The following is a 55,773-nucleotide window of genomic DNA, read 5'->3' on the forward strand; positions in this document are numbered from 1 at the left end:
GTGACGTCGTCCGGTGCGATCTCGATGGTGCCGCCGAACTCGGTGAACCGGCCGTGCACGCTGGAGATCCCCAAGTGCTGGGCGACCGCGGCGACGGAGGAGTGCACCGGGTCGATCGTCCACGGCCCGGGCGGCGGCAGCTCCGTGCCGCCCTGCCGGGCCAGCGTGACCGTGCCGACCTCGGCCCGGCCGCTCGCGGTGACGATCGCGCTGGACGCGGCGGGTGCGTAGCCGACGGCCGTCACGATCACGGTGTACGCCCCCGGCGCCAGCTCGGTCGTGTCCCGTACGGCTCCCTCGGCGTCCGTCTCGGCGCGCAGCACCTGCGTGCCGGTCATGTCGGTCACCGTGACGACCCCGTGCGACACGGCCCACCCGTCCCGCGTACGGATCTTCGCGGTCAGTCCCATCCCGTTTTCTCCCTGCAAAGCATTACAAAATGGTCGTATGAAACCGGCCCGTGGCACGCGCCGCAGCTTTCAGGAGCGGCGCGTGCCACGGGCCGTGGCCGAACTACTCGCCGGGGTGGGCGAGTTCGATGTCGTGGCCGTCGACTCCGGGGCCGGCGACGGTCAGGGCCGTGGCCACCGGCGGGTAGCCCGTCGCGATGACCGTGTACTCGCCGCCGTTGAGGTCGCTGAAGGCGTACGCACCGTCGGAACCGGTGGTGGCCGTGCCGACCACGTTGCCCGCCTGGTCGACCAGGGTCACCCGGGCGTCGGCCAGCGGACCGTGCGGGGCCCGCACGACACCCTGCAGCCGGGCACCGGCGTCCAGGTCCACCTCGATCCGGGTGACGCCGGTGGCGCCGACCTCGACCGGCAGCGCACGCGGCCGGAACCCGTCCGCGTTGACCGCGACGGTCATCGTGCCGGGCACCAGGTCGGTGAGGGCGAACTCGCCCTGCTCCCCGGTGGCGGCGGTGGCCAGCAGGTCACCGCGCACGTCCGTGACGATCACCATGGCGTCCTTGACCGGCAGCGCGCTGCCCGCGGCCCGGACCACACCGGTCAGCCCGCTGGTGCCGCTGAGCAGGATGTCGTACGCCAGCGGCTCCTCGCCCACCACGATGGTGGAGGCCTGCGGCTGGTAGCCGTCGGCGGAGGCGATCAGGACGTAGCTGCCCGTGCCGGGGGCGGGCACCGCGTAGGAACCGTCGGCCTGGGCGACCGAGCGGCCCAGCTGCCGGCCGGACAGCGAGATCAGCGTGACCGCGGCCTGCGGGACCGGGGCGCTCTCGGCGCCGCGGACGAAGCCGTGCACCGGGGTGCCGCCGGCGACGCCGGGCTCGGCGGCCGTGGCGACTGCCGTCAGCTGCCGGGTGGCCGTGGCGACGGCCGTGCCGTCGGTGTCCTCGGACACCGGGGCGGTGGCCACGGCGACCGGGATCTGCTCGGTGGCCTGCGCCTCGGCGACGACCGGAGCGGCGGCCGGATCGGCCACCACGGGGGCCTCGCCGTCGGCGGCCTGCGCGAGCCCGCCCATGGTCCGCAGCGGGACCTCCTTGATGAACAGCGTGATCAGGAAGGCGACGGCGGCGAGGACGGCCGCGATCAGGAAGACATCGGCGATGCCGTGGCCGTAGGCGCTCTCCAGCAGCGTGCGGATGGGCTTCGGCAGCGCGTCCATGTCCGGGATGCTGTCCGTGGAGCCCGAACCGCCGGCCAGGGCCTTCTGGTACTTGGGGCTCAGCGCGGAGACGCCGTCCTGGACGTAGTGCGTGATCCGGCGGGACATCACCGCGCCGAGGGCGGAGACGCCGACCGCACCGCCGAGGGAGCGGAAGAAGGTGACCGTGGAGCTGGCCGCGCCGAGGTCGGACGGCGCCACCTGGTTCTGCGTGGCGAGGACCAGGTTCTGCATCATCATGCCGATGCCGAGACCCAGCAGGGCCATGAAGATGGCCATCTTCCAGTAGTCGGTGTCGTACCGGATGCCGCCGAGCAGCGCCAGACCGGCCGTCACCAGCACACCACCGCTGACCAGCCACGCCTTCCAGCGGCCGGTGCGGGTGATGAACTGACCCGAGACGGTCGAGGAGATGAACAGACCGCCGATCATCGGGATGGTCAGGACGCCGGACATCGTCGGGGACTTGTCGCGGGCCAGCTGGAAGTACTGGCTGAAGAACACCGTGCCGGTGAACATCGCGACACCGACGAACAGCGAGGCCAGCGAGGCCAGCGTGATGGTGCGGTTGCGGAACAGGCGCAGCGGGATGATCGGCTCGCTGGCCTTCGCCTCGATGAGGACGAAGATCGCGCCGAGCACGACCGAACCGCCGACCATCGCGTACGTCTGCCAGGACACCCAGTCGTACTTGTCACCGGCGAAGGTGACCCAGACGAGGAGCAGGGAGACGGCGGCGGAGATGAAGGTCGCGCCGGCCCAGTCGACCTTGACCTCGCGCTTGACCACGGGCAGGTGCAGGGTCTTCTGCAGGACGATCAGCGCGATGACCGCGAAGGGGACGCCGACGTAGAAGCACCAGCGCCAGCCCAGCCAGGAGGTGTCCGTGATGACACCGCCGAGCAGCGGTCCGCCGACGGTGGCGACGGCGAACGTGGCGCCCAGGTAACCGGAGTAACGGCCGCGCTCACGCGGGGAGATCATCGCCGCCATGACGATCTGGGCGAGGGCCGACAGGCCGCCCACGCCGATGCCCTGCACCACACGGCAGGCGATCAGCATGCCGGGGTTCTGGGACAGGCCGGCCGCCATCGAGGCGACCACGTAGATGACGAGGGCTATCTGGACGAGAGCCTTCTTGCTGTACAGGTCGGCGAGCTTGCCCCACAGGGGAGTGGCCGCGGTCATCGACAGCAGGGCGGCGGTGACGACCCAGGTGTAGGCGGACTGGCCGCCGCCGAGGTCTCCGATGATGTGCGGCAGCGCGTTGGAGACGATCGTGGACGACAGGATCGCCACGAACATGCCGAGCAGCAGCCCGGACAGTGCCTCCATGATCTGCCGGTGGGTCATCGGGGCGTGACCCGAGCCTCCCCCGTGCTTGGCGTGGGCCCGCACACCGGCTGGTGTGGTCGTTGCCATGGGCATCCTTCTCTTACGTGCTTGCGGGTGTACGGGTGGTCTCTTCGAATACGGGGGCCGTGGCGGACGTGTGCCGCAGCGGGGCGGACCGGCAGTCGCCGAAGGACGCGCGCAGGCGCGTCATCAGCCGGATCAGCTGGCCGACCTCCTCGTCGGTCCAGTCCGCCAGCCGCTCGGCGAGCAGGTGCGTGGTCCGCCGGGACAGCTCGTCCAGCTGCTCGACGCCCTCGGGCGTCAGGTGCAGGATGCGCGAGCGCTTGTCCGCGGGGTCCGGGTGCCGCTCGATCCAGCCGCGCGCGGCGACGTGCGCCACATGCCGGCTGGTGACCGACATGTCCACCGCGAGCAGCTCCGCGAGCTTGCTCATGCGCATGTCGCCGTGGCGGCCGAGCAGGGTCAGCACGGCGGCCGAGCCGGTCGGGCAGTCGGGCGGCAGGATCCGCCCCATGTCCCTTTTCACGGCTCCGACGGCGCTGAGCTGACGCGCCAGCTCTTCGAACTGCGCCGGCTCGGCCATCACACCTCCCGTATTCGTTGCTTGGGGCAACCATAGACGTGTTTGGTTGCTGCAGGCAAACAACTAGGGGTGGGTCAGCGCAAAAACTTGGCAAAGGCAAGTATTGCGAGTGTAAATATGCAGGTGATGGCGGGTGGGGTGCCCCCCTCTGTCCCGGTGGCCCCGCACTTGGGTCGGTCAGCCGAATTCGCTAGTGTCTCGGGCCATGGCTAACACCCAGGGCCCCCAGGGCAATTACGACCCCGCCGGCAGCACCCAGATGTTCCGCGCGTTCGTCGACGAGACTCCCCAGGGCCGGCAGCAGCAGGCGGCCCCCTCGGGTCCCCGCGTCGGCCTGATCATCGGCATCGTGGTGGCGCTCGTCGTGGTGGCGGGCGTCGCCTGGCTGGCGTTCAAGTAGGACCCGCGGTCCCTACTGCCACCGCACGGTGACGTCCCGCGTCTCGATGTGCATGCCGAGCGGCACGCGCCAGGCGTCGACGCACACCGTCCAGGTGGGGGCCGTACGCGCCCCCGGCCCGATCGGCACCGGCAGGTCCTCGGTCGAATCGACCGTCCCCCAGTCGATGCCGAGTCCGCCGATGATGTGCGTCCCGAACGTCACCGAGCCGGAACGCACCGCCGTGCCGCCCGAGTTGTGGAAGCCGACGGTCACCTTCTGGCACCAGCGCTTGTCCGCGTCCGCTGTCGCGGGGTCGCCCCAGGAGAGGTCGGCCGGGGACGGCCGCGGGGCGGAGGTGCGGCTCGGGGCCGGGCCCGGGGCAGGAGTGGTCGGGCCGGGCGCCGGTGTCGCCGGGCCGGTCCCGTCGCCCGGGTGACCGGTCGGGCCCTCGTGGTCGGCCGGGCGTGAGCTGCCGTCGTCGTCTCCCGGCTCCGGTGTGCCGTCCCGGGCGGGCCCTCCGGGGCCAGCGGCCGCGCCCCGGTCGTCGGCCGGATCCGAACCGGCCGCGCGCGTGACCTTGCCGTCCCCGCCGCCCTCGTTCCTTCCGACGCCCTGCCGGCCCGTGCCCTCGCGGTTCTCCCCGTCGAGGGGGACCAGCGTCACCGACCCGGTCGGGGTGCCCGCGCCCGGACCGGCCGGCCCGGTGCCGTTGCCCGCGCCGACCGCGGCATAGCCGCCGCCCGGACCACCGCCCGAGCACGAGGCCAGGACCCCGCCCAGACAGAGGGCGGCCGCCGAAGCTGCCGTAACGGCGCCCCGGCGGCCACGAGTCCCTCTCGAACGCGCCCTGTCCGCGGCCCCGCCCGACCCTGTCGCTCGCAGCATCGGGCCAGTGTGGCTGACGGACCGTCAGAACAGAACCTTCAGTCGGAGATCAGTCCTTCGCGCAGCTGGGACAGGGTCCGGGTGAGCAGCCGGGAGACGTGCATCTGGGAGATGCCGACCTCCTCGCCGATCTGCGACTGGGTCATGTTGGCGAAGAAGCGCAGCATGATGATCCGGCGCTCCCGGGGCGGCAGCTTGGCCAGCAGCGGCTTGAGGGACTCGCGGTACTCCACACCCTCCAGCGCGGTGTCCTCGTAGCCGAGCCGGTCGGCCAGGGAGCCCTCGCCGCCGTCGTCCTCGGGGGCCGGGGAGTCCAGGGAGGAGGCGGTGTAGGCGTTGCCGACCGCGAGACCGTCGACCACGTCCTCCTCGGAGACGCCGAGCACCGCGGCCAGCTCGGTCACCGTCGGGGACCGGTCCAGCTTCTGGGACAGCTCGTCGCTCGCCTTGGTGAGGGCGAGGCGCAGCTCCTGGAGCCGGCGCGGGACCCGCACCGACCACGAGGTGTCGCGGAAGAACCGCTTGATCTCGCCGACCACCGTCGGCATCGCGAACGTCGGGAACTCCACGCCGCGTTCACAGTCGAAGCGGTCGATCGCCTTGATCAGGCCGATGGTGCCGACCTGGACGATGTCCTCCATCGGCTCGTTGCGGGAGCGGAAGCGCGCGGCCGCGTAGCGGACCAGCGGCAGATTCAGCTCGATCAGGGTGTCCCGGACGTACGCCCGTTCCGGGCTGTCCTCGTCCAGGGCGGCGAGCCGCAGGAACAGGGAGCGGGACAGGGTGCGGGTGTCGATGTCCGCCGAGGCCGACAGGACCGGGACGGTCTCCTCGGGAGCGGCGGAGGGAACGGCCGGGGCCGGCGCGGCGTCGAGAGCCGGTACGCCGTCGAGGCCGTCGAGGACGTCGAGAGCGTCGAGCTCCTTGGGCGCTGCCTCACTCGTCGTCGGCGTAAGCACCTTCGAGCTGCCCTTGTCTGCGGACATGCCACCCCCTTTGGGTCGCGGGACGGTCGCGGCGGTGCTGCCTTTCGAGCAACGCAGCCTTCACCTGAATACCGGAGCCGGAGCCCCGGCAAACGCTCTTCCCGCAGAATGTCACATGTCGGCAACGCGCTGTAGTGACATGTCGACACCTGAGTGACGAATCAGCCCTGGAAAGAAGGGGTCTGACGGCTTTTCGGGACACAACTGTCGGCAACAGCCCTGGTGAGCGATTCGCTCGCGCCGGTTACCACTCGCTCGGGTTTGCGATGCAGTGCTGTTCGGACCGTGCTCCCGTGCGCCCCGCCATGCATCGGCCGAACACCCGCCGTGCACCGGTCCGACGGTGGTGAACTCCGCGGCCTATGTGTCGATGCGATTCGCCGAGCGGAGCCGCTGGAAGCTACGGGCGAGCAACCGCGAGACGTGCATCTGGGAGACGCCGAGTTCCGCGCTGATCTGAGACTGGGTGAGATTGCTGTAGTAGCGCAGCAGAAGGATTCGCTGTTCCCGTTCGGGGAGTTGGACCAGGAGATGCCGGACCAGGTCGCGGTGCTCCACACCGTCCAGGGCCGGGTCCTCGTAGCCGATGCGGTCCAGCAGTCCGGGCAGCCCGTCGCCCTCCTGCGCGGCCTCCAGGGAGGTGGCGTGGTACGAGCGTCCCGCCTCGATGCAGGACAGCACCTCCTCCTCGCTGATCCGGAGCCGCTCGGCGATCTCGGCGGTCGACGGCGAGCGCCCGAAGGCCGTGGTGAGGTCCTCGGTGGCGCTGTTGACCTGCACCCACAGCTCGTGCAGCCGGCGCGGGACGTGGACGGTGCGGACGTTGTCGCGGAAGTACCGCTTGATCTCGCCGACGACGGTCGGCATGGCGAAGGTCGGGAACTGCACGCCCCGGTCCGGGTCGAAGCGGTCGATGGCGTTGATCAGGCCGATGGTGCCGACCTGGACGACGTCCTCCATCGGCTCGTTGCGGGAGCGGAAGCGGGCGGCCGCGTAGCGCACGAGCGGGAGGTTCGCCTCGATCAGCGCCCCCCGTACCCGGTCGTGCTCCGGCGTGCCCGGCTCCAGCTCCTTCAGCTCGCCGAAGAGCACCTGGGTCAGGGCACGGGTGTCGGCGCCACGGCGCTTCTCGGGAGCCGGAGGCGCCTCAGCGGGCGCCTCCTCCTGGGGCGGCGCAGTACTGGCCGACACGGTCAACGCCACCTCTTCATCGATCAATCATCCGTCAAAAGCGGTCATAGCATCACAAGACATGTGCACTGTGTGCAAGCACCGCATAACGCCGTGTTGTGGGTAAACTCCGACAAGTTGAGGGGCTGGACACACGAAAGCCCCCCGCCGGAACGGCGGGGGGCTGCTGCGCGGAAGAGGTCAGAATTCGTAGTCGGCCATCACCCACGTGGCGAACTCGCGCCACAGCGCGACGCCCGCCTGGTGGGCCGGGTGCTCCAGGTAGCGCTTGAGGGCGTCCGGGTCCTCGACGGCCGAGTTGATCGCGAAGTCGTAGGCGATCGGCCGGTCGCTGATGTTCCAGGCGCACTCCCAGAAGCGCAGCTCCTCGATCTGGCCGCCGAGGGCCCGGAAGGCCTCCACGCCCGCCATGACCCGCGGATCGTCGCGCTCGACGCCCTCGTTGAGCTTGAAGAGGACCAGGTGGCGGATCATGGGGATTACCTCAGCTCTTTCCTCCGTTGGCGACCCAGGTCATGAAGTCGCCGATGGCCTTCGCCGCGTCCGAAATGCCCTCGAAGCCTATCTGGACGTAGTCGGCCGCCTTGGCCGGGTCCGTGATGATCAAGTACAGCGCGAAGACCACGAGCACGTACACGGCGATCTTCTTGGCGTTCACCGCCACCGCGGCCTCCCCTGTCCCTCTGTCCCGTGTGCCCTGCTGCCGGCGGCGAGTGTAACCTTCACGCCTTTTCCAAGGGCCAACCGCCTGCCGCCCCGGGCTTTTTGCCGGACGGGGCGGAGAGGGGCGCGGAGCCCCGGCCCCGCGGGTCCGGCCGCCGGTTCCCCCGGGCGCGGACCCTGCCCGTTCCCGTCCGGAACGCGGAAAGGGCCCCGTCTTGCGACGGGGCCCTTTTTCCAGCGGTAGCGGAGGGATTTGAACCCTCGGTGACTTGCGCCACACTCGCTTTCGAGGCGAGCTCCTTCGGCCGCTCGGACACGCTACCGAGGGAGACCCTACAGCAAGGTGGGGCGTGGTCAGAAATCGGTATTCAGCGGTCCCGGAAAAACTCCGTGAGGAGCCGGGAGCAGTCGGCCGCGAGAACGCCTTCGACGACCTCCGGCCGGTGATTGAGCCGACGGTCGCGGATCACGTCCCACAGGGAGCCGGCCGCGCCCGCCTTCTCGTCCCGGGCGCCGTAGACGACCCGGTCCACCCGGGACTGGACGAGCGCGCCCGCGCACATCGTGCACGGCTCCAGGGTGACCACCAGCGTGCAACCGGTCAGCCGCCACTCCCCGAGCCGGGCGGCGGCCCGCCGGATCGCGAGCACCTCCGCGTGGGCCGTGGGATCGCCGGTGGCCTCGCGCTCGTTGTGCCCGGCACCGAGCACCGTCCCGCCGTCCGGGGACAGCAGAACGGCGCCCACGGGCACGTCCCCACCCCGGACGGCCCGTTCGGCCTCGTCCAGGGCGAGTCGCATCGCGGGGTGCCAGGGGTCGCGCACGGGGTCCGGTGGGCCGGTCGTGACGTGGGCGTCCCGGCCGGTCAGCGGACGGTCTCCAGCACCTCCGAGGCGCCCAGCGCCTCGGCGATGGTGCTCAGCGCGTCCTCGGCGTCCAGGATGCGCAGCTCCTTCTCGCCGATCCCGAGGTCGTCCAGGATCTGGCTGTCGCCCACGGGGCTGTGCGGCACCGCGTCGTCGCCGCCGCCCTCCTCCTCGTCGTCGTTCTCCTCGGACTCGCCGTCCTCGGTGCCGTCGAGGTCGAGGGCGTCCAGGTCCGGGCCGTCGTCGCCGGGCTCCCGGCCGAGCAGTTCGTCGGTGAGCAGCAGCTCACCGTAGGCGCTGCGCTGGGCGGCGGCGGCGTCCGAGACGTAGATGCGAGGGTCGTCCTCGCCGTCCACGCGGACGACGCCGAACCAGGCGTCCTCCTGCTCGATCAGGACGAGCACCGTGTCCTCGTCGGGAGAGGCTTCCCGGGCCAGGTCGGCCAGATCCGACAGGGTCTCCACATCGTCGAGCTCTGTGTCGCTCGCTTCCCACCCGTCTTCGGTGCGCGCGAGCAGTGCGGCGAAGTACACCGTGACTCTCCCACTGGTCATAGGCGTGCCGGTTGGGGGTCCCCCCGGCGGAGGTACGTGGGTGGAGAGAGCTTGGGCTCCGAGCCCCACCCACTCGGAATCGTGGCAGAAACAAGGCGTTCAGGGGACGTCTTCGGCTCCCTGTGTCTGGCTGTTTCGATCGTGGATCGGTCATCGACTCAGCAGCGCGCTCGTTGCCGCCACCTGCGGATCGTACGCGGCTTTGCGAAGCGCTCACGCACGCCCCGCCTCGGAGACGTCGGCGCGGGCCCGGATCTTCCGCCGCGCCAACTTCCTTACCGGGTCCAGCTCACGGCTTTCCTCCCTACCAGCGGAACGTCCGCATGCGCATCGCGTGGCGCAGGCGCGCGGCCTTGGCGCGTCGCGGCTGGACCCGGGCGCGCAGCTCACGGGCCTCGGCGAGATCACGGAGGAACTGGGCGCGCCGGCGCCGGCGCTCGGCGTCCGTCTCGGGTGCCGTGCGATCGCGGACCCGGGCGCCGGGTGTCGCCGGCGCGGCCGAGTCCTTGGTGTTCCCGGGCGCGTCCTCGGGAAGATCAGGCAGATCAGGCACGTCACACCACCCCAGTCCGTCCCTCCCACTTTCCCTCTTATGGGCGGTTTGACGCCAGCACGATGGAGCGCGTGGCGCAGGTACCGTTGTGGGCATGCGTCTCCACGTCGTCGACCACCCCCTGGTCGCCCACAAGCTCACCACGCTGCGCGACCAGCGCACGGACTCTCCCACCTTCCGCAGGCTGGCCGACGAACTCGTCACCCTGCTCGCCTACGAGGCCACGCGGGACGTGCGCACCGAGGCGGTCGACATCGAGACCCCGGTGGCCAGGACCACCGGGGTCAAGCTCGCCCGGCCGCGCCCGCTGGTCGTGCCGATCCTGCGGGCCGGGCTCGGCATGCTGGACGGCATGGTGCGGCTGCTGCCGACGGCCGAGGTGGGCTTCCTGGGCATGATCCGCAACGAGGAGACCCTGGAGGCCTCCACGTACGCGACGCGCATGCCCGAGGACCTCTCCGGCCGCCAGGTGTACGTCCTGGACCCGATGCTGGCCACCGGCGGCACGCTGGTCGCGGCGATCCGCGAGCTGATCAAGCGCGGCGCCGACGACGTGACGGCCGTGGTCCTGCTCGCCGCCCCCGAAGGCGTCGAGGTCATGGAGCGCGAGCTGGCGGGCACCCCGGTGACGGTCGTGACGGCGGCGGTGGACGACCACCTCAACGAGCACGGCTACATCATCCCGGGCCTCGGCGACGCGGGCGACCGCCTGTACGGCGCGGCCGAGTAACCACCCCGATCAGCGCCCCACAAGGGGCGCCCGTCAGGGGCGCGGGGGAACTGCGCGACGAGCCACGGCGAACCCGCGGCCGAAGAACGACGCCCGGGGGGCGCCCCGCAGGCAGCGGCGGGGAACTGCGCGACCGGCCACGACCGGCCGCCGGCGGAAGAACGACGCCCATGGCGCCCCGTCAGGGGCGCGGGGAACTGCGCGACCAGCCACGACCGGTCGGCACCCGAGGCACGGCGCGCGGTTTCCCCGCCCAAGCCCCGCGGGGAGCTGCGCGACCAGCCGCGACTGACCGGGCACTCGAAGAACGGCGCGCGGTTTCCCCGGCCAAGCCCCGCAGGGCTCAGCAGGCCTTCTTCGGGCGATCCGCCGAAGCCGCGGGAGCCGTCAGCGCCGTCAGCGCCTGCTGGGCCGCCGCCGGCTTGGCCAGCTCCTTGAACGCGTCCCCGATGATCAGGTCGAGGGCGGCCCCCTTGCGCCCGGCGTCCGTGCGGCGCTCGGCGTCGGCGAGCTGCGTGGCGAGCACCGGCAGCGAGGTGTCCTGCGCGGTGACGGGACCGAGGAGCATCCCCGTGCCCTTGATCTTCTTGTCGAACTCCTTCGCCGCGTTGCCCACGTCGCCGATCTTGAAGCCGCGCTTCTTCAGCTCGTCCGCGGTCTTCTTGGCGAGCCCGCTGCGGGCGGTGGCGTTGTAGACGTTCACGGTGATCCCGCCCGGTGCGGGCACGTCCTTCACCCGGGCCGCCGCGGCGGCCTTGGTACGGCACTCCGTCTTCGTACCGGACGCCGTGGACTTCTTGCCGCCGGAGAAGACGTCGATGAGCTGCAGGGTGCCCCAGCCGACCAGCCCGAGCACCGCGACGGACGCCACCACGGCGGCCACGAGCCTGGCCCGGCGCCGGGGAGGGCGCATCCGAGGGTATTTGTCCCCCGTGATCCGGTACTTGCCGCCCATGCCGGGGGGCGTCAGCATGCTCATGGGCGCAGCGTAGTGCGCCCGAGCGGCGATGCCTATTAGATGATCAGTCGATGCCGCTCAGCGGAACCCGAAAGGGCCAACGGCCGTGTCGCGCCGGGTCAGTCGAGTTCGAGCACGCGCGCGTGCAGCACCTGGCGCTGCTGGAGGGCCGCACGGACCGCGCGGTGCAGGCCGTCCTCCAGGTACAGGTCGCCCTGCCACTTGACGACGTGCGCGAAGAGATCGCCGTAGAACGTCGAGTCCTCCGCCAGCAGTGTCTCCAGGTCGAGCTGCTGCTTGGTGGTCACGAGCTGATCGAGGCGGACCGGGCGCGGCGCGACGTCCGCCCACTGCCGGGTGCTTTCCCGGCCGTGGTCGGGGTACGGCCGGCCGTTTCCGATGCGCTTGAAGATCACACGGAAAGCCTACCGGTCAAGACGTTCCGGGCGCAGCCATGGCGGCGGAGTGCGACGCTTGAAAAGGTGCCGCAAAACGGCCAAACGGGCTACTACCGGGAACAGGGGCCTGCGATGAGTGACAGCGAGACCGCTCCGCCCGCCACCCCTGAGGGGGCCGACGCACTCCCCGCGGAGGCGCAAAAGATCGCTTCCGGCTACGCGTTCACCGGCCCCGCCCTCGACCTGGGCGCCCTCCTGTGGGACGGGCGGTGCCACGCCGGCGCGCCGGTCCGCATCCCACTGCCCATGCTCAACCGGCACGGTCTGGTCGCGGGCGCCACCGGCACCGGCAAGACCAAGACCCTCCAGCTGATCGCGGAGCAGCTGTCGGCGCAGGGCGTGCCGGTGTTCCTCGCGGACATCAAGGGGGACCTGTCCGGCATCGCGCGGCCGGGGCAGGAGGGTGACCGGGTGCGGAAGCGGTCCGGCGAGGTCGGCCAGGAGTGGACCCCGGCCGGCTTCCCGGCGGAGTTCTTCGCGCTCGGCGGCCTCGGTCACGGCATCCCGGTGCGCGCCACGGTCACCAGCTTCGGCCCGGTGCTGCTGTCCAAGGTGCTGCGGCTCAACCAGACCCAGGAACAGTCCCTCGGCCTGATCTTCCACTACGCCGACACCAAGGGCCTGGAGCTGGTCGACCTCAAGGACCTGCGGGCGGTCGTCGCCTTCCTCGCCTCCGACGAGGGCCGGGCCGAGCTGAAGGACATCGGCGGCCTGTCGAACGCGACGGCCGGGGTGATCCTGCGTTCCCTGACCGCGTTCGAGGCGCAGGGCATGGCCGACTTCTTCGGTGAGCCGGAGTTCGACACGGCCGGCTTCCTGCGTACGGCCGAGGACGGCCGGGGCGTCGTCTCCGTCCTCGAACTCGCGGCCGTGCAGGACAGGCCGCAGCTGTTCTCGACGTTCCTGATGTGGCTGCTGGCCGACCTCTTCCACGACCTGCCCGAGATCGGCGACGCGGACAGGCCCCGGCTGGTCTTCTTCTTCGACGAGGCGCATCTGCTGTTCGACGACGCCTCCAGGGCGTTCCTGGACTCGATCACGCAGACCGTGCGGCTGATCCGTTCCAAGGGCGTCGGCGTCTTCTTCGTCACCCAGACCCCGAAGGACGTGCCCGCCGACGTCCTCGGCCAGCTCGGCAACCGCGTCCAGCACGCCCTGCGCGCCTTCACCCCCGACGACCAGAAGGCGCTGAAGGCCACCGTGCAGACCTTCCCCAGGTCGGCGTACGACCTGGAGGAGCTGCTCACCGGTCTGGGCACCGGTGAGGCCGTGGTGACGGTCCTCAGCGAGAACGGGGCCCCCACCCCGGTCGCCGCCACCCGGCTGCGGGCCCCGGAGTCCCTGATGGGCCCGGTGGACCCGGCCGAACTGGACCGGGCGGTCCGCGACTCCTCGCTCTACGGCCGTTATGCACAGGCTGTGGACCGCGAGTCGGCGTTCGAGCGGCTGCGCGCACGGCCGGCGCCGGCCGAGGCCCCGGCGTCAGCGCCCGCCACGGCCCCGAAGGCCCCGAAGGAGGAGCCGTCGCTGGTCGAGCAGGTGGTGGGCAGCGGGATGTTCAAGTCCCTGGCCCGTTCGGTCGGCACCCAGATCGGCCGCGAGATCACCCGCTCCCTGTTCGGCACGGCCCGGCGGAGGCGGTAGCCCGCCCCCGCCGGACGCGGTTCAGCGGTCCCGCTGCTCGGGTGGCCGCTGGGCCTCCGGCCGCCGGTGGTCCGGCTTGGCCGTGGCGGTGCGCCTGGCCTCGGCGCGCAGCAGGGCGCGCAGGACGGCGTAGGGATCCATGGGCATGACGGTGCTGCTCCTTGCGTCGAGCCGACTGACCTGTGCGGGGGCGCGGGTCTGTCAGCAGCGCAGGACCACCGTGCGCAGCAGGGACGGGGCGTACGGCGTCCCCGGCGCCGAGTGGCGCACGGGTGCGGCGGGCCGGGCGGGCGCCGGGTCGGGCAGGGGCGCGGGACGTTCGGGCACGTCGGCCCGGTGGACGGCGCGGGCGGGCGGCCGCAGCGCCGTGTCGAGGACCTCGTGCTCGGCGGTCTCGGCGGCCACGGTGAGCGACGGGGCCGCGAGGGCCTGCACATGGGCGCCGGGCACCCACAGGGCGAGGAGCAGCACGAGCACCCGCAGCCAGGCACGGCCTTCGGGGATGTTCGCGGTCCTGCTCACATCGGGTGTCTCCCCGGGACGGAGGGGGAGCGCAGCACCTCGTGCGCCGGATTCGCTGGCTCGGCGTACCGGCGGGGCGCCCGGTTGACGCGGGCGGGGAGTTCACCGGACCGGGCCGGGCGGCGGCCGGTCACACGTTCTGCGGCACCTGCCGGGCGACCGAGCGGATGCGGAACGCCGTGACGATCTCGACGACGCCCACCGCGATCAGCCAGATGCCGCCGACGACGGTGAGCACGGTGACGGACTCGAAGGGCGAGACGATGAGCACGACGCCCGCGAGGAAGGTGACGATCCCGAGGAAGATCTGCCAGCCGCGGGCCGGCATCCGGGAGTCGTGGGCGGCGGCGAGGATCTGGGTGATGCCGCGGATGAGCCAGCCGATGCCGATCCACAGGGCGAGCAGCAGGATCGACTCCATGGGGCCGCGGAAGCAGAACAGGCCGAGCAGGATCGACAGGGCACCGCTGATGAAGGCCAGCACGCGCAGGGAGGTCGTCCTGTGTGTGCCGAAGGCGGCCGCCAGCTGGAAGACTCCGCTGATCAGCAGGTAGATGCCGAAGAGGACACCGGCCGCGAGCAGGGAGGGGCCGGGCCAGATCAGCACCAGGATCCCGAGGATCAGGGAGACGACGCCGGTCAGCAGGACGAGCTGCCAGGCGGCCTGCGACAGGGCGTGGAGGGGGCCTTCGAACGCCGGCTCGGGCTCATGGCGGGCGCCGGGCGGGTGTCCCGCGTGGACGTGCCGGTCGTCGTACTCGCGACCCCATCCGGGGCCGCTGCTCGGTGCCTCGGTCATGGTCCATGCTGCGAACACGTGACGGCGTTCCGCCACTCGGGTGGGCCACCCGGCTTACCGGGCCCCTCAGCCGCCCGCGGCCTTGGCGGCCTTCGCCGCCGCCTTCATCTCCTGCTTGTGCGCGCGCACCTTGGCCAGCGACTCCGGCCCGGTGATGTCGGCGACGGACCGGAAGGACTTCGCCTCGCCGTACGCGCCCGCGGCCTCCCGCCAGCCCTTGGGTGCGACCCCGAGCTGCTTGCCGAGGAGCGCGAGGAAGATCTGCGCCTTCTGCCGGCCGAACCCCGGCAGGTCCTCCAGCCGCTTCAGCAGCTCCGCCCCGCTCGCGCAGCCCCGCCACACGGCCTCGGGGTCGCCGTCGTAGTGCTCGGTCAGGTACTGGCACAGCTGCTGGACGCGCTTGGCCATCGAGCCGGGGTAGCGGTGGACGGCGGGCTTCTCGGAGAGCAGCGCGGCGAAGGCCTCGGGGTCCATCGCCGCGATCTCGTGCGCGTCCAGGTCCGCGGTGCCGAGCCGGTCGGCGATGGTCCGGGGCCCCTTGAACGCCCACTCCATGGGCACCTGCTGGTCGAGCAGCATCCCCACCAGCGCGGCGAGCGGCGACCGCCCGAGCAGCGCGTCGGCCTCGGGATCCTGGGCGAGATGCACGGTGACGTCCATGGGTCGATGATCCCCCGCCGCCGCCCGGCCCGCGCGCCCGGCCCTGCCCGGGGCCCACGCCGTTCGCCCGGTACGCCCGGAGCGCCGCGTCCGGTGGGCCCCGGGGGCCCGGGTTCGGACTCGCTCGATCGGCGTGCTCGGCTCGTGCGCTCGGGGCACGCTTCCCGGCCCGCGTGGCGGGTGTGGCCCAAGGCCGTTGGTCAGGACCCGCTCGGTCCGCGTGCGTGCCCGCGTTCCCGGTTCGCGGTTCGGCGTGTCCCAGGGCCCCGGGTCGCGCGCCGTGCGCCTGCCAGGACCGGGCGTCCACGCCTTCGCGGGCGCCGGGCCGGGTCTCGCGTCGGCGGGCGTGCCCCGACCCCTGGGTTCGGGCTGCCCCTCTCTCCGGTCATCCGGTCCGTCCGCCCGGACAGCGTGTCCTCGGCCCGTGTGCTCCGTGCGGGCCAGGGTTCCGCATCGGGTCGGCCCGCCGGGGGCGACGGTGGCCGCCCGCGGCGCCTGGCGCTCCGGTCAGTCCGCGCGCCAGTAGCCCAGGGCGTGCAGCCGCTGCTTCGGGACGCCCAGTTCTCTGCGGACGTACGACGCCAGCGTGCGGGTCGTCGTGGTGTCGCAGGCGATCCAGACGTACGGGTCGGGGGTCGCCGTGAGTACGGCGGGCAGTTCGGCACGGACCCGTTCGACCAGGTGGGCGCCCGCGTCCCGGCGCGGGACCTCGCGTATCTCGTGGCGGCCCGGGTCGGCGTGGGAGGGGAGACCGTCCAGGCCGCCCTCGAACCAGAGCGTCGCCGGTGCGGAACCCAGCACGCCGAGCAGGGAGTTGACGGCGGGCAGAGAGGCCGGGTCGCCGATCGCGACGAGGTGCGAGGGCGCGGGGTCGGGCCGCTGGAAGCCGGTGCCCTGCACGGTGGCCTCGATGGTGTCGCCGGGCCGTGCCGCCCGTGCCCAGTCGGAGGCGACGCCTTCGTGCAGGGCGAACTCCAGGGCGAAGGTGCCGGCCGCCGGGTCCGGGTCGACCAGGGTGTAGGCCCGCTGGTGCGGTCGGCCGTCGGCGGAGAACCACAGCCGTACCCACATCGTCGGGTGCACCCCGGTCGCGGCGAGCAGCCCGCCGTCGCTCAGCCGCAGCCGCCGGTAGTCCGCGGTGACGTCCTCCGCCTCCGTGACCGTGAGCACGAAGTCCTTGGCACGCAGCAGTTTGAGTACCGCGCCCTCCCAGCCCCGCCCCTGCCCCATGACCCCTCCACGGTTCGCGTACGATTCCCCACCCATACTTAGGCGAGGCTAACCTAAAACGAAGGAGGGGCTCCCGGGTGACCACCGAGACCTACCGCGACGCCTGGGGCATTCCCCATCTGCGTGCGTCCAGCGCCCGTGAACTCGCCCGCGCCCAGGGCCGGGTGACCGCCCGTGACCGGGCCTGGCAGCTGGAGGTCGAACGCCACCGGGCCCAGGGCACGTCGGCCTCCTTCCTCGGCGCGGGCGCCCTCTCCTGGGACGTCCTCGCCCGCCGGGCCCGCCTCGACGACACCGCCCGCCGCTGCTTCGCCGTGCTGGAACACCGGGACCCCGAGACGGCCGACTGGGTCCGCGCGTACGCCGACGGCGTCAACGCGGGCCTGGCCGCCGGCGCCCGCCGCGACCCCGCGTTCGCCCGCACCGGCCTCACCCCCGGCCACTGGCGGCCCTGGACCCCGCTCGGTGTCTGGCTCGCCACGCACATCCTGTTCGCCGGTTTCCCCGCCAAGCTCTGGCGCGAGCAGGCGATCCGCCACCTCGGCCCCGGGTCCGTCGGCCTGTTCGCCACCGACGGCCCCGGCATCGCGGGCAGCAACGGCTGGCTGGTCTCCGGCGAGCGCACCGCCACGGGCCACGCCCTCATCGCCGGCGACCCCCACCGCTTCATCGAGGACCCGGGCGTCTACCAGCAGATCCGCCTCGCCTGCCCCGAGTTCGACGTCGTCGGCCTCGCCGTGCCCGGCGTCCCCGGCATCGCCCACTTCGGCCACACCGGCACCGTCGCCTGGGCCATCACCAACGCCATGGCCGACTACCAGGACCTGTACCGCGAGCGTCTGCGCCGTACCGGCGCCGGAGTCGAGGCGCTCGGACCGGACGGGACCTGGCACCGGGCCGCGCGGCACACGGAGACCGTGGAGATCGCGGGCGAGTCCCCGGTCGAGATCGAGGTGATCGAGACGGACCGGGGCCCGGTGATCGCGGGCGGCCCGGAGGGCCTGGACGCCGGTGTCGCCGCGTACGGCGGCACCGGCACCGGCACCGCGGCCGGCACGACGGTCCCCGACGGGGCCCAGGCCCAGGCGCTCGCCCTCCGCTACCCGCCCCGCGTCACCGGGGACCTCGGCTTCGGCGCCCTGCTCCCCCTGCTGCGCGCCCGCACGGTCACCGACGTCGACCGCGCCCTGGACGCCTGGGCCGAGCCCGTCAACGTCGTCCAGGCCGCCGACACCGCCGGGGGCACCCTGCACCGCGTCGCCGGCCGCGTCCCCGACCGCGCGGTGGCCAACCGCGTCCACCCCGTCCCCGCCTGGCGGCCCGGTCACGAATGGCACGGCACGCACGAGACGCCGTACGCCGGACTGACCGACGGTGTCGCGGTGATGGCCAACCAGCGCGGACCCGCCACCCCCCTCGGCGTGGAGTTCGCCCCGCCGCACCGCGCCGACCGCATCCACGCCCTCCTCGACGCGCGCCGCACGTGGACCGCCGACGGCATGGCGGAGATCCACACCGACACCCTTCTCGGCTCCGCCGGCGCCCTCCTGGACCACCTCGCCGCCCTCGACGGCCTCACCCCGGGAGCGGCCCGCCTGCGCGACCGCCTGCTCGCCTGGGACCGCCGGATGGACGCCGGCAGCACCGACGCGGCGGCCTTCGCGGCCGTGCGCGGCGCGGTCGTACGCCACCTCGCCGCGGACCCGGTGTTCGCCCCGCTCGCCGAGCCCCCGGCCTACCCGGAGGTCCTGCTCCCGTGGCTGGCCCTCGTCCCGCGCGTCGGCTTCGCCCTCGAACACCTGCTGCGCGCGGAGAGGTTGTACGGCGTCGACCGCCCCGCCGTCGTACGCACGGCGCTGGAGGAAGTGGCCGCCGAGCCGCCCGCCGGCGCCTGGTCCGACACCCACCGCCTGGCCCCCTGGCGCGCACTGCCGTACGAGCCGGGCGAGCCGGAGGGGCCGTACGGGCCGGGGGAGCCGTACGCCGAACCCGGACTGGGCGGCGACCACGACTGCGTGCTGTGCGCCTCGGCCGTCCCCGGCCTCACCGACCGCGCGGCCCGCGGCCCGGCCGCCCGCTACGTCTGGGACCTGTCCGACCGCGCGAGGAGCCGCTGGGTGGTCCCCTTCGGCGCCGACGGCGTCCCCGGCGCCGCACACCACCACGACCAACTCCCCCTGTGGCTCCGGGGCGAACTCGCCCCCGTCGTCACCGACTGGACCCTTCTGGAGCGCACCGAGGAAACCGATGACTGACCTCCACGAACAGCACATCGACGGCTACGGAACCGTCGGCGTCCGCCCCCTCGACCCGCAGGCGGACGCGGACGTGATCCACGCCTGGGTGAGCGAGGAACGCGCCGTCTTCTGGGGCATGAACGGCCTCACCAGGACCCAGGTCGCCGAGATCTACGCCCACATGGCCGGCCTCGACACCCACCACGCCCACCTGGTCACCAAGGACGGCGCACCGGCCGCCCTGCTCCAGACCTACGAGCCGGCCGCCGACCGGGTGGGAGAGTGCTACGACGTACGCCCCGGCGACCTCGGCGTGCACCTCCTGCTCGCCCCCGCCGGCGCCGACGGCGCGCACCCAGGCTGGACCGCGGCCCTGCTGACCGCGATCGCGTCGTACGTCCTGCTGACCCTGGACCGGCGGCGGATCGTGGTCGACCCCGACGTCCGCAACACCAAGGCGATCGCCCGCTTCGAACGCCAGGGCTTCGCCCCCGGACCGGTGGTCGTCCTCCCCGAGGTGGACCTCCCCGACGTGTACCTGCCGGAGAAGCACGCCCAACTCGCCTTCCTGGAAAGGGAGGCGGCCTTCCCGGCCTGACGAGGGCCGAAGGCCCCGACGCACCGGTGGCGGACCGCGGGGTGACCGCCCGGCGCATCCGGTGAGCACGCCGGCCGATCCTTGCGTACCTACAGGGAGGCCCGCGGGCCGTTGCCGCTCGCGGGGCGGCGGGCGGACGGCACGCGGGCGGTCGGGAGGGGCGAGGTGCACGACGGAATCCGGTGGCTGCGGCGATTGACGCTGCTGGGGGCGGGCCTGCTGCTGGTGCTGCTCGGTACGGCGGCTCCCGCCTCGGCCCACGCGGCCCTGCGCGAGAGCGACCCCGGCGACGGCACCGTCCTCAGGACGGCACCCCGGCACGTGACCCTCACCTTCACCGAGTCGGTCGGCCTGCTCACCGACTCCTTCCGCGTCTACGACCCCGAGAACCACCGTCTGCGCACCGGCACCGCCGACCACGCCCCGGGCCGCTCCGAGACGGCCCGTGTCACCCTCCCCGCCAAGTTGGCCACCGGCACCTACACGGTCGCCTGGCGGGTCGTCTCGGCCGACAGCCACCCGGTGTCCGGCGCCCTCACCTTCTCGGTCGGCAAACGCACGGCGACGACGGCGAGCCCGGTACCGGACCGCACCGAGAACCCCGCGACGACGGCCCTGTACGACATGGCCCGTTACCTCGCCTACCTCGCCGTGGCCCTCCTGCTGGGCATCGCCGCCTTCGTGGCGTACTGCCGCCCGCCCACGGCGGCACCGCTGCGCACCCCGGCCCTCGCCGCCGCCTGGGCCCTCCTCGCCGCCACCGCGGCCCTGCTCCTGCTGCGGTCGCCGTACGAGCAGGGCACCTCCCCGGCGGACGCCCTCTCCGTCTCCGCGCTCACCCGCACGGCGACGACCCGCCCCGGCGCCCTCCTCCTCGCCCGGCTGGTCCTCCTGCTGCTGGGCGGAGCCGTCGTGGCGCTCCTCAGGGCCCGCCGCAGAAGGCTGCACCGCCGCTTCACCCTGGCGGCGACCGCGCTCTTCTCCGCCGCCCTGGCCGTCACCTGGTCGGCGGCCGAGCACGCCTCGGCGGGCCTCCAGGTCCCGCTGGCGATCACCTCGGCCACCCTGCACCTGCTGGCCATGGCCGCCTGGCTCGGCGGTCTGGTCGCCCTCCTGCGCACCCTGCGTCGGATCGAGTCCGCCGCCGCCCCGGTCCTCACCCGTTTCTCCCGGATGGCCCTCGCCTCCGTGACGGTCCTCGTCCTGACCGGCGTCTACCAGTCCTGGCGCGGCCTCGGCTCCTGGCAGGCGCTCACCGACACGACGTACGGCCGCACCCTGCTGGCCAAGCTGGCCGCCGTGACCGCCCTGCTCCTGGCGGCGGCCTGCTCCCGGACCTGGACGAACCGCCTGACCGGGGCGACCCCGGCGGTGCGCGCGGATTCCGGGCGGGCCGCGGTGCCGGCCCGCACGCCGGAGGTGGCGACGGCGAGGACGACGGTGCCGGCCCGGGGGGCCGAGGCCGCGACGACGAAGGCGGGGGTGCCGGCCGACGCCCCCGAACCGGCCACGGCCGGGGCCTCGCGACCGCCCGCTCCCCCGCCCCCCGCCGCCACCGCCTTCCACCTGCTGCGCCGCTCGGTGCTGGCCGAGGCCGCCGTGGGCGTGGTGGTCCTGGTCCTGACGACGCTCCTGACCAGCACCCTGCCCGGCCGCGCGGCCACCGAGGCCGCGCGGACCGGTGCCGTCACGACCGGCATCCCGACCGCCTCGGTCACCACGGTCCCGTTCGACACCGGCGCCGCCGGCGGGACCGGCAAGGTGCAGATCACCCTCGACCCGGGCCGGGTCGGCCGGAACTCCGTCCAGGCGGTGGTCTACGGCCCCGACGGCGGCCTGGCCGCCGTGCCCGAACTCCGCGTCTCCCTCACGCTGCCCGCCCAGCGGGTCGGCCCCCTGGACACGAAGGTCACCGACCGCGGCGGCTACTGGGCCGCCGACTCCTTCGCCCTGCCCATGCCGGGCACCTGGACCCTGAAGGTGACCGTACGGATCTCGGACCTCGACCAGGTCACGGCGACGGCCCCGGTCCGGGTGACCGACTAGGAACCGCCCGCCGGCGGCCGACGGAAACGGGTGCGCTCGGCCACACAGCCCTGTTCTCCCCGATGCCGCGCCGCCGGACGGCTCCCGGCGCACGAAACGCCAGATGGCCGGGCCGCTTTCGCGGTCCGGCCCTCTGGGCTGACGGAGGATACGAGATTCGAACGCGTGAGGGGTTGCCCCCAACACGCTTTCCAGGTCAGTTGGGGCGGTCCGAACGAGCGTGAACAGGGCTGAACGCGACGGAAACTGAGACGGCGGCGCTCTTCGTCACAGCGTGGGAGCCGACCGCCGCCAGTTGTCTGAGCCGCCGTCATCCGTGGAGCTAAGCGGCCGTGCGCCGCGCCGCACGTACGCCCAAGGCGGGCTCCGGTGCGTCCTCCAGCGGCCAGGTCTCGTCTTCCCCGAAGTCAGCGGCCTGGAATGGGTTGGTTGCCGGGGGCGGCGATGCTGCCGCGGAGCTGGGGGGTTGCCCTTCCAGAGCGGAAAACAGCGACGTTGGATCGATGAGAGAACTCTCTTTCGTTGCAGGCCCCGTGAGGGGCCTGGTGTGCCGTGACCGGGCACAGCGGTCCTACAGTTTCGTCATCTTGGCGTACGGGCTGCAGATCCGCATCTGCGCCGAGCCGAAATCCACGAGCGCCGCGATTCCGTCCTCGATGCCGATCACTCGGCCGAGGCCGTACATGTCGTGCGTGACCTGATCACCCAGGGCAAAGTGCTTGGGAGCCGGTGTGACCGGGGCCTTGAAGGGGCTGGTGGGCAGATGACGCTTCGGCGTAGCAGGTGTCATGGCTCAGTATGAGCCTTCGTGCATGCCTTTCGCTGTGGCCGTTGGCACAGATCTGGACGACAACAACGGCTGCAGGCTGCTGACCTGGAGTTTCGTGACCTGGTGAGGCGAATGACGGGACTTTGGCCGTCGGATCTTCCTGCCGATCTGGTACGGAGCGGTAGGACGCCTTGAACGACCGCCCCAGGTGTTCGCGGCCAGTCGGCTCGGCAGTGACTGCCGGTCGCCCTTCAACGCGCGCTGTGTCGTCGCCCTGGCCCTCGGTCTCCGCCAAGGGGAAGCGCCCGGCTGCGCTGGGAGGACGTCGACCTGGCCGCAGGGTATGTCCGTATCCGCAATAGCCGGCTGCGGGCCAAGTACGCACACGGTCGCGGTGCGGACCCGTGTGGCAGGAAGGCGGGCGGCCCCAAGCGGTCGCAGATCCGCCGCGCGCACAAGTCGACCAAGCGGCTTCTTCAGGACGCGGGCGTACGAGACGGCCGTCTCCACGACGCTCGCCACACCGCCGCGACCGTGCTCCTGATCCTCGGTGTCCCGGACGTCGTGATCGTCGCGATCATGGGCTGGGAGCCCGGGGGAGCGGCGCGTATGCGCGCCCGCTACATGCATGTGACGGGAGTCATGCTCCGGAAACTGGGACGGACAACGTCGAAGGGCCCCACTGCGAACAGCGGGGCCCTTCGACATCGTGCCCGGTGAGGCACTGGCGGAGGATACGAGATTCGAACTCGTGAGGGGTTGCCCCCAACACGCTTTCCAAGCGTGCGCCCTAGGCCTCTAGGCGAATCCTCCGCCGGAAACATTACATGACCGAGGAGGGTGCTCGCGAACCCGTTCCCGCAGGCCGCCATCGGGGTACTGACCGTCGGCCGCAATCGGGTACTGTGGGCGCAGCCCCTCACGCGGCGCTATCTGACTGAACTCCCCCAGGGCCGGAAGGCAGCAAGGGTAGGTCGGCTCTGGCGGGTGCGTGGGGGGCCCTTGTGTTTCCGGGGGCGTCCCCGGGCCCGCGGGCGGGACCCGTTGTCGGTGGACGCCATTAACCTCGTATGCGTGTCGTCTCTCGCGCTGTACCGCCGCTATCGCCCGGAGACCTTTGCCGAGGTCATCGGGCAGGAGCATGTCACCGACCCGCTGCAGCAGGCGCTGCGGAACAACCGGGTCAATCACGCGTACCTGTTCAGCGGGCCGCGTGGGTGCGGGAAGACCACCAGCGCGCGCATCCTGGCCCGCTGTCTGAACTGCGAGCAGGGGCCCACCCCGACGCCGTGCGGAGAGTGCCAGTCCTGCCAGGACCTGGCGAGGAACGGCCCGGGCTCGATCGACGTCATCGAGATCGACGCCGCTTCCCACGGTGGTGTGGACGACGCCCGTGAGCTGCGCGAGAAAGCCTTCTTCGGGCCCGCCGCCAGCCGGTACAAGATCTACATCATCGACGAGGCCCACATGGTCACGTCGGCCGGCTTCAACGCGTTGCTGAAGGTCGTCGAGGAGCCGCCGGAGCACCTCAAGTTCATCTTCGCGACCACCGAGCCGGAGAAGGTCATCGGGACCATCCGCTCGCGTACCCATCACTACCCGTTCCGGCTGGTCCCGCCGGGAACCCTGCGGGACTACCTGGGCGAGGTGTGCGGGCGGGAGGACATCCCCGTCGAGGAGGGAGTGCTCCCGCTCGTCGTCCGCGCGGGCGCCGGATCCGTGCGTGACTCCATGTCCGTCATGGACCAGCTCCTCGCCGGCGCCGACGAGGAGGGTGTGACGTATGCCATGGCCACCTCTCTCCTCGGCTACACCGACGGCTCCCTCCTCGACTCCGTCGTCGAGGCCTACGCCACCGGGGACGGCGCCGCGGCCTTCGAGATCGTCGACCGCGTCATCGAGGGCGGCAACGACCCCCGCCGGTTCGTCGCCGACCTGCTGGAGCGGCTGCGCGACCTGGTGATCCTCGCCGCCGTGCCGGACGCCGTCGAGAAGGGCCTCATCGACGCCCCCGCCGACGTCCTGGAGCGCATGCAGGCCCAGGCCTCGACCTTCGGCGCCGCCGAACTGAGCCGGGCCGCCGACCTCGTCAACGAGGGCCTGACCGAGATGCGCGGCGCCACCTCGCCCCGCCTCCAGCTCGAACTGATCTGCGCCCGCGTCCTGCTCCCCGCCGCCTATGGCGACGAGCGGTCGATGATGGCCCGCCTCGACCGTCTGGAGCGCGGCGTCGCCTTCTCCGGCGGCGCCGGCGCGCCCGCCATGGGCTACGTGCCCGGTCCGGAGGCCCACGGCGGCGGAGCGCCCGTACCGCCCGGTGGCGGCCCCGCCGCCGCACGCGCGGCGGTCCGGGGCACCGGCCCCGGGGACGCCCCCGCGGCCCCTGCCCCGGCAGCCCCCGCGGCTCCGGCCCCCGCACCTGCCGCCCCCGTCCCGGCGCCTGCCGCGTCCGTGTCCCCCGAGGCTCCCGCGCCCGCCGCCCAGGCCCCGGCGCCGGCCGTGTCCACCGCCCCCGCGGCGGCCGCCGCACCGGGCGCCTGGCCCACCGCCGCCTCCGCCGGCGGCGGGCGGCGCCCCGGCGGCTGGCCCACGGCGGCCGCGGCGGGCGGCAACCGGCAGGACCAGGCCCCCGCCCGACCCGAGGCGCCCGCCCAGCCGCAGCACCAGCCGCCCCCCGCACCGTCGGCGTCGGCGGCCCCGGCGCCCGCCGCCCCGGCGGCCCCGTCCGGCGGTGTCGATCCCCGGGCCCTCTGGCCGAACATCCTGGAGGCCGTCAAGAACCGCCGCCGCTTCACCTGGATCCTGCTCAGCCAGAACGCCCAGGTCACCGGCTTCGACGGCACCACCCTCCAGGTCGGCTTCGTCAACGCCGGCGCCCGCGACAACTTCGCGAGCAGCGGCAGCGAGGACGTGCTGCGCCAGGCGCTGAGCGAGCAGTTCGGCGTGCAGTGGAAGATCGAGGCGGTCGTCGACCCGTCCGGCGGCGGGTCAGCCCCGGCGCCCGGCGGTCCGTCGGGCTTCGGCGGAGGCGGCGGCTACGGCGGCGCCCCCACCCAAGGCGGTGGCTACGGCGCCCCGGCCGCCCCCCGTCCCGCGGCTCCCCAGCCGTCGGCCCCGCAGCCGTCGGCGGCCCCGCAGTCCGGCTCGTCCGGCACCGCGGCGGCGTCCAGACCGGCGTCCCGCCCCGCGGCCGCGCCCGAACCGCCCCCGGTGTCCCTCGAGGACGACATCCCCGAGGACGACGACCCGGACCTGGACGAGTCGGCCCTCTCGGGTCACGAACTGATCGTGCGGGAGCTGGGGGCGACGGTGATGGAGGAGTTCTCCAACGAGTAGCCGGCGGGAACCGGCGAGGGGTCCGCGCGGCGTCCGGGCACAGCGGCCGGCGCACCCGCACCGCACCCCTTGGTAGGAACGCACAGATCGACCGGCCCCCGGCCTTCGGCAACCTTGCCAGTAGGCTGACCCCCGTGAAGGTCCTCGTCATCGGCAGCGGCGCCCGCGAACACGCCCTGTGCCACTCCCTGTCCCTCGACCCCGACGTCACCGCGCTGCACTGCGCCCCCGGCAACGCCGGCATCGCCGAGGTCGCCGAGCTGCACCAGGTCGACGCGCTCGACGGCGCCGCGGTGGCCGCCCTGGCCACCGGCCTCGGTGCCGACCTGGTCGTCGTCGGCCCGGAGGCCCCGCTGGTCGCCGGTGTGGCCGACGCCGTCCGCACCGCCGGCATTCCTGTCTTCGGCCCGTCCGGGGAGGCCGCGCAGCTCGAGGGCTCCAAGGCCTTCGCCAAGGACGTCATGGCCGGTGCCGGCGTGCCGACCGCCCGCTCCTACGTCTGCACCACCGCCGAGGAGGCCGCCGAGGCCCTCGACGCCTTCGGCGCGCCCTACGTCGTCAAGGACGACGGGCTCGCCGCCGGCAAGGGTGTCGTCGTGACCTCGGACGTCGAGGCCGCCAAGGCGCACGCGGCCGCCTGCGAGCGCGTCGTCATCGAGGAGTTCCTCGACGGCCCCGAGGTCTCCCTGTTCGCCGTCACCGACGGCGAGACGGTCGTCCCGCTCCAGCCGGCCCAGGACTTCAAGCGCGCCCTGGACGGCGACGAGGGCCCGAACACCGGCGGCATGGGCGCCTACTCGCCGCTGCCCTGGGCCGACCCCAAGCTGGTCGACGAGGTGCTGCAGACCGTGCTGCAGCCGACCGTGGACGAGATGCGCCGCCGCGGCACGCCGTTCTCCGGACTGCTCTACGCGGGCCTCGCGATCACCTCGCGCGGTGTCCGGGTCATCGAGTTCAACGCCCGTTTCGGCGACCCCGAGACCCAGGTCGTGCTGGCCCGCCTGAGGACCCCGCTGGCCGGCGTCCTGATGGCCGCCGCCACCGGCAACCTCGCCGACCTGGCGCCCCTGCGCTGGAGCGAGGACGCCGCCGTCACCGTCGTCGTGGCCTCGCACAACTACCCCGGCACCCCCCGCACCGGCGACCCCATCACCGGACTGGACGAGGTGGCCGCCGAGGACGCCCCGCACGCGTACGTGCTGCACGCCGGGACCAGGCGGGACGGCGACGCGGTCGTCAGCGCCGGCGGACGCGTGCTGTCCGTGACGGCCACCGGCACGGACCTGACCGAGGCGCGCGAGCGGGCGTACCGGGCGGTGGGCCGGATCGGTCTGGACGGTTCGCAGTACCGCACCGACATCGCGGCGAAGGCGGCCCAGGAGTAGGGCGTCTCCCGGGGCGAAGCCCCCCGAACGCGCCGGTCGTGCGCACTCTCGACCTCGTCGGGCCCCGGAAGCGGAATCCGGGGCCCGATCTTTGCTTTCTGTCATGCAGCTCTGACCAAAGCCATTCCATCGAGTGAGCAATCCCCCATCCGGCTGACGGGGGCCGAGGCCCCAACTAGGGTGCCGCGCAAGCGTTCCGGCACTTGGCCCACCGACATTGCGATGTCAGTGGCGGGTGCCACAGTGGGGGAGTGACCAAGTCCAGGACAGCACGGCATCGACGGGGAGGGGGTGAGGTCGGCACGTGACCGGAATCGGTGTGGAGATGGGCGCGCAGGCCGCGCGCTCCCGGGCCCTGGCCGTGCTGCGGGTCCGCGGCCGGGCGCTGGGCGTGGCCCTGCTGCCCGCGGCCGCCGCGGTGATCCTGCTGGCCGGCGGTGCGACGGACCATCTCGTCGGCGAGGGCTGGGACGCCGCCCGCTGGTCCGTGGGCGTGCTCGCGGTGGTGGTGCTGCTGGCCGCCGTCGGCATCGGCCTGGTCGTCGCCCGCGCCCGCCCGGCGACGAGCCCCACCGTGCCGATCGCGGAGGAGTCCGCCCCCGATCTGTACCGGATGGTGCGCGACCTCGCCGACCGCCTGGACGTGCCGGCTCCCTCGTCCATAGCGCTGACCCCGGACTGCGACAGCTGGCTCGAGGACCGCGCCCATGCGGCGCACGGTCCGCCCTCGCGCCCGGCGCCGGACGAGATAGCGGGCCCCGCCCGGCGCTCCCGTCGCCGAGCCCCGGTGGCCCCGGTCCTCGTCATCGGCTCTCCGTTCTTGTGGTGGATGCGGGTCGGTGAGCTGCGCGCGGTCCTCGCCCCGGTCATCGCCGGCACGGGCCCTTCCGCCCACCCGGACATAGCGGCCGCCCGCGGCTTCGTGCGCGGGCTGGACGCGGCGGTCGCCGTCGCCTCGACATCGGGCCGCTGCCCGCTCACCCGCGGGATCTGCGCAATGCTCGGCTGGGTGGCGCGGCTGCTGCTGCGCGGCTGCCGTGAGCACGCGACACAGATGGAGCGGGGGGTGGCCGCCGCCGCGGCCGAGCGGGCCCAGGCCGTCGACTACGGCCTGCGGATCGTCGCCCAGGAGCAGGTGGGCCTCGCCTACGCCGGCTGGGACCGGCTGCTGACCCGGGTCGCGCTGCCCGCCTGGCGGATGGGCCGCTGGCCGGCCCGGCTGGACGCGGGCGTGGTGGCGGCCCTCACCGAACTGTCCCGGCGCGACCGTCTCGCGGAGGGCTTCGCCTCCCGGCTCGGCGAGCGGCCGGCGTGCGATCTGCTGGAGGAGCCCGGCACGATCGACGAGGCCGCCTCGCTGCTCGCCGCGCGCCTCTTCCACGGTGGCCCGGCCGAGGCCGGGCCGGACTGGGCCCCGGTGGACTGGCAGGCCTATCCGGAAGAGGTCGTGGACCGCACCTGGCGCGCCGACGCGGCCCGCCTGCACCGCGTTCTGGACACCCTGGGCGTCCGCCCCACCCCGGGCCCCCACACCCCCGAACGGGGCGGCCCGACCCTGGCCCGGGTTCTCGACCACCTAGCCGAACCGACCGCCCCCGACGACAAGGGCACGGACACCGCCGGTCCGGTGGCTCCCCGGAGCGGCACCCATGGCGGCACGCGCGCGGACGCCGCGCACCCCACGGACGAGGCCCCCGGTGGCCAGGACGCCCCCGACACCGCAGACACTCTCGACCCGCCCGAGCCGTACCTCGGATTCGGCGACGAGGACGATGCCGATCCCGGTACCGAGCGCAGCGCCGCTCTCGCCGCCGGGATCAGTGCCGAGCTGGCCCGCGAGGAGGCCCTCGTGCCGAAGGGGGCCACCGCCGCCGGGCAGGGCCCCGAGAGCGCCCTGTGGGACGACGGCGGGCTGCCGTTGTTCCCCCTGCAACCCCCCCGCACCGGCCGTGAACTGCTCGCCGACCACGTGACGGCGATGGTGTGCTGCGCGGCCGTGGACACCGCGGGCGCCATTCCGGCCCTGGACTGGCTCGACGGCCCGTCCCTGCTGCTCGGCGGGGAGCGGGCGGCCGACCTCGGACCGAAGGTGCTCAGCCTGATCGAGGAGGGTGACCCGGGCCCGCTGCGGGCCTGGCTGACCGCGTCCGGGATACGCCCGGAGAAGCCCGTACGGCTCGTCTGACCCGCACGGCCTCCCGCGTCGCACCGTCGTCGGCCGTCGCCGTCGCGCGCACCGGACCGGAGACGCGACTTCCACTTCAGGTCAATTCGCAACGACTAGTGACCGGGCCCGTGCGTTATGTGATGTGCTGGGACAGACCACGCCTTTGGCAAAGGCTTGCGACATACGACAGACCGGCCGCACACGGCACGGCCCGATACAGCACGGCCGAGCCCGGTACGACTGGCACAGCGCGCACCACCGGGACAGGACACGGGGGCACGAGGGAGGGGAGCGACCATGGCCTCGGAGCACATCCGCCGCTGGGAGTCCGGAGCGCTCGCGCACGCCGTCACGGACCCCTTCGGGCAGGGCCCGGTGCCCTGGCTGCGCGGCAGTGAGACCTATTTCGACGACACGGGTCACGTCGTGCCCTGGTACGTCGATCCGAGCCCGCAGCAGGCCACCGGCGCCGGTGGCGGGGGCCGTGTGCCCGCGCCGCGTTCGGCCGTTCCCGGCCCCCGCTCCGCGGACGACGTGCACCGCCAGATCAAGGGCTTCACCTCCACCGGCGCGGTCACGCCCGGCCAGGCGATCGACTTCCACATCACGGTCGACCCGCCGCAGGAGTTCAGCGTCGACATCTACCGGATCGGCCACTACGGCGGCGACGGCGCGGCCAAGATCACCACGAGCCCCCGGCTGTCCGGCATCGTCCAGTCCCCGCCGCTGGCCGCCGACCGCACGGTCTCCTGCCACCACTGGTGGCTGTCCTGGCGCCTCCAGGTGCCCCCGCACTGGAGCATCGGCGCCTACGTGGCGGTCCTGACCACCGCCGACGGCTACCGCTCCCACGTGCCGTTCACGGTCCGCGACGACCATCCCGCCGACCTTCTCCTGCTGCTGCCGGACATCACGTGGCAGGCGTACAACCTCTACCCGGAGGACGGCCGTACCGGCGCCAGCCTGTACCACGCCTGGGACGAGCGGGGCCGGCTGCTCGGCGAGGCCGACGCGGCGACCACGATCTCCTTCGACCGCCCGTACGCGGGCGCCGGCCTCCCCCTGCACGTCGGACACGCCTACGACTTCATCCGCTGGGCCGAGCGCTACGGCTACGACCTCGCCTACGCGGACGCCCGCGACCTGCACGCCGGCCGCGTCGACCCCGCCCGCTACCGGGGCCTGGTCTTCCCCGGGCACGACGAGTACTGGTCGGTGCCGATGCGCCGTGCCGTCGAGGACGCCCGCGACCGGGGCACCTCACTGGTCTTCCTCTCCGCCAACACCATGTACTGGCAGGTCGAGTTGGGGCCGTCGCCGTCGGGTGTCCCGGACCGGCTGCTGACCTGCCGCAAGCGCAAGGGCCCCGGGAAGCCGGTGCTGTGGCGCGAGATCGACCGCCCCGAGCAGCAGGTGGTCGGCATCCAGTACGCGGGCCGGGTGCCCGAGCCGCACCCGCTGATCGTCCGCAACGCCGACCACTGGCTGTGGGAGGCGACCGGCGCCCACGAGGGCGACGGCATCGAAGGCCTGGTCGCCGGTGAAGCCGACCGTTACTTCCCGCGCACCCCGCTGCCCGAGCACGAGGAGCGCGTCCTGCTCGCCCACTCCCCCTACACCGACGGCGACGGCGCCCAGCGCCACCAGGAGACCTCGCTCTACCGCGCCCCCTCCGGCGCCTGGGTGTTCGCCTCCGGCACCTTCGCCTGGTCACCCGCCCTGGACCGGCCCGGCCACGTCGACCCCCGTATCCAGCGCGCCACGGCGAACCTGCTGGACCGTATCTGCAAGCGCGACTGAGCACCGGCGGACCCCGGCCCACCCCCTGGCCGAAACCGATCGCCCCGATAAGGGAGAATCGAGGCACTTGGACAGAACCACGGGGAGGAACCGTGTCCGGATTCGTAGAAAAGCCCGAGCCGCCGCAGGTTCCGGGCCTGGTGCACCTGCACACCGGCAAGGTGCGCGAGCTGTACCAGAACGAGGCGGGCGACCTCGTGATGGTCGCCAGCGACCGCATGTCCGCCTACGACTGGGTGCTGCCCACCGAGATCCCCGACAAGGGCCGCGTCCTCACGCGGCTCTCCCTGTGGTGGTTCGACCAGCTGCGCGACCTGGCCCCCAACCATGTGATCAGCACCGAGCTGCCGGCCGGCGCCCCCGCCGACTGGGCGGGCCGCACCCTGATCTGCAAGTCGCTGAAGATGGTCCCGGTGGAGTGCGTGGCCCGCGGCTACCTCACCGGCTCCGGACTGCTGGAGTACGACGAGTCCCGTACGGTCTGCGGTCTCGCCCTGCCCGAGGGCCTGGTCGACGGCTCCGAGCTGCCCGCCCCGATCTTCACCCCGGCCACCAAGGCGGAGGTCGGCGAGCACGACGAGAACGTCTCCTACGAGGAGGTCGCCCGCCAGGTCGGCGCGGAGACGGCCGCCCAGCTGCGCCAGGCCACCCTGGCCGTGTACGGGCGCGCCCGGGACATCGCCCGCGAACGGGGCGTCATCCTGGCGGACACCAAGTTCGAGTTCGGTTTCGACGGCGACACCCTCGTCCTCGCCGACGAGGTCCTCACCCCGGACTCCTCCCGCTTCTGGCCGGCCGACCAGTGGCAGCCGGGCCGCCCGCAGCCGTCGTACGACAAGCAGTTCGTCCGGGACTGGCTGACCTCGGCCGAGTCCGGCTGGGACCGCAAGAGCGAGCAGCCCCCGCCGCCGCTGCCGCAGCAGGTCGTGGACGCCACCCGCGCCAAGTACGTGGAGGCGTACGAGCGGCTGACGGGCACCGCCTGGGCGTAGCGGAAGGGCCCCCGGCGCGAGCCGGGGGACACGCAAGAAGCCCCCGGCCGGAACCGGGGGCTTCTCCATGGAGCGGACGACGAGGCTCGAACTCGCGACCTCAACCTTGGCAAGGTTGCGCTCTACCAACTGAGCTACGTCCGCACTGCGCCGTGGCGCGAGAGCAACTATACCCAACCTCGCTCCCGTGCGAGACGCACTGCCGTATGACGGTTCTCCGCGCCGAGCTTCGTGACGGCGGAGGAGAGGTAGTTCCGCACGGTCCCCGGCGACAGCGCGGCCCGCTCGGCGATCTCCGCGACCGGCGCCCCGTCGGCGGCCAGCTCCAGCACCTCGGCCTCCCGCGCGGTCAGGGGGGAGTCCCCGGCGGAGATCGCGTCGGCGGCCAACTCCGGGTCCACGTAGCGGTTTCCCGCGTGCACGGTCCGGATGATCTCGGCGAGCCGCTGGGCGCTGACCGTCTTCGGGACGAATCCGCGCACACCGGCCGCCAGTGCCCGTTTCAGGTGTCCGGGCCGCCCGTGACCGGTGACGATCAGCACCTGGCAGTCCGGCAGTTCGGCACGCAGGGATGTGGCGACCTTCACACCGTCGGCGCCGGGCATCTGCAGATCGAGCACGGCCACGTCGGGCTCGTGCGCCCGGGCCATCGCCAGCGCCTCGGGTCCGCTCGCCGCCTCCGCGACGACCAGCAGATCGTCCTCCAGGGAGAGCAGGGCGGCCAGCGCGCCCCGGATCAGATGCTCGTCGTCGGCGAGCAACAGCCGCACCGGACCGCTCATGACGTGACACTCACTCTCGTCTCCACGGACCCGTCGGCTCTCAGTGGCACCTCGGCCACCACCCGGAACCGGTCCGTGTCGACCACTCCCGCCTCCAGAGTCCCGGCCACGGCGGCCAGCCGCTCCCGCAGCCCGGCGAGCCCGGAACCACCGTCGCCCGGGACGGAGGCGCGCGCGGCCACCCCGTCATTCTCCACCGTCAGCACCACATGCCCCTCCCGCACCCGCAGACCCACCGTGCAGCGGCCCGCGTCGCCGTGCCGCAGCACGTTGGTGGTCGCCTCACGCACCACCCAGCCGAGTGCCGACTGCACCTCGGCCGGCAGCTCCGCGGACTCCGCGCGCACCTCGCAGTCGATCCCGGCCGCCGACAACACTCCCTGTGCTCCCGCGAGTTCCACGCCGAGGTCGGCCTCGCGGTAGCCGCGTACGACGTCCCGCACCTCCCGCTGCGACTCCTGCGCGATGCGCTGCACCTCGATCATCTGCTCCACGGCCTCCGGCCGTCCCCGCCGGGCGAGTTGCACGGCCAGCTCGCTCTTGAGGGAGATCACGGACAGGTTCCGCCCCAGCACGTCGTGCAGGTCCCGGCCGAACCGCAGCCGCTCCTCGGCGACGGCCAGCCGGGCCTCGGCCTCGCGGGCCCGTTCCGCCTCCCAGAGCACGGACAGCGTCCAGGCGCCGCAGCGGCAGGCGAGCAGCGAGAAGAGGGTGTGGAAGGCGGTCATCAGCCCGGTCGCGAGGATGCCGGCGGCGCTGCGGTCGGTGAGCCCGATGAGGCCCATGAGCACCACCGCGAGCACCGCCGACCGGCGCAGGAACACCCGGACGGGAACCGTGAGTCCGTAGAGCAGCCCGAACGGCAGCAGACAGGCGCCGATCGCCAACCGGACGGTCATCGGGTCGGCCGCGTGCAGCGCGGAGAGGGTGACGATCAGCGTCAGGGCGAGGCCCAGCAGGACGCCCGGGGTGCGGTGGGCACGGGCCGGCAGCTCGGCGCGCCCGAGGTAGTGGTCGAGCACGGGCCGGGTGAGCCGGTTGCAGACCGCGCACTGAAGGACCGCCACGACGACGAGCAGCGGGCCGAGGACGGCCGCCACGGGCCGGTGGCCGAGCCCGCCGAGCAGCGGCAGGAGCAGCCAGCAGAGCGAGAAGAACCAGGTGGTGACGTACCAGGTGACGACCGTGTACAGCTCGACCCGCTCGGCCTTGCTCCGTTCCCGCCAGTGCCGCTGCTGCCACCGCCGCATCCGCCTCAGCATCCGCGCGTCCCCCCGTTCCTCAGCGCCTCGGCTCCCAGCGGAACCACCGCCGTACAGCAAACACCGCCACGATCGTCCAGGCCAGGGCGGTCGCGAGGGCGCCCAGCGCCTCGTACGCGGTCAACTGGCCCGTCCAGCCGCCGCGGACCAGGCGGATCGCCGGGGACAGGGGCAGGAGTTCGCAGAGGGAGGCGAGCCGGTCGGGCATGAACTCCGTGGGGACGGTGATCCCGGAGCCCAGCATGGACACGAACACCAGCGGCAGCGCGGTCACCTGGGCGCTCTCGGCGGTCCGGGTGAAGGACGCGGTGAGCGCGGCGAGCGCGGCGCTGACCACGAGTCCGGCCAGCACCCCGGGCAGGAGCAGGTACGGCGCCTTCGGCGCCCCGGTGCGCAGCAGCACGGCGCAGCCGACGCTCAGGACGAGGGCCTGGGCGAGGCCGAGGGCGGTCGCGGGCAGGGCGGTGCCGATGAGGATCTCGGTGTCGGACGGTTCGCCGGTGCGCAGCCGCTTCAGGACGAGCTCCTCGCGGCGGGCGACGTAGGCGCCGACCAGGGAGGTGTAGACGGCGAAGAGGAAGGCGAATCCGATGGCGGCGGTCAGCAGGACCGTGCCGATGCTCAGGCCCTCCTTCTCCAGGTCCAGCTGGTCGAGTGCCGGCCGCACGGTGAACGGCAGGGCGAGCGGCACGGCCAGCGCGGTGAAGACGGCGCCCCGGTTGCGGCCGAGGAGCGTGAGTTCGGCCCGCCCCAGCGCCCGCAGCCGCCGCGCCGACGGCTTGAACGCCGCGAGAGCCCGGCGGTCCGCCGCACCGGCTCCGCCCTCGAGCCCGCCTGCCGCTGCCGTGCGGACCCCGTGCACGCGGCCGCCCCCCGTTTCCGTTCCGGTCCCGTTCACGCCGCCGCCTCCCGCTCCCGGGCGATCCCGAGGAACGCCTCCTCCAGTGAGGCCGACCGCACGTCCAGCGCGCCCAGCTCGACCCCGGCCCGCTCGGCCCACGTCAGCACCCCGGTGGCGGTCCGCTGCAACCGTGTCGTGCGCAGCCGTACGACCCTGCCGTCGCACTCGTGCCCGCAGACGCCGAGGTCGGCCAGGGGCGGCAGGTCGCCGAGGAAGTAGCCGTCCGGCAACTCGAAGGACATCCGGGAGGGGCGCCCCGCGGTGACCTCGGCCGGCGTCCCCGAGACGGCGATACGGCCCTCGTGCAGGATGGCGAGCCGGTCGGCGAGGCCCTCGGCCTCCTCCAGGTAGTGCGTGGTGAGCAGCACGGTCGTGCCCGCGGCGCGCAGGCTCCGCACCAGTTCCCAGGTGGCCCGGCGGCCCTCCGCGTCGAGGCCGGTGGTCGGCTCGTCCAGGAAGAGCACCTCGGGGTCGCCGAGCAGGGCGAGCGCCAGGTCCAGCCGGCGGCGCTCGCCGCCGGACAGCTGTTTGACGCGCACCGACCGCCGTCCCGCCAGCCCGACCAGGTCCAGCGCCTCCGCCTCCGGACGGGCCCCGCTGGTGCAGCCCGCCCACATGCGGGCGGTCTCCGCGACGGTCAGCTCGGAGGGGAAGCCGCCCTCCTGGAGCATCACGCCGGTGCGGGGGCGTACGGCGGCCCGTTCGCGGAACGGATCACGGCCGAGGACCCGGACCCGGCCCCCGGCCGGCGCGGCGAGTCCCTCCAGCAGCTCGACCGTCGAGGTCTTCCCGGCTCCGTTGGTACCCAGCAGGGCGAAGATCTCCCCGCGTGCCACGGAGAAGCTGATTCCGCGTACGGCCTCGAACCCGCCCCCGTAGACGCGCCTGAGGTCGGTGACCTCGATCACGTGCTCGCGTTCGTCTGTGTCCATGACGCCAGCGTCCCGGCGTCGCGAGCGGTCCGGCAGTGCGCGGTGTCATCGCCCGGCATGACAAATGTCAGAGGCGCGGCGGACACGAAAAGACCCCGGTCCGATGGACCGGGGTCTTTATCCCGAGCGGACGACGAGGCTCGAACTCGCGACCTCAACCTTGGCAAGGTTGCGCTCTACCAACTGAGCTACGTCCGCACTGCTCCCGACCGGCTCCCACCGATCGGTGCGAGCACCAGCCTACCTGATCCACAAGCGTGGTCGGCACGGCCGGTGCCAGAGCGGGTGACAGGGATCGCACACTGCGCCTTCCCCCTGGAAGGGGGATGTTCTACTACTGAACTACACCCGCATGTCCTCGGGATCCGGCTTTCCGGCCTCGCCCCTCGGCGTGTCCCAGACATTAGCTGATCAGCAGGGGGGTAGCGCAAGTCGGTTCCCCCGACGGCCCCGCCCGTCCCCCAAGTGCACAGCCCTCAGGGCCCGCTGACGGACCCTGAGGGCTGCCCCTTCGCGGGCTTCACTGCGCGGCGCTGAACGCCTCGTAGACCTTCTTGGGGATGCGTCCCCGGGCCGGGACGTCCATCTTGTTGGCCTGGGCCCAGGCGCGGACGGCAGCCGGGTCGGGGGCGACCTCCGTCTGCTTGTACGCCTTGCCGGACCGCGACCGCTTGCGGCCGGCCTCGACGTAGGGCGCGAGCGCCTTGCGCAGTTTTTTGGCGTTGGTTTCGTTCAGGTCGATCTCGTACGACTTGCCGTCGAGTCCGAAGGCGATCGTTTCCGCCGCTTCCGAGCCGTCGATGTCGTCAAAGAGAGTGACCACGACCTTTTGCGCCACGAATATCGGTCCCTTCGTGCGGCACGTCGATACAGCTCACCGGCGTTGACGTGCCGAGTATCGGCTATTGCCAATTCATTTGTACAGTGCCCGGCAATGCAAAGTGAAGCCCGACTAAATCCGTCCGCGTGTCCGAGCACAATAGGCGCCGCGGATGGTCTCCCGAACTTTCCCAGAACTTTTCTCGGGTGCCGCGCTCCGACACCCGATCGTGATGCGCCTCACGTAGTTTCCTACAACTCTACCCGCGTAGAAATTTTGTGCGGGTAGTCTGAAGGAACCTGCTCAGCACCACACACCGGGAGTGCCAGTGGCACGCGTCGTAGTCGACGTCATGCTCAAGCCGGAGATCCTCGACCCCCAGGGCCAGGCGGTCCAGCGTGCGCTGCCGCGCCTGGGTTTCGAGGGGATCTCGGACGTACGTCAGGGAAAGCGTTTCGAACTGGAAGTTGACGGGCCGGTCGACGAGGCCGTGCTCGCCCGCATCCACGATCTTGCGGAATCCTTCCTCGCCAACACCGTGATCGAGGACTTCATCGTCAAGGTGGAAGACACGGTGGAAGTCGCGGAGGCCGCGAAGTGACCGCTCGTATTGGCGTCGTCACTTTCCCGGGCAGTCTCGACGACCGGGACACCCAGCGCGCGATCCGTGTCGCGGGCGCCGAGCCGGTCGCCCTCTGGCACAAGGACAAGGACCTCAAGCAGGTCGACGCCGTCGTCCTTCCCGGCGGATTCTCCTACGGCGATTATCTGCGCGCCGGAGCCATCTCCCGGTTCTCGCCGGTGATGGAGTCCGTCATCGAGCAGGCGAAGGCCGGTCTGCCGGTCCTCGGCATCTGCAACGGCTTCCAGATCCTCACCGAGGCCCACCTCCTCCCGGGCGGCATGCTCGGCAACGACCACCTCCACTTCATCTGCCGCGACCAGAAGCTGCGGGTGGAGAACGCGGAGACCTCGTGGACCGGCGACTACCGCCAGGGCCAGGAGATCCACATCCCGCTGAAGAACATGGACGGCCGGTACGTCGCCGACGAGTACACGCTCGACAAGCTGGAGGCGGAGGGCCGGGTCGTCTTCCGCTACCTGGACGTCAACCCCAACGGCTCGCTGCGGGACATCGCCGGCATCACCAACGAGGCCGGGAACGTCGTCGGCCTCATGCCGCACCCCGAGCACGCCGTCGAGCCGCTGATCGGTACGGGCCGTACCGACGGCCTGCCGTTCTTCACCTCGATCCTCAAGAAGCTGGTCAACGCATGAGCCGGACGCCTCTGGACACGGTCGAGCACGCGGCCGCGACCCCCGACGTCGAGCTGCCCTGGGCCGAACTCGGCCTGAAGAAGGACGAGTACGAGCGGGTGGTGGAGATCCTCGGCCGCCGCCCGACCGGCGCCGAGCTCGCCATGTACTCGGTCATGTGGTCCGAGCACTGCTCGTACAAGTCCTCCAAGGTCCACCTCCGCCAGTTCGGCGAGAAGGCGCCCGAGTCGGACGCGCTGCTCGTCGGCATCGGCGAGAACGCCGGCGTGGTGGACGTCGGCCAGGGCTACGCGGTCACCTTCAAGGTCGAGTCGCACAACCACCCCTCGTACGTGGAGCCCTACCAGGGCGCGGCCACGGGTGTCGGCGGCATCGTCCGCGACATCATCGCGATGGGCGCCCGCCCGGTCGCCGTGGTGGACCCGCTGCGCTTCGGCGCGGCCGACCACCCCGACACCAAGCGCGTCCTGCCGGGCGTCGTCGCCGGCATCGGCGGCTACGGCAACTGCCTGGGCCTGCCCAACATCGGCGGCGAGGTCGTCTTCGACGCCTGCTACCAGGGCAACCCGCTGGTCAACGCCGGTGCTATCGGTGTGATGCGGCACGAGGACATCCACCTCGCGAAGGCCTCCGGCGCGGGCAACAAGGTCATCCTGTACGGCGCCCGCACGGGTGGCGACGGCATCGGCGGCGCCTCGATCCTCGCCTCCGAGACCTTCGACGACGCCAAGCCCTCCAAGCGCCCGGCCGTCCAGGTCGGCGACCCCTTCCAGGAGAAGCTCCTCATCGAGTGCACCCTGGAGGCCTTCCGGGAGAAGCTGGTCGTCGGCATCCAGGACCTCGGCGCCGCCGGTCTGTCCTGCGCCACCTCCGAGCTGGCCTCCAACGGCTCCGGCGGCATGCGCGTCACCCTGGACGACGTCCCGCTGCGCGACTCGACGCTCTCGCCCGAGGAAATCCTCATGAGCGAGTCGCAGGAACGCATGTGCGCGGTCGTCGAGCCGGAGAAGGTCGACCGCTTCCTGGAGATCTGCGAGAAGTGGGACGTCATCGCCACCGTCATCGGTGAGGTGACCGACGGCGACCGCCTGGAGATCTTCTGGCACGGCGGCAAGATCGTCGACGTCGACCCGCGCACGGTCGCCCACGACGGCCCGGTCTACGAGCGCCCCTACGCCCGCCCCGAGTGGCAGGACGCCCTGCAGGCCGACGACGCGAACAAGCTGCCCCGGCCCGCGACTTCGGCCGAGCTGAAGGAGCAGGTCCGCAAGCTCGTGGCCTCGCCGAACCAGGCCTCGAAGAAGTGGATCACCTCGCAGTACGACCACTTCGTGCAGGGCAACACCGTCCTCGCCCAGCCCGAGGACTCCGGCATGATCCGGATCGACGAGGAGAGCGGCCTCGGTGTCGCCATCGCGACCGACGGCAACGGCCGCTACGCCAAGCTCGACCCGTACCACGGCGCCCAGCTGGCCCTCGCCGAGGCGTACCGCAACGTCGCCACGACCGGTGCCAAGCCGCTCGCCGTCTCCGACTGCCTGAACTTCGGCTCGCCCGAGGACCCGGCCGTCATGTGGCAGTTCGCGGAGGCCGTCCGCGGTCTCGCCGACGCCTGTCAGCAGCTGGGCACCCCGGTGACCGGCGGCAACGTCTCGCTCTACAACCAGACGGGCGAGGCGGCCATCCACCCCACCCCGGTGGTCGCCGTCCTCGGCGTGATCGACGACGTCGCCCGCCGCACGCCGGTCGCCTTCCAGGAGGACGGGCAGTTGCTCTACCTCCTCGGCGACACCCGTGAGGAGTTCGGCGGCTCGGCCTGGTCCCAGGTCGTCCACGACCACCTCGGCGGTCTGCCCCCGCAGGTCGACCTGGAGCGTGAGCGCCTGCTGGCCGAGATCCTGATCTCCGCCTCCCGCGACGGCATGATCGACTCCGCGCACGACCTGTCCGACGGCGGCCTGGTCCAGGCGGTCGTGGAGTCCGCGCTGCTCGGCGGCAAGGGCGCGCGGCTGATCGTCCCGGACGGCCTGGACGCCTTCACGTTCCTGTTCTCCGAGTCGGCAGGCCGCGCCATCGTCGCCGTGCCGCGCTCGGAGGAGGTCCGCTTCAACGACATGTGCGGTGCGCGCGGCCTGCCGGCCACCCGCGTCGGTGTCGTGGACGGTGACGCGGTGGAGATCCAGGGCGAGTTCGCCCTCTCCCTCGCCGAGCTGCGCGAGGCCCACGAGGCAACGATCCCGGCACTGCTGGCGTAGCTCCCGCCCGCTGTACGAAGGCCCCGTCCGCGACCCCGGGCGGGGCCTTCGCCGATGCCGGCCGAAGCGATCCGCCGACACCGGTCTGCGGCCCGGCCCGGTCTGCGGTGCGTCTTGGTGCGTCCTGGCTCGTCTGGTCCGGCCCTGCCTGGTCCGGCCCTGTCCTGCCCGACTCGGCCCAGCCCGGTCTGCGGTGCGTCCTGGCCCGGCCTGGCCCGGTCCTGCCCGACCCGGTCTGCGGTCCGGTGCGGTCTGCGGTGCGTCCTGGCTCATCTGGCCCGGCCCTGCCCCTGCTTGACCTGCCCCTGCCTGGCCTCCCGGGTCCGGCCCTGACCTGCCGGGTCCGGCCTGGCCCTGCCCGGTCCTGCCCGGCGGTCCTGCCTGGTCGGGCCCGGGTCCGGTGGTCCTGCCCGACCCGACCCGGCCTGACCAGGCAGGGCCGCCCTTGCCCGGTCCGCGCGGTCGTATTCGCTCGCGGCGCGGGCGCGGGCCTGCATAGGCTCACCGGCATGCCACCGGCCAAGAAGCGTGCCCGCAGTTACGACCCCGTCCGGACCCGCGCCGCGGTCCTCGCGCAGTTCGCGAACGTCCGGGAGGCCGTCGGCGGCCTCGGGCCCGACCAGCTCGCGCTGCCGACCCGGCTCGGCGTCTGGACCGTACGGGACCTCGTCGCGCACATCGGCATGGCGCTCACCGCCGTGCACCGCGCGCTCGACCTGCCCGCGCCGCCCCGCCAGGACGTCACGGTGGTCGAGTGGCCCTTCGCCACCGCCGCCAACTCCACGGCCATCGACGAGTTCACCCGCCGCCTCGCCGCCGATCACCCCGACCTCGACGCCTATCTCGCCGACGTCGACCGCAGCCTGCGGGCCCTCCTCGACGAGCACCCCGGCGGCCGGCTGCTGGAGACCAGCGCCGGCGCGATGCCGCTCGACGACTACCTCGTCACCCGCACCGTGGAACTCGTCGTCCACACCGACGACCTCACCGCGGCCGTCGCGGGACTCGACGTGCCCCACGACCGCCAGGCCCTGGCCGCCGCGACCCGGCTGCTCGCCGACGCCCTCGCCGTGAAGGCGCCCGGCGGCTCCACCGAGGTGCGCGTGCCGCCGTACGCGGTCGTGCAGTGCGTCGAGGGGCCCCGGCACACCCGCGGCACCCCGCCCAATGTCGTGGAGACCGACCCGCTGACCTGGATCCGGCTCGCCACCGGGCGGCTGGCCTGGAAGGACGCCCTCGCCGAGGCGAAGGTCAGCGCGAGCGGGGAGCGGGCGGACATCGGGGACCTGCTGCCGCTGCTGGCGTAGCGGAACCGGTCGTACCGCCGATCCGTCGAACCCGTATGAATCGGCACAAGCAGCGCATGACCCTGACGGCGGCCGCCGTGCTCGTCCCGCTCGCGGTGGCCTGTGGGACCGGGAAGGCGGAGAGTGGAGCGGTGAGCGTCCAGCAGCCGGTGACCGGGATCGACTGGCGGGTCGACAGCCTGACCGTCGGCGACACGACCCGGCACGCGCCCGCTTCCGCCCGCCTGCGCGTGGAGGAGAACGGGAAGGCGGCCGGCAATCTCGGCTGCAACCAGTTCAGCGCCCGCGCCACCCTGGACGGCGACCGGATCACCTTCGGCGACCTGCGCACGACGCGGATGGCCTGCAGCCCGGAGCGGATGGCCTTCGAGCGCGCCCTCGCCCGGACCCTCACCACCGGCACGCTCACGGCGCGGACCGAGGACGCCAAGCTGACGCTCACCGACGGCGACGGCGACCGTGTCCACCTCAGCCGCGGCGCACCCGAATGATGTGCGACACCTCACTCACAAACGAGCCGAAGGGGACCCGGGCCGCCTCGCGGAAGGTGTCCGGGACCCCGCCGATTTCTCGCGACACCGCTCTGACCTGCGGACACGTAGAATCCGACAAGGTGATCGACTGAGGCCGGACCGGTAGGGCCGCGCATCCCCAATTCGGACCAGTGGTCGATCTCGCCTACACTCGGTGGCGTGCCACGTGGTGACGGTCGACTCAATCACGATCTGCTTCCCGGCGAAAAGGGCCCCCAGGACGCTTGCGGCGTCTTCGGCGTCTGGGCTCCGGGTGAAGAGGTCGCAAAGCTCACGTACTTCGGGCTCTACGCCCTCCAGCACCGGGGTCAGGAATCCGCGGGAATCGCGGTCAGCAACGGCTCCCAGATCCTCGTCTTCAAGGACATGGGCCTCGTCTCCCAGGTCTTCGACGAGACTTCTCTAGGTTCGCTCCAGGGTCATATCGCGGTCGGACACGCCCGCTACTCGACCACCGGTGCCTCCGTGTGGGAGAACGCCCAGCCGACGTTCCGTGCCACCGCGCACGGTTCGATCGCGCTCGGCCACAACGGCAACCTGGTCAACACGGCGCAGCTCGCCGAGATGGTCGCCGAACTCCCCAACGACAACAACAGCCGCTCCACCCGGGTCGCGGCCACCAACGACACCGATCTGCTGACGGCCCTGCTGGCCGCCCAGGTCGACGAGGACGGCAAGCCGCTGACCATCGAGGAGGCCGCGCACGCGGTGCTCCCGAAGGTGAAGGGCGCGTTCTCCCTCGTCTTCATGGACGAGCAGACCCTGTACGCCGGCCGTGACCCGCAGGGCATCCGCCCGCTGGTCCTGGGCCGCCTGGAGCGCGGCTGGGTGGTCGCCTCCGAGTCCGCCGCCCTCGACATCTGCGGCGCGAGCTTCGTGCGGGAGATCGAGCCGGGCGAGTTCGTCGCCATCGACGAGAACGGCCTGCGCAGCTCCCGATTCGCGGAAGCGAAGCCCAAGGGCTGCGTCTTCGAGTACGTGTACCTGGCCCGTCCGGACACCGACATCGCCGGCCGGAACGTGTACCTCTCCCGTGTGGAGATGGGCCGCCGGCTCGCCAAGGAAGCCCCGGCCGAGGCCGACCTGGTCATAGCGACCCCGGAATCCGGCACCCCCGCCGCCATCGGCTACGCGGAGGCGTCCGGCATCCCCTTCGGCGCGGGCCTGGTGAAGAACGCCTACGTCGGCCGGACCTTCATCCAGCCCTCGCAGACCATTCGCCAGCTGGGCATCCGCCTGAAGCTGAACCCGCTGAAGGAAGTCATCAAGGGCAAGCGTCTGGTCGTCGTCGACGACTCGATCGTCCGCGGCAACACCCAGCGGGCCCTGGTCCGCATGCTCCGCGAGGCCGGCGCCGCCGAGGTCCACATCCGGATCTCCTCCCCGCCCGTGAAGTGGCCCTGCTTCTTCGGCATCGACTTCGCCACGCGCGCGGAGCTGATCGCCAACGGCATGACCATCGAGGAGATCGGCACCAGCCTCGGCGCCGACTCCCTGGCCTACATCTCCATCGACGGCATGATCGACGCGACGACGATCGCCAAGCCGAACCTGTGCCGCGCCTGCTTCGACGGCGAGTACCCGATGGATCTGCCGGACCCGGAGCTGCTCGGCAAGCAGCTGCTGGAGACCGAGCTGGCGGCCGGTCCCGCCGCCACGGCCGCGGCCGACGCGATCCGTCGCCCGTAACACCCCTGCAGTACGACACGAAAGCTCTCACAGTCATGTCTGAGACAACTGGTGCCAGCTACGCAGCGGCGGGCGTCGACATCGAGGCGGGCGACCGCGCCGTCGAGCTGATGAAGGAGTGGGTGAAGAAGACCCAGCGCCCCGAGGTCCTCGGCGGCCTCGGCGGCTTCGCCGGACTCTTCGACGCCTCCGCCCTCAAGCGCTTCGAGCGCCCGCTGCTCGCCTCCGCCACGGACGGCGTCGGCACGAAGGTCGACGTCGCGCGCCGGATGGGCGTCTACGACACCATCGGGCACGACCTGGTCGCCATGGTCATGGACGACATCGTGGTGTGCGGCGCCGAGCCGCTCTTCATGACCGACTACATCTGCGTCGGCAAGGTCCACCCCGAGCGCGTCGCGGCCATCGTGAAGGGCATCGCGGAAGGCTGTGTGCTGGCCGGCTGCGCCCTGGTGGGCGGCGAGACCGCCGAGCACCCGGGCCTGCTGGGCGCGGACGACTTCGACGTCGCCGGCGCCGGCACGGGCGTGGTGGAGGCCGACCGGCTGCTCGGCGCGGATCGTATCCGCACGGGTGACGCGGTGATCGCCATGGCGTCCTCCGGGCTTCACTCGAACGGGTACTCCCTGGTCCGCCACGTCCTGCTGGACCGCGCGGGCCTCGCCCTGGAGGCGGAGGTCGCCGAGCTCGGCCGCACCCTCGGTGAGGAGCTGCTGGAGCCCACGAAGATCTACTCCCTGGACTGCCTGGCCCTGACCCGCACCGCCGAGGTGCACGCCTTCAGTCACATCACCGGTGGCGGACTCGCGGCCAACCTGGCCCGGGTGATCCCGGACGGGCTGCACGCGACCGTCGACCGCTCCACCTGGACCCCGGGCGCGATCTTCGACCTGGTCGGCCGGACCGGGAACGTCGAGCGCCTGGAGCTGGAGAAGACCCTCAACATGGGCGTCGGCATGATGGCGATCGTCCCGCAGGAGTCCACCGAGGTGGCCCTGACGACCCTGGCCGACCGGGGTGTCGACGCGTGGGTCGCCGGTGAGATCACCGACCGGGGCGACCGGGAGACGGGCGCCGAGCTGGTCGGCGACTACGCCGGCTGAATCTGCGGGTAGCACAGAACCCGGTCGGTGGCAGTGCCACCGACCGGGCAGGTGCTCAGTACTGGGTCAAGCGCCGCGACGGTGCTGTGAGGGACCTTGGTCCTCGTCCTCGTCGTCGTCCTCATAGAGGTCGGCGTACCGAGAATAGAGATCGTCCTCGTCGTCCTCATCGTCCTCGAACGGCTCGCCGTTCGGCGGCTGGCTCGAAGTCGATGCGCCCAGTTCACTGGCCAGACGTGACAGGTCAGTCCCACCGCTGTTGTACTTCAGCTGGCGGGCGACCTTTGTCTGCTTGGCCTTGGCCCGGCCGCGCCCCATGGCTCGACCCCCTCGGTGACGGGGCTCGACGGCCCCAGAGTCTGACACGCGTTCATGATCCGGAACGGACCCTCCGCAGAGAGGCCGGTCCGTAGGGCTTCCACGGTACCTGAGCCCGCGCCCATACGGTACGTCGCCCGCAGCACGCGCGTGTGCCCTGGACCTTCGAGGTGCCCTGTCCTCGCTGGTCAGTGGCGATTTTAACCACTTATCGGGGAGCGACCCGCCGGTGGAAGTGAGAGTTCTCTCCAACTTCCCGCCGACGGGTACCGCTCACCTGTGCGATCGGACACCCGTCCGGGGTCCCCGCACGGCCCGGCTCAGCGTGCCGTGCGGGCCTCGGCCATCCGCTGCTCGGCGATCCGGTCGGCCGCGGCGGCCGGCGGGATCCCGTCCTCCTTCGCACGTGCGAAGATGGCCAGCGTGGTGTCGAAGATCTTCGCCGCCTTCGTCTTGCACCGGTCGAAGTCGAACCCGTGCAGCTCGTCGGCCACCTGGATGACCCCGCCCGCGTTGACCACGTAGTCCGGCGCGTAGAGGATCCCGCGGTCCGCGAGGTCCTTCTCCACTCCCGGGTGGGCGAGCTGGTTGTTGGCCGCGCCGCACACCACCCGCGCGGTGAGCACCGGCACGGAGAGGTCGTTCAGGGCGCCGCCCAGGGCGCAGGGGGCGTAGATGTCCAGGCCCTCGACCCGGATCAGCTCCTCGGTGTCCGCGACGGCCGTCACGCCCTCGGGGTGCTGGTCGAGGATCCGCCGCACGGCCTCGGCACGCACGTCGGTGATCACGACCTCGGCGCCCTCGTCGAGCAGGTGCCGCACCAAGTGGTGGCCGACCTTGCCGACGCCCGCGACACCGACCTTGCGGCCGCGCAGGGACGGGTCGCCCCACAGGTGCTGGGCGGAGGCGCGCATGCCCTGGTAGACGCCGAAGGCGGTGAGCACGGAGGAGTCGCCGGCGCCGCCGTTCTCGGGGGAGCGGCCGGTGGTCCAGCGGCACTCGCGGGCCACGACGTCCATGTCGGCGACGTAGGTGCCGACGTCGCAGGCGGTGACGTAGCGTCCGCCGAGCGAGGCGACCATGCGGCCGTAGGCGAGGAGCAGCTCCTCGGTCTTGTCGCGCTCCGGATCGCCGATGATCACGGCCTTGCCGCCGCCGTGGTCGAGACCGGCCATGGCGTTCTTGTACGACATCCCGCGCGCCAGGTTGAGGGCGTCGGCGACGGCCTCCGCCTCGGTCGCGTACGGGTAGAAGCGGGTGCCGCCGAGGGCCGGGCCCAGGGCGGTGGAGTGGATGGCGATCACGGCTTTGAGGCCGGACGCACGGTCCTGGCAGAGCACGACCTGCTCGTGGCCTCCCTGGTCCGAGTGGAACAGGGTGTGCAGGACATCAGCAGGTGCGCCGGTTACGTCGGTCACTGTGGTGACTCCTGTGTAAGTAGCGGCGGGTGGGGCGTAGCCCCCGTGCGGGTGGCGGGGTGCTGGCATGAGAGTAGAGCCTCGGCATGACCACCATCCGCGCAGTGTTCAGGATCACTCTCCCGCGTCGTTCGCGCACGCATGACCGTGGCACGATTCGCCTGGGTTTCGAGCCGGGTCCGATGGGGAGGGAGCAGGCGTGCCCAAGGTGTCCTCCGTGGTCGTCCCCTACGCCGCGTACCTGCGCGTGTACGAGCCTCTGGGCGCCTTCCCGGAGCCGGAACGCGGCCACTGGGAGCGCTACGCCCGCCGCGCCGACCGCCCCTCCTACCAGGACGAACTGCGGCGCTCACTCGCGGACTTGCTGCCCACCCCGCCGATCGCGGTGCCGGTGCACGAGAGCGGGGACGCCTTCGTGGCGGAGGTCGACGGGGTGACCTGCGTGTGTCCCTGGCGGACCCGGCTGCGCGGCTGGCTGGCCCTGGACGAGCTCGGCGAGGAGCTGCCGCCGCCGGTGCTGGACGCGGTGCTGCCGCCCGTGGTGCGCCGGCAGGCCGCCCAGGACTACGAGCGCTGGCTCGCCCGCAACCCCGACGCCCGCCCGTGGATCCGCACGGCGACCTGGCAGATCCCGCTGAACTGGTTCGTCCTGGTCGGGGACGAGGAGCGGCGGTACGACAAGGGGACCGCCGAGGCGCCCCCGATGCTGCGCTACCGCACGCCCATGGTGCAGGCCCGCCGCCGGGTGGCGCGGGCCCTGCGCACGCTGAAGGAGACCGTCGAGGAAGGCCCGCTGATCGACGGGCTGCTGGACGTCGGCCGCTGGCTGGAGGAGTTCCACCCGCGCTCGCTGGTGGAGCTGGACTACGGCGGTCTGGTGCACGTGCTGCCGGCCGGCGAGCTGGAGGACGACCACTCGGCGGCGGACGTGGCCGACGGCATCGAGGCGCTGCGGCGGGGCGACGGGGTGGCGGCCGGAGCGGCCTACGGGCGGCTCGTGGAGCGTTGGCGGACGGCACGGGACCGGCGTTCCGCGAACTGAGTGACGTACGTCACGGCTCGAACGCCGTCGAACGACGTACGGTCTACGACACATGACCATCTGACGGGATGTTGGTCCCGATCTGGACTTTTGTCCCAAGGGTGATGGACGGCACTTACGCGGCCCTTGCGCCTCTTGCCGCCCCTCATGCCAAAATAGGACAAGGAGTCCGGGGAGGGCTCCGTCCGTCCAACTATGCTCCATCATGGGCGGATTCTCAGCATTGCACGCTTTGGGGGGTCTGGTGACTCCTGATCGTCCTGTGACTGATCGTCACAGTGGCGTGACTGTCCGCTATGGCATGGTCCATCGGCTTCCGTCGCTGATGAACACCTGGGAGGGCAATTCCATCGGTTTGGCCGACGCGGCTGGACAGATGGTGTAGTTGTAGTGCCGAGGACAAGCCGTTCGTCCTATAACCGACTCGACTCGCGTCCGCCATTTCGGGCAACGCGGGTCAAGGTGCAGAATTTAGAGGAAAGAACCGAGAAGGTTCGGTTCTCCCGAGGAGGCCGCTCATGACCGCTCGCACCCCTGATGCCGAGCCGCTGCTGACCCCGGCTGAGGTCGCCACCATGTTCCGTGTCGACCCCAAGACGGTCACGCGGTGGGCGAAGGCCGGCAAGCTCACTTCGATCCGTACGCTCGGCGGGCACCGCCGCTATCGCGAGGCCGAGGTCCGCGCACTGCTCGCGGGCATCCCGCAGCAGCGCAGCGAGGCCTGAACAACTGAATAACCGGGCAAAACGGCTGGTCCCCCAACTGGTCGCGGCGCCCGAACCCTAGCTACAAGCGACGCGGGACCTGCCCCAACAGGGCCCACGCCCAAGCCGAAGAGAACGTTGTAGGCAGCCACACAGGGTGCGTCGTAGATCGCGCTGGACTCCGCCGGGTCCAGCGCGATCTTTTTTGTGCGCTGGTCGCGGGCTGTGCGGGCACTCCGTGAGCGGCCTTGTCGGAGTCTGGGGAGGGGTGTCGGAAGCGCTGTGCGCGACCCTTGGGAGCGGTGCAATTGCACATATTAAATTGACCAGTTGTATGAAGGGGGTAAGTACCGCCCTTTCAAAAACTCATGCGGTGACTCCCGTCACACGCGCGTTCGCTTGTCGCCCGTAGCACGGGTGGGTTAGAGGAGGCGGATCTCAGGCGCTACGGGGACTCTCGTCCTCGGCCGGCTCGTCGTCCACGTCCTGGGGGCAGGGGCCGGCGTCCATCGCCAGGCGCAGCAGGCGATGACAGACGGCGCAGTGGCGGGTGAAGTGCCGGTAGGACGAGGCGGCCGACAGATGCGCCCTCAGGAGCGCCCGTGTCTCGTGCCTGGCCGATGCCGTCATACGCCACCTCCAGGGGCCGCACGGGAAGAACGGGCCCCGCTCCCTGGGTACCGAGCGAATGTGACGCAGTCAAGGCCGCGAGCGGCTCCGCCGGTTGGTGAAGGGCATGCGAGAGGGCCCCCATCCGACTGGCGGATGAGGGCCCTCTTCTTGCGGTCCTGACGGGATTTGAACCCGCGGCCTCCACCTTGACAGGGTGGCGAGCACTCCAAACTGCTCCACAGGACCAGGTTTCGCTGCGCTTGACTTGCCGTCCTGCGCTGCGAGAGAGACTGTACAGGAGGTGGGCCCGCCTGGTCGAACTCACCCCCTGTGAGCACTCGGCTACGGTACGGCGGCGTCGATCGCCTTCACGATCCGCTTGTCGGAGACGGGGTACGCCGTGCCCAGGGCGTGGGCGAAGTAGCTGACCCTCAGCTCCTCGATCATCCAGCGGATGTCCAGGACCTGCCGCGGCACCGGGCGGCCCTTGGGCAGCTGCTCCAGCAGCCAGGCGTACTCGTCCTGCATCTCGTGGACCTTCTCCATACGGGTCGTGTCCCGCTGGACGCCGGTGGGCATCTGCTGGAGGCGCCGGTCGGCGGCCACCAGGTAGCGCATGAGGTCCGGCAGCCGCCGTATGCCCGCCCAGGTCACGAAGCCGGGCTTCACGAGGGCGTCCAGCTGCTTGCGGACGTCCGTGAGGTTCGCGAGCAGCGCCGGGCTGCCGACGGCCTTCAGGCGCCGCTCACAGGCCTGCCAGGCGGCGAGGACCTGCTGCACCTGGCCGACCGCGCGGACCGTCGTGTCCACGATCTCGGCGCGCACCTTGTCGAACAGCTTCCGGTACGACTCCTCGTCCCACGCCGGTCCGCCGAAGTCGCCGATCAGCTTGTCCGCCGCGGCCATCGCGCAGTCGTCGAACAGTGCCTGGACGGACCCGTGCGGGTTGGCCGACAGGCCGAGCTTCTGCTGGTTGGTCAGCTTGTCCGAGGCGAACTTCGCCGGGTTCACCGGGATGTTGCGCAGGATCAGCCGGCGGGTGCCCTTCCACATGGCCTCCGCCTGCTCGGCCTCGGTGTCGAAGAGCCGGACGGAGACCGTGTCGCCGTCGTCCACCAGCGCCGGGTACGCCTTGACGGGCTGGCCGGCCCTGCGGGTCTCGAAGACGCGGGTGAGCGTGCCGATCGTCCAGTCGGTCAGGCCCGTGCGCTCCAGCGACTCGCCGCCCTCCCGGGACGCGGTCGCGGCCGCGGCCTGGGAGAGGGCCTTGCGGGCCTTCGGCTTCAGCGAGAGCTTCAGCGCCTCCAGGTCCTTGTCCTCGGCCAGCTTGCGGCGCCGCTCGTCGACGATCCTGAAGGTGATCCTCAGGTGGTCGGGGACCCGGGCCCAGTCGAAGTCCTCCGCCTCGAAGGGCACACCGACCATCCGCTTGAGCTCGCGGGCCATCGTCACGGTCAGCGGCTCCTGCAGGGGCACCGCCCGCTCCAGGAACGCCTTCGCGTAGTTCGGGGCGGGCACGTAGTTGCGGCGCACGGGCTTGGGCAGGGAGCGGATCAGCTCCGTGACGACCTCCTCGCGCAGGCCCGGGATCTGCCAGTCGAAGCCCTCGTCCGTGACCTGGTTGAGGACCTGGAGCGGGATGTGCACGGTGACACCGTCGGCGTCCGCGCCCGGCTCGAACTGGTACGTCACCCGGAACTTGAGCTGCCCCTGCCGCCAGGAGTCCGGATAGTCGGCCTTGGTGACCGCCTCCGCCGACTCCCGGATGAGCATCTCCCGCTCGAAGTCGAGGAAGTCGGGCTGCTCGTGCCGCTTGTGCTTCCACCACGAGTCGAAGTGGGCGCCGGACACCACGTGCTCGGGCACCCGCTGGTCGTAGAAGTCGAAGAGCGTGTCGTCGTCGACCACGATGTCCCGGCGCCTCGCCCGGTGCTCCAGTTCCTCGACCTCGCTGAGGAGCCTGCGGTTGTCGGCGAAGAACTTGTGGTGCGTGCGCCAGTCGCCCTCGACCAGGGCGTTGCGGATGAACAGTTCGCGGCTGACCTCGGCGTCGATCCGGCCGTAGTTCACCTTCCGCTGGGCGACGATCGGGACGCCGTACAGCGTCACCTTCTCGTACGCCATCACGGCCGCCTGGTCCTTCTCCCAGTGCGGTTCGCTGTACGTCCGCTTCAGGAGGTGGCCGGCGAGCGGTTCGACCCACTCGGGCTCGATCTTCGCGTTGACCCGTGCCCACAGCCGGCTCGTCTCGACCAGCTCGGCCGACATCACGAACTTCGGCTGCTTCCTGAAGAGCGCCGAGCCCGGGAAGACGGCGAACTTGGCGTTGCGGGCGCCCAGGTACTCGTTCTTGTTGCCGTCCTTCACGTCCTTCATCCCGACGTGGGACAGGAGGCCGGCGAGGAGGGAGACGTGGACGCGGTCGGCGGGGGCCTCGGCACCCGCCGGGTGCTCCTCCAGGTGCATGCCCATCTGCTTGGCGACCGTGCGCAGCTGGGTGTAGATGTCCTGCCATTCGCGGATGCGCAGGAAGTTCAGGTACTCCTGCTTGCACATCCGGCGGAAGGAGCTGGAGCCCCGCTCCTTCTGCTGCTCGCGGACGTACCGCCACAGGTTCAGGTAGGCGAGGAAGTCGCTCGTCTCGTCCTTGAAGCGGGCGTGCTGCTGGTCGGCCTGCGCCTGCTTGTCGGCCGGGCGTTCGCGCGGGTCCTGGATGGACAGGGCGGCCGCGATGACCATGACCTCGCGGACACAGCCGTTCTTGTCCGCCTCCAGCACCATGCGGGCGAGACGCGGGTCGACAGGCAGCTGGGCCAGCTTGCGGCCGGTGTCGGTGAGCCGCTTGCGGGCGTCCTTCTGGTCCGGGTCCAGCGCGCCGAGCTCCTGCAGCAGCTGCACGCCGTCGCGGATGTTGCGGTGGTCCGGCGGGTCGATGAAGGGGAACTTCTCGATGTCGCCGAGGCCCGCGGCGGTCATCTGGAGGATGACGGAGGCCAGGTTCGTACGGAGGATCTCGGCGTCCGTGAACTCCGGGCGGGCGACGAAGTCGTCCTCGGAGTACAGACGGATGCAGATGCCGTCGCTCGTGCGGCCGCAACGGCCCTTGCGCTGGTTGGCGCTGGCCTGCGACACCGGCTCGATGGGCAGCCGCTGGACCTTGGTGCGGTGGCTGTAGCGGCTGATCCGGGCGAAGCCGGGGTCGATGACGTACTTGATGCCGGGGACCGTGAGGGAGGTCTCGGCGACGTTGGTCGCCAGAACGATCCTGCGTCCGGTGTGCGGCTGGAACACCCGGTGCTGCTCGGCGTGGGACAGCCGGGCGTACAGGGGCAGTACCTCCGTGAACCGGTACTTCTTCTTCTCCAGGGCGTCCGCCGTGTCCCGGATCTCCCGCTCGCCCGAGAGGAAGACGAGGATGTCCCCCTGTCCCTCCGCCATCAGTTCCTCGACGGCGTCGGTGATGGCGGTGATCTGGTCCCGGTCGGAGTCGTCCGAGTCCTCCTCGAGGAGGGGCCGGTAGCGCACCTCCACCGGGTAGGTGCGGCCGCTGACCTCGATGATCGGGGCGTCGCCGAAGTGCCGCGAGAAGCGCTCAGGGTCGATGGTCGCCGAGGTGATGACGACCTTGAGGTCCGGCCGCTTCGGGAGCAGTTGGGCGAGGTAGCCGAGCAGGAAGTCGATGTTGAGGGACCGCTCGTGGGCCTCGTCGATGATGATCGTGTCGTAGGCGCGCAGCTCGCGGTCCGTCTGGATCTCGGCGAGCAGGATGCCGTCCGTCATCAGCTTGATGAAGGTGGCGTCCGGGTTCACCTGGTCGGTGAAACGGACCTTCCAGCCGACGGCCTCGCCGAGGGGGGTCCGCAGCTCGTCCGCGACCCGCTCGGCGACCGTACGGGCGGCGATCCGGCGGGGCTGGGTGTGGCCGATCATGCCGCGGACGCCACGGCCGAGCTCCACGCAGATCTTCGGGATCTGCGTCGTCTTGCCGGACCCGGTCTCACCGGCGACGATGACGACCTGGTGATCGCGGATGGCGGCCGCGATCTCGTCCTTCTTCTGGCTGACGGGCAGCTGTTCCGGATACGTGACCGCGGGCACGCGCGAGCGGCGCTCGGCCATCCGGGCCTCGGCCTTGCCGATCTCGCCTTCGATCTCGGCGATGACGGTGGCGCGGGCCTCCGGCTTACGGATCTTGCGCGCGCCCTCGAGCCGCCGCCCGAGCCGATGCGCGTCGCGCAGCGAGAGCTCGGTCAGACGGGGGGCGAGGGGGCCGAGGGCGGGGGCGGGATGCGTAGACATACGCGGTCCAGGATCTCACCTCGGCCAAAAGAGAGGCGAACGATTTGACCGTGGGTGGCGCCACCGTCGGGGGAGAAGGGTGAACCGGCCGCCCGGCCTGGGGCGGCCCGCACCGGGCGAGCACCGCGCGGCGATGGGAAAGTGTCCGGTATGCCCGATTCGCCGCATGGAGAGCACGGTCGGCCGCCCACCGGCGCGGAGCGCTTCGCCCGGTTCCGCGCGTCCCCCTTCCTCCCGGCGACGGTCCTGCTGCTGCTCATCGCCGCCGCGGCCGGCCTCTTCGCCGGTTCCTACACGTACGCCATGGCCAACCCGACCCCGCACAGCATTCCCACGGCGGTGATCGGCCCCTACGGCGATCCTGCGGCCCGGCGGTTCGTGGGGGCCATGGAGCAGGCCCTGGACACCTCCCTCAGGCTGCGCGAGTACGGCGACAGGGCGGACGCGGTGCGCGCGGTGGACGAGCAGAAGGTGTTCGCGGTGTTCGAGGCGCCCGTCGGCCGGGCGATCACCCTGGACGTGTCCTCGGCGTCCGGGGCGTCGGTCGCCCAGGTGCTCGGCGAGACGGCGCTGAAGGTGGGCAGGGCGACCGGCACGCCCGTGGTGGTCCACGATCTCAAGCCGTTGCAGAAGGGCGACCCCAGAGGACTGGCGATCTTCTACATCTCCCTCGCGGCCGTCATCATCGGCTTCGTCGGCGCCATCCAGCTCAGCGTGCACGCACGGGCGCTGAACCCCATGGAACGCATCGGGTTCACCGCCGCGTACGCCGTACTCGGCGGGTTCGTGATCGCGGCGGTGGTGGACTGGCTGCTGGGGGCGCTCGACCTGCCGTTCGCGGAGTCGTGGGCCATCCTCACCCTGACGATGTTCGCCTCCGGCATGGTGTTCACGATGTTCAACACCCTCGTCGGGCGCTGGGCCATGCTGCCGACCTGGGGCCTGATGGTGCTGCTGGGCAACCCGTCGTCCGGCGGTGCCGTCTCCTGGCCGCTGCTGCCGTCGCCGCTCGGCCTCGTCGGGCGCTGGCTGCCGCCCGGCGCGTCGGTGAACGCCCAGCACACGGCGGTGTACTTCCGAGGGCACCAGCACGCCTTCCCGTTCCTGGTGCTGGCCGGCTGGGCGGTCGTCTCCTGCGCGGTCTTCCTGATCTGGCGGCACCGGCATCCGGGCGGCCGGCCGAGCGGCCCGGCGCACGCGGCCTAGGGGTGCGCCGGCCTAGGGGGTGCGCGGGGCGGGCGGTGCCGCCGGGACGGCTTCCGCGTGCCGGCGGGCCGCCGCGTCACCGAGGGCGATCGTCTTCGCGGTGTTGGAGATGGCCTTGATTCCCAGGTAGGCGGTGGTCATGGTGCTGACCGCGGTGAACGCGGCGGTCAGCACACCGACGATCACGGCCTTGTCGCCGTCTAGCCGCCACACGCCGAAGATCGCGACCCCGGCGATCGCGAGATTGCTGACGAGGACCGCGAGCAGCCCGTAGAGCGCCCGGTTCTTCTCCAGTTCGGTCTCCCGAATGGCTCTGGCCTCGTCGTCCCGGCTCATCTCTTCCCCCCGGCAGCCGCCCACGGACACATCCGGTCCGATCAGCCTGAAACGTAGCGCTGTCCCGGAGACGACGAAACCCCCTTCCGGTAACCCGGAAGGGGGTTTCGCTGCGGTGGCTGGGGCCGGGGTCGAACCGGCGACCTTCCGCTTTTCAGGCGGACGCTCGTACCAACTGAGCTACCCAGCCACGAGGTTTCACGTGAAACCTCAGCGGTCCTGACGGGATTTGAACCCGCGGCCTCCACCTTGACAGGGTGGCGAGCACTCCAAACTGCTCCACAGGACCAAGCGTGTGTGCAACAGTGTCGCACACGATCTTGCGTGCCCCCAACGGGATTCGAACCCGTGCTACCGCCTTGAAAGGGCGGCGTCCTAGGCCGCTAGACGATGAGGGCTATCGGCCCGCCTGGGCGCTTCTCAGCGCGTCGGGGACGTGAGAAGCATATGGGATGGCGGGGAGGATCGCCAAAACGGTTTACGGGGCCCGACGGGACGCCGGACCGGAGGGCGTGCCGGACAGGGTGCCGGACGGTGTGGGGTCCGGGGACGCCCCGATCCCGTTCTCGTCCGCGAGGTGGCGGCTGACCTCGGCCGTCGTGAGTCCCAGGCCGCCCAGCTTGATGGCGTCCCAGGCCTGCAGGCGCTTGCTGTCGCGGTCGAAGTAGAGGATCGAGGCCTCGATGGGTGCGGGGTACTGCCGCTCGACCGCGCGCAGTCCGCTGCCGCCGGTCGAGCCCTCCATGCGCAGCCGGGTGCCGTACTTCAGCATCTCGGTGCCCTGGTGGTGCAGGTGGCCGCAGAGCACCAGCGGCACCTCGCCGTCGGTCTCGCGGGCCGCGGCCGGCTCGTGGGCGATCGCCACGTCCGCCGGGGTGCCGGACGCGCGCTGGTCCCGCAGGGCGCTGGCCAGCCGGTCGCCCGCCAGCTCCTCCGACCTGTCCCCGCCGGGCACCGCCGAGCGGTCGGGGGTGAACTGCGGATCGCCCATGCCCGC

51 protein-coding genes, 9 tRNA genes, 1 other RNA gene and 1 pseudogene (2 of these 62 only partly in view) are annotated in these 55,773 nt (G+C 71.9%); 23 read left to right on the plus strand and 39 right to left on the minus strand.

Annotated features, from left to right (window positions below):
- The 3 genes from BLW57_RS20700 to BLW57_RS20710 form a co-directional block, all read right to left on the minus strand.
- Positions 1–410 carry the 5' portion of a YceI family protein gene (locus BLW57_RS20700; protein ID WP_093476438.1) on the minus strand. It extends 412 nt beyond the left edge of the window, so only the first 410 of its 822 coding nucleotides appear in the window; its start codon is at positions 408–410; the stop codon falls past the left edge of the window.
- Between the two features lie 103 nt (positions 411–513).
- Entirely contained in the window at positions 514–3,051 is a 2,538-nt protein-coding gene (locus BLW57_RS20705; protein WP_093476439.1) for an MFS transporter, read from the minus strand.
- 13 nt (positions 3,052–3,064) lie between these two features.
- The gene (locus tag BLW57_RS20710; protein ID WP_093476441.1) at positions 3,065–3,568 is read right to left on the minus strand and encodes a MarR family winged helix-turn-helix transcriptional regulator; all 504 of its coding nucleotides are present in this window, start codon (positions 3,566–3,568) and stop codon (positions 3,065–3,067) included.
- Between the two features lie 205 nt (positions 3,569–3,773).
- On the opposite strand from BLW57_RS20710, the gene BLW57_RS20715 reads away from it, so the two are divergent.
- A complete protein-coding gene (locus BLW57_RS20715) occupies positions 3,774–3,968 on the plus strand; it encodes a hypothetical protein (protein WP_073890208.1) in 195 nt (64 codons plus the stop codon).
- Between the two features lie 12 nt (positions 3,969–3,980).
- On the opposite strand, the gene BLW57_RS20720 is transcribed toward BLW57_RS20715, so the two are convergent.
- From BLW57_RS20720 to BLW57_RS20760, 9 genes are all read right to left on the minus strand, one after another.
- Complete coding sequence (locus BLW57_RS20720; protein WP_093476442.1) at positions 3,981–4,835, minus strand: hypothetical protein; 855 nt, start codon at positions 4,833–4,835, stop codon at positions 3,981–3,983.
- A gap of 38 nt (positions 4,836–4,873) precedes the next feature.
- Positions 4,874–5,821 (minus strand): RNA polymerase sigma factor SigF, encoded by a 948-nt coding sequence (locus tag BLW57_RS20725; RefSeq protein WP_093476444.1) that lies wholly within the window; start codon positions 5,819–5,821, stop codon positions 4,874–4,876.
- A gap of 360 nt (positions 5,822–6,181) precedes the next feature.
- Positions 6,182–7,018 carry an RNA polymerase sigma factor SigF gene (locus BLW57_RS20730; RefSeq protein WP_093476445.1) on the minus strand — a complete coding sequence of 279 codons (837 nt, stop codon included), beginning with the start codon at positions 7,016–7,018 and terminating at the stop codon, positions 6,182–6,184.
- A gap of 174 nt (positions 7,019–7,192) precedes the next feature.
- Complete coding sequence (locus BLW57_RS20735; protein WP_093476447.1) at positions 7,193–7,486, minus strand: Dabb family protein; 294 nt, start codon at positions 7,484–7,486, stop codon at positions 7,193–7,195.
- A gap of 10 nt (positions 7,487–7,496) precedes the next feature.
- A complete protein-coding gene (locus BLW57_RS20740; protein ID WP_073887058.1) occupies positions 7,497–7,676 on the minus strand; it encodes a hypothetical protein in 180 nt (59 codons plus the stop codon).
- 237 nt (positions 7,677–7,913) lie between these two features.
- Positions 7,914–7,998, minus strand: a tRNA-Ser gene (locus BLW57_RS20745).
- Between the two features lie 45 nt (positions 7,999–8,043).
- Positions 8,044–8,475, minus strand: coding sequence for a tRNA adenosine(34) deaminase TadA (gene tadA / locus BLW57_RS20750; protein ID WP_241840762.1), 432 nt, complete (start codon positions 8,473–8,475; stop codon positions 8,044–8,046).
- 65 nt (positions 8,476–8,540) lie between these two features.
- Positions 8,541–9,074, minus strand: coding sequence for a tRNA adenosine deaminase-associated protein (locus BLW57_RS20755; protein ID WP_093476448.1), 534 nt, complete (start codon positions 9,072–9,074; stop codon positions 8,541–8,543).
- Between the two features lie 325 nt (positions 9,075–9,399).
- Positions 9,400–9,648, minus strand: coding sequence for a hypothetical protein (locus BLW57_RS20760; RefSeq protein WP_093476450.1), 249 nt, complete (start codon positions 9,646–9,648; stop codon positions 9,400–9,402).
- Between the two features lie 94 nt (positions 9,649–9,742).
- Between BLW57_RS20760 and upp the strand changes: the two genes are divergently transcribed.
- Positions 9,743–10,378: a uracil phosphoribosyltransferase gene (gene upp, locus BLW57_RS20765; protein ID WP_073890207.1), complete on the plus strand. Its 636-nt coding sequence runs from the start codon at positions 9,743–9,745 to the stop codon at positions 10,376–10,378.
- A 343-nt stretch (positions 10,379–10,721) separates the two neighbouring features.
- On the opposite strand, the gene BLW57_RS20770 is transcribed toward upp, so the two are convergent.
- Both BLW57_RS20770 and BLW57_RS20775 read right to left on the minus strand, forming a co-directional pair.
- On the minus strand, positions 10,722–11,357 hold the full coding sequence (locus tag BLW57_RS20770) for a LytR C-terminal domain-containing protein (protein ID WP_256339544.1): 636 nt from the start codon (positions 11,355–11,357) through the stop codon (positions 10,722–10,724).
- 98 nt (positions 11,358–11,455) lie between these two features.
- Positions 11,456–11,752, minus strand: a complete 297-nt coding sequence (locus BLW57_RS20775; RefSeq protein ID WP_004943146.1) for a type II toxin-antitoxin system VapB family antitoxin — start codon at positions 11,750–11,752, stop codon at positions 11,456–11,458.
- Between the two features lie 114 nt (positions 11,753–11,866).
- Here BLW57_RS20775 and BLW57_RS20780 point away from each other — a divergent pair, with 114 nt between their 5' ends.
- The gene (locus BLW57_RS20780; RefSeq protein ID WP_093476451.1) at positions 11,867–13,438 is read left to right on the plus strand and encodes a helicase HerA-like domain-containing protein; all 1,572 of its coding nucleotides are present in this window, start codon (positions 11,867–11,869) and stop codon (positions 13,436–13,438) included.
- Positions 13,439–13,459: 21 nt separating this feature from the next.
- Here the strand turns inward: BLW57_RS20780 and BLW57_RS42405 are convergent, their stop codons facing one another.
- The 5 genes from BLW57_RS42405 to BLW57_RS20800 form a co-directional block, all read right to left on the minus strand.
- Positions 13,460–13,585, minus strand: coding sequence for a hypothetical protein (locus BLW57_RS42405; RefSeq protein ID WP_256339545.1), 126 nt, complete (start codon positions 13,583–13,585; stop codon positions 13,460–13,462).
- Between the two features lie 54 nt (positions 13,586–13,639).
- Positions 13,640–13,960 carry a hypothetical protein gene (locus BLW57_RS20785; RefSeq protein ID WP_256339546.1) on the minus strand — a complete coding sequence of 107 codons (321 nt, stop codon included), beginning with the start codon at positions 13,958–13,960 and terminating at the stop codon, positions 13,640–13,642.
- 130 nt (positions 13,961–14,090) lie between these two features.
- Complete coding sequence (locus tag BLW57_RS20790) at positions 14,091–14,759, minus strand: HdeD family acid-resistance protein (RefSeq protein WP_093476453.1); 669 nt, start codon at positions 14,757–14,759, stop codon at positions 14,091–14,093.
- Positions 14,760–14,825: 66 nt separating this feature from the next.
- Positions 14,826–15,419, minus strand: a complete 594-nt coding sequence (locus BLW57_RS20795) for an HhH-GPD-type base excision DNA repair protein (protein ID WP_093476454.1) — start codon at positions 15,417–15,419, stop codon at positions 14,826–14,828.
- Positions 15,420–15,926: 507 nt separating this feature from the next.
- Positions 15,927–16,649: a siderophore-interacting protein gene (locus BLW57_RS20800; RefSeq protein ID WP_093476456.1), complete on the minus strand. Its 723-nt coding sequence runs from the start codon at positions 16,647–16,649 to the stop codon at positions 15,927–15,929.
- Between the two features lie 77 nt (positions 16,650–16,726).
- Between BLW57_RS20800 and BLW57_RS20805 the strand changes: the two genes are divergently transcribed.
- The 3 genes from BLW57_RS20805 to BLW57_RS20815 all read left to right on the plus strand — a co-directional run bounded on the left by BLW57_RS20805 (position 16,727) and on the right by BLW57_RS20815 (position 21,530).
- A complete protein-coding gene (locus tag BLW57_RS20805; protein ID WP_093476457.1) occupies positions 16,727–18,904 on the plus strand; it encodes a penicillin acylase family protein in 2,178 nt (725 codons plus the stop codon).
- Complete coding sequence (locus BLW57_RS20810; RefSeq protein ID WP_093476459.1) at positions 18,897–19,484, plus strand: GNAT family N-acetyltransferase; 588 nt, start codon at positions 18,897–18,899, stop codon at positions 19,482–19,484. The genes BLW57_RS20805 and BLW57_RS20810 overlap by 8 nt, the downstream gene beginning before the upstream one ends.
- A gap of 165 nt (positions 19,485–19,649) precedes the next feature.
- Entirely contained in the window at positions 19,650–21,530 is a 1,881-nt protein-coding gene (locus tag BLW57_RS20815) for a copper resistance CopC/CopD family protein (RefSeq protein ID WP_256339547.1), read from the plus strand.
- A 571-nt stretch (positions 21,531–22,101) separates the two neighbouring features.
- Here BLW57_RS20815 and BLW57_RS20825 read toward each other — a convergent pair.
- Positions 22,102–22,320, minus strand: a complete 219-nt coding sequence (locus BLW57_RS20825; RefSeq protein WP_093476460.1) for a hypothetical protein — start codon at positions 22,318–22,320, stop codon at positions 22,102–22,104.
- A gap of 232 nt (positions 22,321–22,552) precedes the next feature.
- Between BLW57_RS20825 and BLW57_RS42410 the strand changes: the two are divergent.
- A pseudogene (locus tag BLW57_RS42410) lies at positions 22,553–23,019 on the plus strand (site-specific integrase); the annotation flags it as partial.
- A gap of 5 nt (positions 23,020–23,024) precedes the next feature.
- Here BLW57_RS42410 and BLW57_RS20835 read toward each other — a convergent pair.
- A tRNA-Ser gene (locus BLW57_RS20835) sits at positions 23,025–23,112 on the minus strand.
- A gap of 97 nt (positions 23,113–23,209) precedes the next feature.
- Here BLW57_RS20835 and ffs point away from each other — a divergent pair.
- The 6 genes from ffs to BLW57_RS20870 all read left to right on the plus strand — a co-directional run bounded on the left by ffs (position 23,210) and on the right by BLW57_RS20870 (position 31,979).
- Positions 23,210–23,306: signal recognition particle sRNA small type (gene ffs / locus BLW57_RS20840), an RNA gene on the plus strand.
- A gap of 67 nt (positions 23,307–23,373) precedes the next feature.
- Positions 23,374–25,635 carry a DNA polymerase III subunit gamma and tau gene (locus BLW57_RS20845; RefSeq protein ID WP_093476462.1) on the plus strand — a complete coding sequence of 754 codons (2,262 nt, stop codon included), beginning with the start codon at positions 23,374–23,376 and terminating at the stop codon, positions 25,633–25,635.
- A 134-nt stretch (positions 25,636–25,769) separates the two neighbouring features.
- Positions 25,770–27,020, plus strand: coding sequence for a phosphoribosylamine--glycine ligase (purD, locus tag BLW57_RS20850; protein ID WP_093476463.1), 1,251 nt, complete (start codon positions 25,770–25,772; stop codon positions 27,018–27,020).
- Positions 27,021–27,324: 304 nt separating this feature from the next.
- Complete coding sequence (locus BLW57_RS20855; protein ID WP_093476465.1) at positions 27,325–29,205, plus strand: M48 family metalloprotease; 1,881 nt, start codon at positions 27,325–27,327, stop codon at positions 29,203–29,205.
- A 279-nt stretch (positions 29,206–29,484) separates the two neighbouring features.
- Complete coding sequence (locus tag BLW57_RS20865) at positions 29,485–30,987, plus strand: N,N-dimethylformamidase beta subunit family domain-containing protein (RefSeq protein ID WP_093476466.1); 1,503 nt, start codon at positions 29,485–29,487, stop codon at positions 30,985–30,987.
- Positions 30,988–31,079: 92 nt separating this feature from the next.
- A complete protein-coding gene (locus BLW57_RS20870) occupies positions 31,080–31,979 on the plus strand; it encodes a phosphoribosylaminoimidazolesuccinocarboxamide synthase (RefSeq protein WP_093476468.1) in 900 nt (299 codons plus the stop codon).
- A gap of 68 nt (positions 31,980–32,047) precedes the next feature.
- Here BLW57_RS20870 and BLW57_RS20875 read toward each other — a convergent pair.
- The 8 genes from BLW57_RS20875 to BLW57_RS20910 all read right to left on the minus strand — a co-directional run bounded on the left by BLW57_RS20875 (position 32,048) and on the right by BLW57_RS20910 (position 36,694).
- Positions 32,048–32,123, minus strand: a tRNA-Gly gene (locus BLW57_RS20875).
- A 23-nt stretch (positions 32,124–32,146) separates the two neighbouring features.
- Positions 32,147–32,761: a response regulator transcription factor gene (locus BLW57_RS20880; protein WP_093476469.1), complete on the minus strand. Its 615-nt coding sequence runs from the start codon at positions 32,759–32,761 to the stop codon at positions 32,147–32,149.
- The gene (locus BLW57_RS20885; RefSeq protein ID WP_256339548.1) at positions 32,758–34,011 is read right to left on the minus strand and encodes a sensor histidine kinase; all 1,254 of its coding nucleotides are present in this window, start codon (positions 34,009–34,011) and stop codon (positions 32,758–32,760) included. The genes BLW57_RS20880 and BLW57_RS20885 overlap by 4 nt, the downstream gene beginning before the upstream one ends.
- 31 nt (positions 34,012–34,042) lie before the next feature.
- Positions 34,043–34,885, minus strand: coding sequence for an ABC transporter permease (locus tag BLW57_RS20890; protein WP_371127801.1), 843 nt, complete (start codon positions 34,883–34,885; stop codon positions 34,043–34,045).
- A 32-nt stretch (positions 34,886–34,917) separates the two neighbouring features.
- On the minus strand, positions 34,918–35,856 hold the full coding sequence (locus BLW57_RS20895) for an ABC transporter ATP-binding protein (protein ID WP_093476475.1): 939 nt from the start codon (positions 35,854–35,856) through the stop codon (positions 34,918–34,920).
- A 125-nt stretch (positions 35,857–35,981) separates the two neighbouring features.
- Positions 35,982–36,054: transfer RNA gene (locus BLW57_RS20900), tRNA-Gly, on the minus strand.
- A gap of 82 nt (positions 36,055–36,136) precedes the next feature.
- Positions 36,137–36,208, minus strand: a tRNA-Gly gene (locus tag BLW57_RS20905).
- A gap of 168 nt (positions 36,209–36,376) precedes the next feature.
- Positions 36,377–36,694 (minus strand): histone-like nucleoid-structuring protein Lsr2, encoded by a 318-nt coding sequence (locus tag BLW57_RS20910; protein ID WP_031164632.1) that lies wholly within the window; start codon positions 36,692–36,694, stop codon positions 36,377–36,379.
- Between the two features lie 310 nt (positions 36,695–37,004).
- On the opposite strand from BLW57_RS20910, the gene purS reads away from it, so the two are divergent.
- The 7 genes from purS to purM all read left to right on the plus strand — a co-directional run bounded on the left by purS (position 37,005) and on the right by purM (position 44,841).
- Positions 37,005–37,277: a phosphoribosylformylglycinamidine synthase subunit PurS gene (gene purS / locus BLW57_RS20915; protein ID WP_093476477.1), complete on the plus strand. Its 273-nt coding sequence runs from the start codon at positions 37,005–37,007 to the stop codon at positions 37,275–37,277.
- Entirely contained in the window at positions 37,274–37,954 is a 681-nt protein-coding gene (gene purQ, locus BLW57_RS20920; RefSeq protein ID WP_093476479.1) for a phosphoribosylformylglycinamidine synthase subunit PurQ, read from the plus strand. Before purS ends, purQ begins: the two co-directional genes overlap by 4 nt.
- Positions 37,951–40,209, plus strand: coding sequence for a phosphoribosylformylglycinamidine synthase subunit PurL (gene purL / locus BLW57_RS20925; RefSeq protein ID WP_093476481.1), 2,259 nt, complete (start codon positions 37,951–37,953; stop codon positions 40,207–40,209). The genes purQ and purL overlap by 4 nt, the downstream gene beginning before the upstream one ends.
- A 509-nt stretch (positions 40,210–40,718) precedes the next feature.
- On the plus strand, positions 40,719–41,516 hold the full coding sequence (locus BLW57_RS20930) for a maleylpyruvate isomerase family mycothiol-dependent enzyme (protein ID WP_093476483.1): 798 nt from the start codon (positions 40,719–40,721) through the stop codon (positions 41,514–41,516).
- 56 nt (positions 41,517–41,572) lie between these two features.
- On the plus strand, positions 41,573–42,007 hold the full coding sequence (locus BLW57_RS20935; protein WP_256339549.1) for an META domain-containing protein: 435 nt from the start codon (positions 41,573–41,575) through the stop codon (positions 42,005–42,007).
- Between the two features lie 201 nt (positions 42,008–42,208).
- Positions 42,209–43,738, plus strand: a complete 1,530-nt coding sequence (purF, locus tag BLW57_RS20940) for an amidophosphoribosyltransferase (protein WP_093476487.1) — start codon at positions 42,209–42,211, stop codon at positions 43,736–43,738.
- Between the two features lie 35 nt (positions 43,739–43,773).
- Complete coding sequence (gene purM / locus BLW57_RS20945; RefSeq protein WP_093476489.1) at positions 43,774–44,841, plus strand: phosphoribosylformylglycinamidine cyclo-ligase; 1,068 nt, start codon at positions 43,774–43,776, stop codon at positions 44,839–44,841.
- 66 nt (positions 44,842–44,907) lie between these two features.
- Here purM and BLW57_RS20950 read toward each other — a convergent pair whose 3' ends face one another.
- Both BLW57_RS20950 and BLW57_RS20955 read right to left on the minus strand, forming a co-directional pair.
- Positions 44,908–45,159, minus strand: a complete 252-nt coding sequence (locus BLW57_RS20950; RefSeq protein WP_093476491.1) for a DUF3073 domain-containing protein — start codon at positions 45,157–45,159, stop codon at positions 44,908–44,910.
- Positions 45,160–45,479: 320 nt separating this feature from the next.
- Complete coding sequence (locus BLW57_RS20955; RefSeq protein ID WP_093476493.1) at positions 45,480–46,577, minus strand: Leu/Phe/Val dehydrogenase; 1,098 nt, start codon at positions 46,575–46,577, stop codon at positions 45,480–45,482.
- A 199-nt stretch (positions 46,578–46,776) separates the two neighbouring features.
- Between BLW57_RS20955 and BLW57_RS20960 the strand changes: the two genes are divergently transcribed.
- The gene (locus BLW57_RS20960; protein ID WP_093476495.1) at positions 46,777–47,619 is read left to right on the plus strand and encodes a DUF8083 family protein; all 843 of its coding nucleotides are present in this window, start codon (positions 46,777–46,779) and stop codon (positions 47,617–47,619) included.
- Between the two features lie 518 nt (positions 47,620–48,137).
- Entirely contained in the window at positions 48,138–48,344 is a 207-nt protein-coding gene (gene bldC, locus BLW57_RS20965; RefSeq protein ID WP_003949541.1) for a developmental transcriptional regulator BldC, read from the plus strand.
- A 417-nt stretch (positions 48,345–48,761) separates the two neighbouring features.
- Here the strand turns inward: bldC and BLW57_RS20970 are convergent, their stop codons facing one another.
- The 3 genes from BLW57_RS20970 to hrpA all read right to left on the minus strand — a co-directional run bounded on the left by BLW57_RS20970 (position 48,762) and on the right by hrpA (position 53,234).
- Positions 48,762–48,953 (minus strand): DUF6274 family protein, encoded by a 192-nt coding sequence (locus tag BLW57_RS20970; RefSeq protein WP_093476497.1) that lies wholly within the window; start codon positions 48,951–48,953, stop codon positions 48,762–48,764.
- 153 nt (positions 48,954–49,106) lie between these two features.
- A tRNA-Asp gene (locus tag BLW57_RS20975) sits at positions 49,107–49,181 on the minus strand.
- A gap of 96 nt (positions 49,182–49,277) precedes the next feature.
- Positions 49,278–53,234, minus strand: a complete 3,957-nt coding sequence (hrpA, locus tag BLW57_RS20980) for an ATP-dependent RNA helicase HrpA (protein ID WP_093476499.1) — start codon at positions 53,232–53,234, stop codon at positions 49,278–49,280.
- 150 nt (positions 53,235–53,384) lie between these two features.
- Here hrpA and BLW57_RS20985 point away from each other — a divergent pair, with 150 nt between their 5' ends.
- A complete protein-coding gene (locus BLW57_RS20985; protein ID WP_093476501.1) occupies positions 53,385–54,440 on the plus strand; it encodes an ABC-2 transporter permease in 1,056 nt (351 codons plus the stop codon).
- A gap of 12 nt (positions 54,441–54,452) precedes the next feature.
- Here BLW57_RS20985 and BLW57_RS20990 read toward each other — a convergent pair whose 3' ends face one another.
- From BLW57_RS20990 to BLW57_RS21010, 5 genes are all read right to left on the minus strand, one after another.
- The gene (locus BLW57_RS20990) at positions 54,453–54,776 is read right to left on the minus strand and encodes a hypothetical protein (RefSeq protein ID WP_176985671.1); all 324 of its coding nucleotides are present in this window, start codon (positions 54,774–54,776) and stop codon (positions 54,453–54,455) included.
- A gap of 116 nt (positions 54,777–54,892) precedes the next feature.
- Positions 54,893–54,966: transfer RNA gene (locus tag BLW57_RS20995), tRNA-Phe, on the minus strand.
- A gap of 24 nt (positions 54,967–54,990) precedes the next feature.
- Positions 54,991–55,065, minus strand: a tRNA-Asp gene (locus BLW57_RS21000).
- A gap of 36 nt (positions 55,066–55,101) precedes the next feature.
- Positions 55,102–55,174: transfer RNA gene (locus BLW57_RS21005), tRNA-Glu, on the minus strand.
- 80 nt (positions 55,175–55,254) lie between these two features.
- On the minus strand, positions 55,255–55,773 hold the 3' end of the coding sequence (locus tag BLW57_RS21010) for a metallophosphoesterase family protein (RefSeq protein ID WP_093476503.1). It continues 1,062 nt past the right edge of the window; 519 of the gene's 1,581 nt are visible here — the last part of the coding sequence; the start codon falls outside the window, past its right edge — the gene reads right to left on this strand; it ends in the stop codon at positions 55,255–55,257.

This window comes from Streptomyces sp. 1222.5, assembly GCF_900105245.1.
Classification (GTDB): domain Bacteria; phylum Actinomycetota; class Actinomycetes; order Streptomycetales; family Streptomycetaceae; genus Streptomyces; species Streptomyces albidocamelliae.

Excerpts from the sequence above, each read along its gene's own strand:
- BLW57_RS20705 (WP_093476439.1), bottom strand. The coding sequence starts at position 3,051 with ATGGCAACGACCACACCAGCCGGTGTGCGGGCCCACGCCAAGCACGGG.
- BLW57_RS20710 (WP_093476441.1), bottom strand. The coding sequence starts at position 3,568 with ATGGCCGAGCCGGCGCAGTTCGAAGAGCTGGCGCGTCAGCTCAGCGCC.
- BLW57_RS20715 (WP_073890208.1), top strand. The coding sequence starts at position 3,774 with ATGGCTAACACCCAGGGCCCCCAGGGCAATTACGACCCCGCCGGCAGC.
- BLW57_RS20720 (WP_093476442.1), bottom strand. The coding sequence starts at position 4,835 with ATGCTGCGAGCGACAGGGTCGGGCGGGGCCGCGGACAGGGCGCGTTCG.
- BLW57_RS20725 (WP_093476444.1), bottom strand. The coding sequence starts at position 5,821 with ATGTCCGCAGACAAGGGCAGCTCGAAGGTGCTTACGCCGACGACGAGT.
- BLW57_RS20735 (WP_093476447.1), bottom strand. The coding sequence starts at position 7,486 with ATGATCCGCCACCTGGTCCTCTTCAAGCTCAACGAGGGCGTCGAGCGC.
- tadA (WP_241840762.1), bottom strand. The coding sequence starts at position 8,475 with ATGCGACTCGCCCTGGACGAGGCCGAACGGGCCGTCCGGGGTGGGGAC.
- upp (WP_073890207.1), top strand. The coding sequence starts at position 9,743 with ATGCGTCTCCACGTCGTCGACCACCCCCTGGTCGCCCACAAGCTCACC.
- BLW57_RS20770 (WP_256339544.1), bottom strand. The coding sequence starts at position 11,357 with ATGAGCATGCTGACGCCCCCCGGCATGGGCGGCAAGTACCGGATCACG.
- BLW57_RS20780 (WP_093476451.1), top strand. The coding sequence starts at position 11,867 with ATGAGTGACAGCGAGACCGCTCCGCCCGCCACCCCTGAGGGGGCCGAC.
- BLW57_RS42405 (WP_256339545.1), bottom strand. The coding sequence starts at position 13,585 with ATGCCCATGGATCCCTACGCCGTCCTGCGCGCCCTGCTGCGCGCCGAG.
- BLW57_RS20790 (WP_093476453.1), bottom strand. The coding sequence starts at position 14,759 with ATGACCGAGGCACCGAGCAGCGGCCCCGGATGGGGTCGCGAGTACGAC.
- BLW57_RS20795 (WP_093476454.1), bottom strand. The coding sequence starts at position 15,419 with ATGGACGTCACCGTGCATCTCGCCCAGGATCCCGAGGCCGACGCGCTG.
- BLW57_RS20800 (WP_093476456.1), bottom strand. The coding sequence starts at position 16,649 with ATGGGGCAGGGGCGGGGCTGGGAGGGCGCGGTACTCAAACTGCTGCGT.
- BLW57_RS20810 (WP_093476459.1), top strand. The coding sequence starts at position 18,897 with ATGACTGACCTCCACGAACAGCACATCGACGGCTACGGAACCGTCGGC.
- BLW57_RS20825 (WP_093476460.1), bottom strand. The coding sequence starts at position 22,320 with ATGACACCTGCTACGCCGAAGCGTCATCTGCCCACCAGCCCCTTCAAG.
- BLW57_RS20865 (WP_093476466.1), top strand. The coding sequence starts at position 29,485 with ATGGCCTCGGAGCACATCCGCCGCTGGGAGTCCGGAGCGCTCGCGCAC.
- BLW57_RS20880 (WP_093476469.1), bottom strand. The coding sequence starts at position 32,761 with ATGAGCGGTCCGGTGCGGCTGTTGCTCGCCGACGACGAGCATCTGATC.
- BLW57_RS20885 (WP_256339548.1), bottom strand. The coding sequence starts at position 34,011 with ATGCGGCGGTGGCAGCAGCGGCACTGGCGGGAACGGAGCAAGGCCGAG.
- BLW57_RS20895 (WP_093476475.1), bottom strand. The coding sequence starts at position 35,856 with ATGGACACAGACGAACGCGAGCACGTGATCGAGGTCACCGACCTCAGG.
- purL (WP_093476481.1), top strand. The coding sequence starts at position 37,951 with ATGAGCCGGACGCCTCTGGACACGGTCGAGCACGCGGCCGCGACCCCC.
- BLW57_RS20930 (WP_093476483.1), top strand. The coding sequence starts at position 40,719 with ATGCCACCGGCCAAGAAGCGTGCCCGCAGTTACGACCCCGTCCGGACC.
- BLW57_RS20935 (WP_256339549.1), top strand. The coding sequence starts at position 41,573 with ATGACCCTGACGGCGGCCGCCGTGCTCGTCCCGCTCGCGGTGGCCTGT.
- purM (WP_093476489.1), top strand. The coding sequence starts at position 43,774 with ATGTCTGAGACAACTGGTGCCAGCTACGCAGCGGCGGGCGTCGACATC.
- BLW57_RS20950 (WP_093476491.1), bottom strand. The coding sequence starts at position 45,159 with ATGGGGCGCGGCCGGGCCAAGGCCAAGCAGACAAAGGTCGCCCGCCAG.
- bldC (WP_003949541.1), top strand. The coding sequence starts at position 48,138 with ATGACCGCTCGCACCCCTGATGCCGAGCCGCTGCTGACCCCGGCTGAG.
- BLW57_RS20970 (WP_093476497.1), bottom strand. The coding sequence starts at position 48,953 with ATGACGGCATCGGCCAGGCACGAGACACGGGCGCTCCTGAGGGCGCAT.
- hrpA (WP_093476499.1), bottom strand. The coding sequence starts at position 53,234 with ATGTCTACGCATCCCGCCCCCGCCCTCGGCCCCCTCGCCCCCCGTCTG.
- BLW57_RS20985 (WP_093476501.1), top strand. The coding sequence starts at position 53,385 with ATGCCCGATTCGCCGCATGGAGAGCACGGTCGGCCGCCCACCGGCGCG.
- BLW57_RS20990 (WP_176985671.1), bottom strand. The coding sequence starts at position 54,776 with ATGAGCCGGGACGACGAGGCCAGAGCCATTCGGGAGACCGAACTGGAG.